Annotated in this window: 37 protein-coding genes; 20 read left to right on the forward strand and 17 right to left on the reverse strand. The window is 45.9% G+C overall.

What is annotated here, in order from left to right; all coding sequences use genetic code 11:
• The 4 genes from QUB24_RS01850 to QUB24_RS01865 all read right to left on the reverse strand — a co-directional run.
• Window positions 1–2,450: Ig-like domain-containing protein (locus tag QUB24_RS01850; RefSeq protein ID WP_333150068.1), on the reverse strand; the 2,450-nt coding region annotated here is incomplete at its 3' end.
• 166 nt (window positions 2,451–2,616) lie between these two features.
• Window positions 2,617–3,066 (reverse strand): DUF4347 domain-containing protein, encoded by a 450-nt coding sequence (locus QUB24_RS01855; protein ID WP_333150070.1) that lies wholly within the window; start codon window positions 3,064–3,066, stop codon window positions 2,617–2,619.
• Window positions 3,067–3,270: 204 nt separating this feature from the next.
• Complete coding sequence (locus QUB24_RS01860) at window positions 3,271–3,963, reverse strand: response regulator transcription factor (RefSeq protein WP_333150072.1); 693 nt, start codon at window positions 3,961–3,963, stop codon at window positions 3,271–3,273.
• Window positions 3,960–5,060, reverse strand: coding sequence for a HAMP domain-containing sensor histidine kinase (locus QUB24_RS01865; protein WP_333150074.1), 1,101 nt, complete (start codon window positions 5,058–5,060; stop codon window positions 3,960–3,962). Before QUB24_RS01865 ends, QUB24_RS01860 begins: the two co-directional genes overlap by 4 nt.
• Before the next feature lie 300 nt (window positions 5,061–5,360).
• On the opposite strand from QUB24_RS01865, the gene kdpA reads away from it, so the two are divergent.
• The 7 genes from kdpA (at window position 5,361) to QUB24_RS01900 (ending at window position 13,918) form a co-directional block, all read left to right on the forward strand.
• Complete coding sequence (gene kdpA / locus QUB24_RS01870) at window positions 5,361–7,121, forward strand: potassium-transporting ATPase subunit KdpA (protein ID WP_333150076.1); 1,761 nt, start codon at window positions 5,361–5,363, stop codon at window positions 7,119–7,121.
• A gap of 78 nt (window positions 7,122–7,199) precedes the next feature.
• Window positions 7,200–9,293, forward strand: coding sequence for a potassium-transporting ATPase subunit KdpB (kdpB, locus tag QUB24_RS01875; protein WP_333150078.1), 2,094 nt, complete (start codon window positions 7,200–7,202; stop codon window positions 9,291–9,293).
• Between the two features lie 131 nt (window positions 9,294–9,424).
• On the forward strand, window positions 9,425–9,694 hold the full coding sequence (gene kdpF, locus QUB24_RS01880) for a K(+)-transporting ATPase subunit F (protein ID WP_333150081.1): 270 nt from the start codon (window positions 9,425–9,427) through the stop codon (window positions 9,692–9,694).
• A 41-nt stretch (window positions 9,695–9,735) separates the two neighbouring features.
• Window positions 9,736–10,365 (forward strand): K(+)-transporting ATPase subunit C, encoded by a 630-nt coding sequence (kdpC, locus tag QUB24_RS01885; RefSeq protein ID WP_333150083.1) that lies wholly within the window; start codon window positions 9,736–9,738, stop codon window positions 10,363–10,365.
• A 216-nt stretch (window positions 10,366–10,581) separates the two neighbouring features.
• Window positions 10,582–11,733 (forward strand): universal stress protein, encoded by a 1,152-nt coding sequence (locus QUB24_RS01890; protein ID WP_333150085.1) that lies wholly within the window; start codon window positions 10,582–10,584, stop codon window positions 11,731–11,733.
• A gap of 203 nt (window positions 11,734–11,936) precedes the next feature.
• Window positions 11,937–13,205: a sodium:proton antiporter gene (locus tag QUB24_RS01895; RefSeq protein ID WP_333150087.1), complete on the forward strand. Its 1,269-nt coding sequence runs from the start codon at window positions 11,937–11,939 to the stop codon at window positions 13,203–13,205.
• A 239-nt stretch (window positions 13,206–13,444) separates the two neighbouring features.
• The gene (locus tag QUB24_RS01900) at window positions 13,445–13,918 is read left to right on the forward strand and encodes a hypothetical protein (RefSeq protein WP_333150089.1); all 474 of its coding nucleotides are present in this window, start codon (window positions 13,445–13,447) and stop codon (window positions 13,916–13,918) included.
• 405 nt (window positions 13,919–14,323) lie between these two features.
• Here the strand turns inward: QUB24_RS01900 and QUB24_RS01905 are convergent, their stop codons facing one another.
• From QUB24_RS01905 to QUB24_RS01915, 3 genes are read right to left on the reverse strand one after another with little or no spacing between them, the layout of a single operon-like run.
• The gene (locus tag QUB24_RS01905) at window positions 14,324–14,959 is read right to left on the reverse strand and encodes a class I SAM-dependent methyltransferase (RefSeq protein WP_333150091.1); all 636 of its coding nucleotides are present in this window, start codon (window positions 14,957–14,959) and stop codon (window positions 14,324–14,326) included.
• 6 nt (window positions 14,960–14,965) lie between these two features.
• Window positions 14,966–15,427, reverse strand: a complete 462-nt coding sequence (locus QUB24_RS01910; protein ID WP_333150093.1) for a cupin domain-containing protein — start codon at window positions 15,425–15,427, stop codon at window positions 14,966–14,968.
• A 47-nt stretch (window positions 15,428–15,474) separates the two neighbouring features.
• The gene (locus QUB24_RS01915) at window positions 15,475–15,954 is read right to left on the reverse strand and encodes a hypothetical protein (protein WP_333150095.1); all 480 of its coding nucleotides are present in this window, start codon (window positions 15,952–15,954) and stop codon (window positions 15,475–15,477) included.
• Window positions 15,955–16,102: 148 nt separating this feature from the next.
• Here QUB24_RS01915 and QUB24_RS01920 point away from each other — a divergent pair, with 148 nt between their 5' ends.
• The 3 genes from QUB24_RS01920 (at window position 16,103) to QUB24_RS01930 (ending at window position 20,344) form a co-directional block, all read left to right on the forward strand.
• Window positions 16,103–17,557, forward strand: coding sequence for a folate/biopterin family MFS transporter (locus tag QUB24_RS01920; RefSeq protein ID WP_333150097.1), 1,455 nt, complete (start codon window positions 16,103–16,105; stop codon window positions 17,555–17,557).
• A 130-nt stretch (window positions 17,558–17,687) separates the two neighbouring features.
• A complete protein-coding gene (locus QUB24_RS01925) occupies window positions 17,688–19,202 on the forward strand; it encodes a carotenoid oxygenase family protein (protein WP_333150099.1) in 1,515 nt (504 codons plus the stop codon).
• Window positions 19,203–19,444: 242 nt separating this feature from the next.
• Window positions 19,445–20,344 (forward strand): DUF4436 family protein, encoded by a 900-nt coding sequence (locus tag QUB24_RS01930; RefSeq protein ID WP_333150101.1) that lies wholly within the window; start codon window positions 19,445–19,447, stop codon window positions 20,342–20,344.
• A gap of 116 nt (window positions 20,345–20,460) precedes the next feature.
• Here the strand turns inward: QUB24_RS01930 and QUB24_RS01935 are convergent, their stop codons facing one another.
• A complete protein-coding gene (locus tag QUB24_RS01935) occupies window positions 20,461–21,339 on the reverse strand; it encodes an SGNH/GDSL hydrolase family protein (protein ID WP_333150103.1) in 879 nt (292 codons plus the stop codon).
• 521 nt (window positions 21,340–21,860) lie between these two features.
• Between QUB24_RS01935 and QUB24_RS01940 the strand changes: the two genes are divergently transcribed.
• The 8 genes from QUB24_RS01940 (at window position 21,861) to QUB24_RS01975 (ending at window position 30,604) form a co-directional block, all read left to right on the forward strand.
• A complete protein-coding gene (locus QUB24_RS01940; RefSeq protein WP_190658612.1) occupies window positions 21,861–22,103 on the forward strand; it encodes a DUF7219 family protein in 243 nt (80 codons plus the stop codon).
• Window positions 22,104–22,209: 106 nt separating this feature from the next.
• On the forward strand, window positions 22,210–22,743 hold the full coding sequence (locus QUB24_RS01945; RefSeq protein WP_333150105.1) for an RDD family protein: 534 nt from the start codon (window positions 22,210–22,212) through the stop codon (window positions 22,741–22,743).
• A gap of 38 nt (window positions 22,744–22,781) precedes the next feature.
• Window positions 22,782–22,970 (forward strand): 50S ribosomal protein L33, encoded by a 189-nt coding sequence (gene rpmG, locus QUB24_RS01950; RefSeq protein ID WP_190658616.1) that lies wholly within the window; start codon window positions 22,782–22,784, stop codon window positions 22,968–22,970.
• Between the two features lie 302 nt (window positions 22,971–23,272).
• Window positions 23,273–23,488, forward strand: a complete 216-nt coding sequence (gene rpsR, locus QUB24_RS01955; protein WP_006631377.1) for a 30S ribosomal protein S18 — start codon at window positions 23,273–23,275, stop codon at window positions 23,486–23,488.
• A gap of 314 nt (window positions 23,489–23,802) precedes the next feature.
• A complete protein-coding gene (locus tag QUB24_RS01960) occupies window positions 23,803–25,809 on the forward strand; it encodes a ribonuclease R family protein (RefSeq protein WP_333150108.1) in 2,007 nt (668 codons plus the stop codon).
• A gap of 611 nt (window positions 25,810–26,420) precedes the next feature.
• A complete protein-coding gene (locus QUB24_RS01965; RefSeq protein ID WP_333150110.1) occupies window positions 26,421–27,863 on the forward strand; it encodes a 1-acyl-sn-glycerol-3-phosphate acyltransferase in 1,443 nt (480 codons plus the stop codon).
• Window positions 27,864–28,020: 157 nt separating this feature from the next.
• A complete protein-coding gene (locus QUB24_RS01970) occupies window positions 28,021–28,905 on the forward strand; it encodes a histidine kinase dimerization/phospho-acceptor domain-containing protein (RefSeq protein ID WP_333150112.1) in 885 nt (294 codons plus the stop codon).
• Between the two features lie 235 nt (window positions 28,906–29,140).
• On the forward strand, window positions 29,141–30,604 hold the full coding sequence (locus QUB24_RS01975) for an IctB family putative bicarbonate transporter (protein WP_333150114.1): 1,464 nt from the start codon (window positions 29,141–29,143) through the stop codon (window positions 30,602–30,604).
• A 370-nt stretch (window positions 30,605–30,974) separates the two neighbouring features.
• On the opposite strand, the gene QUB24_RS01980 is transcribed toward QUB24_RS01975, so the two are convergent.
• The 3 genes from QUB24_RS01980 to smpB all read right to left on the reverse strand — a co-directional run bounded on the left by QUB24_RS01980 (window position 30,975) and on the right by smpB (window position 33,082).
• Complete coding sequence (locus QUB24_RS01980; RefSeq protein ID WP_333150116.1) at window positions 30,975–31,202, reverse strand: Osc7112_2153 family protein; 228 nt, start codon at window positions 31,200–31,202, stop codon at window positions 30,975–30,977.
• Window positions 31,199–31,885 (reverse strand): tetratricopeptide repeat protein, encoded by a 687-nt coding sequence (locus QUB24_RS01985; protein WP_333150118.1) that lies wholly within the window; start codon window positions 31,883–31,885, stop codon window positions 31,199–31,201. Before QUB24_RS01985 ends, QUB24_RS01980 begins: the two co-directional genes overlap by 4 nt.
• Window positions 31,886–32,614: 729 nt before the next feature.
• Complete coding sequence (gene smpB, locus QUB24_RS01990; protein WP_006631384.1) at window positions 32,615–33,082, reverse strand: SsrA-binding protein SmpB; 468 nt, start codon at window positions 33,080–33,082, stop codon at window positions 32,615–32,617.
• Between the two features lie 127 nt (window positions 33,083–33,209).
• Here smpB and xrtO point away from each other — a divergent pair, with 127 nt between their 5' ends.
• Entirely contained in the window at window positions 33,210–34,796 is a 1,587-nt protein-coding gene (gene xrtO / locus QUB24_RS01995) for an exosortase O (protein WP_333150121.1), read from the forward strand.
• A complete protein-coding gene (locus QUB24_RS02000; protein WP_333150123.1) occupies window positions 34,774–37,674 on the forward strand; it encodes a TIGR02921 family PEP-CTERM protein in 2,901 nt (966 codons plus the stop codon). The genes xrtO and QUB24_RS02000 overlap by 23 nt, the downstream gene beginning before the upstream one ends.
• A gap of 204 nt (window positions 37,675–37,878) precedes the next feature.
• Here the strand turns inward: QUB24_RS02000 and QUB24_RS02005 are convergent, their stop codons facing one another.
• From QUB24_RS02005 to QUB24_RS02030, 6 genes are all read right to left on the reverse strand, one after another.
• Complete coding sequence (locus QUB24_RS02005) at window positions 37,879–38,181, reverse strand: Rieske (2Fe-2S) protein (RefSeq protein ID WP_333150126.1); 303 nt, start codon at window positions 38,179–38,181, stop codon at window positions 37,879–37,881.
• A gap of 100 nt (window positions 38,182–38,281) precedes the next feature.
• Window positions 38,282–38,518, reverse strand: a complete 237-nt coding sequence (locus QUB24_RS02010; protein WP_015175931.1) for a helix-turn-helix domain-containing protein — start codon at window positions 38,516–38,518, stop codon at window positions 38,282–38,284.
• Between the two features lie 103 nt (window positions 38,519–38,621).
• Window positions 38,622–39,002, reverse strand: coding sequence for a XisI protein (locus QUB24_RS02015; protein ID WP_333150128.1), 381 nt, complete (start codon window positions 39,000–39,002; stop codon window positions 38,622–38,624).
• Complete coding sequence (locus QUB24_RS02020) at window positions 38,993–39,409, reverse strand: XisH family protein (protein ID WP_333150130.1); 417 nt, start codon at window positions 39,407–39,409, stop codon at window positions 38,993–38,995. The genes QUB24_RS02015 and QUB24_RS02020 overlap by 10 nt, the downstream gene beginning before the upstream one ends.
• A 203-nt stretch (window positions 39,410–39,612) precedes the next feature.
• Window positions 39,613–40,281, reverse strand: coding sequence for an HAS-barrel domain-containing protein (locus QUB24_RS02025; RefSeq protein WP_332959789.1), 669 nt, complete (start codon window positions 40,279–40,281; stop codon window positions 39,613–39,615).
• Window positions 40,282–40,426: 145 nt separating this feature from the next.
• Window positions 40,427–40,618 (reverse strand): NAD(P)H dehydrogenase subunit NdhS, encoded by a 192-nt coding sequence (locus tag QUB24_RS02030; RefSeq protein ID WP_015175937.1) that lies wholly within the window; start codon window positions 40,616–40,618, stop codon window positions 40,427–40,429.
• Between the last annotated feature and the right edge of the window lie 76 nt (window positions 40,619–40,694).

Below are 40,694 nucleotides of genomic sequence, written 5' to 3' on the forward strand. Positions count from 1 at the left end.
CCCTGAACAACAGACACATTCAGGACTTGACCGTGCGGAGTTTTGTAATTGTCAATTACTGCCAACGGTGGATTATTTGTGACATTAATATTTGCTAAAGTTTCTGGTGAAGTAAAAGCCCCATCACTGACCGTGTAGGTAAAACTATCGAGTCCAACAAATCCCGGATTCGGAGTATAAGTAAACGAACCATCAGTATTCAATCCGAGAGTGCCATTGTTGGGATTTGTGACTTTAGTTGCCGTCAATACATCATCGTCAGAGTTGATGTCGTTGGCTAAAACTCCCTGAACAACAGACACATTCAGGACTTGACCGTGCGGAGTTTTGTAATTGTCAATTACTGCCAACGGTGGATTATTGGTTATGTTAATCACAAATGTCTGGTTTGCCGAAGTATCCAGGCCATCGTTAGCTTTACCGCCACTGTCTCTAAGGTTTAGAGTGATATTGGCAGCGCCAGTTGCACCCCCCGCCGGCGTAAAAGTCAGTTGTCCTAAAGAGTCGATCGCAGGTTGTACACTAAACAAAGCAGCCTTATCATTCCCTACCACTTGAAAAGCCACAGTTTGTCCAGTTGGTTCTGGTCCTGATTCGTTGGCGGGGCCTGGGGAAATGGCTGTAGCCCATCCAGGGATGGTTTGCGGGCCTGCGTTGTGGCTGGCGATGGGATCGACTCCTTTGACAAACGAGGGTGCATCGTTGACTGGATTAACTGTGATCGAACTTGTTAAACTATTAGTGCTAAACGGCGTTGTTCCACCAGTAACTGAAGCATTGACGCCCGCAGTACCGTTACCCACTCCGTTACTTCCATCCCACGCCCGAAAAGTAATTGTTGGTTCGCTTCCAGGTGTACTGTAATAGTCTGGGTTGGGTACAAACCGAACTTTCGCAGGCGTTTGCAGGGAAACCCGCGTCAGGTTGATGTTAGCTTGCGCCGAGGTTGTGTCGTCACCGAGGAATAGAAAATTAGGAGTTTCGTAAGGATCTATCAAGCCGCTAAATCCTGAATAATCGCGCAGCGGGCCCTCTAGTATGAGATTGCTGCCATTGGAAAGAAAGTATTTGTCACCTTGAACTCTGAGAGTGTAGTTAGTAGCAATATTGGTGTTATAAGGAACATTCTCTGCTGCAAGAAATAAGCCGTTGGTTTGTCCGCTTTGGTTGGGAGTAATGCCGTCGCCTTGTGCAAAGATATTGCCCGAAGTTGCAGATAGGCGCTGGAAACCAATTTCAATGGCTTTGCGATCGCTAGTAACGGCAACAATGCTAAAGCCCGCCCGCTCTGGACGAGTGCGGGATTCCGAGATCATTTGGAGATTAAAAGACAAGCTAAAGCCTGTAGTGCGATCGAGCGGGGGAAATGACGGATTTAAAGGATTATTTGTATAGCCAGCATAAATGCTATTGGCAGCAGTGCTGTTTAAATTAACTCCATTACCGTTAAAAAATTCGGAAGCTCTAGCGGTAGGAGGAGCAAGATTTAAGTTAGCCAAAGACAGCCAATTTTGAGAACTCGGAGTGTTACCAAGTAAGCCATTATAAAGAGGAGTCGGACCGAGCACTGTTGCTGAAGTTTCCGACAATGCACCGAAATTTGTCCAAGTATTGCCGTTAGTTGAAAATTGCCAATTGCCGTTAGTATTGTCTGCAGCGGTGACTGCAACACCCAAAGGATCGTCATTAGCGTCACTTCCTAACTCGCTAGTGAGGTTAAAAATACTAAAGCCTGTGTTATCGACGCTGGGTATATCTTCATTAATTGCGATCTGCGGATTAACATTAGTACCTGCCCAAGTCGGAGCAATGTTAATCGGCCGGTTGCGGAGACTGCTAATATAAATAGTATTAATTCCGCCGTTGGGCAAGCCCAAGGAGCCGGGACTATCTATAGTATAACTAGCAGTTCTGTTGATGCCGCCAATATCGCTCACAAACTCGACATTACCCCCGTTGCTTGGTGCTGGAATTTGCACCTTAGCTGCACTCCCAAAGGCTCCGTGTGTTCCTGATGTCCTCCAGGCGATCGAATCTACTGTATTGGTATTTGTAGTGCTAGCATTATCAACATAAACAACATCTGACTCCGCGAAATCCCCATGCAAATTTCCGGCTGGGAGCAGCTTTGTCAAAAATCCACCTTGGGGACTCAATCGAATGTTCCAATCGTTGTTTGTTCCCGACGGTATGGGGTTGTAGACAATCTCTTGATCAACAGGCGAACCGCCGATCGCAAGTATTGTTCCTGCTTTAAACACAGGAGCAATACTTGCCATATTAGTAAATCTGTACGCAGAATATTTTGCTAATGTTGTAGTTGTTGAATCCCCCACAAAATAGCTCTGAAGCTGAGTTGCACTTACATCTTCGGTCAACAGCAGTTCCACATACTCATTGCCCTGGAATTGCTCGTCCCGCCGGAATTCGTTAATAATTATCTGTCCCATCTAGATACACCTAAATTTGAAATGATTATGTATTAGCTGTCAACTACTGTCGCTGTTTTTTTACTGTTAAACTTAATTTGCGTAATTACACTGATATTAGTGTCCGTAAAGTTGCTTGTGAAGGTTATTTTTGTTACTAAAATAATATCTGGAGTGCTGACCCGTGTCAAGCAAAAGCTTGGATTATTGCGGAACTGCCGATCGGCGATCGAGAAGCAGCAATTTTTGCCTTAGTTAGCTGACTCAGTTGCTGCACAAAGTTAGCGCCCTTCTCCCCCGCCGCTACATCACACCCATAAAGCAAAATCTCTCCACTCTCTGCCAGGGCTCTCAACCAACGCTGCAATTTTTTACCATAACTTTTTAAATTTGTCAAGTTTAGATAGATCGCGCCTAGCAGCAAACTCGCGGGGTGGCCGTGGGAGATGATAGGAATGCTTTTGATATTGCTGCGACTCGCTAGCGCGACCGTGATTTGTTCTACTCCATCCCGCGCCGCATCGAGGGTAATAACTTCTGTCCCCGCTGCGATGCCGTTGCGGAGAGTTTGGCGATCGGGAAGGGCAGGGTCTAGAAAGGCGAGCGAACTAAAAACTGAGCCGATCAAATTTGGCACAATACACCTTTGGTTAGATGACGGTAGGAAAATTAAGACATATTTAGCTTAGCAAGTTCAAAAGTTAAATGTCATCAGTAAAATTAAAAATCAAGACGAAGGATACTAATTTTCCGTGAACCTGCCACAGAGGCATCTTGTAGAGGCGACTTTAGCCAGTAATTCCTTTAAAAAACCGATAATTCCGGTACAAAACCCGCCCTATCAAGGTTCGATCGCCAAAAGTTCTTCAGCAACCAATCCTTTCTGAATTGCGAGCACTGCAGCTTGAGTGCGATCGCGCACTTCTAACTTTTGCAAAATCGCGTGAACGTGAACCCGCACAGTCCCCGGAGCAATGTACAATATTTGTGCAATTTCCTGATTGCTTTTTCCCGCCGCAACTAAAGCCAAGATTTCCTGTTCTCGCTTCGTCAGCGGATTTTCCAAAACTTCCCATTTTGACCCAATTTTCACAGGTTCGGGATTAGCAAAAACCGCCCTAATTTCCGCAGTTGCCACCTGATCCCACCACGAAGCACCCGCTGCTATCGATCGAATTGCCAAAACCAAAGTTTCCGCCGCAATTCCCTTAAGGCAATAGCCCTGAGCTCCCGCTGCAATTAATCTTTCAATTAAGGATTTTTGAGAATGAGATGTTAAAATTAAAACCGGAATTGCTGGATGTCGATCTTTAATTTGGCGGCACGCTTCAATACCGCCAATTCCGGGCAAACCGACATCGAGAACTACCACATCGGGCAAGTGTTCCTGAGTCAATTCTACTGCTGTTTCGCCATCTTCTGCCTCGGCAATTACTTGCAAGCAACTTTCTTGCTGCAACCTGGTTTGCAGCCCCAACCGAAACAGTTCGTCGTCTTCAACTAGGAGAATTCGCAAGGGATAAGCTGGTTTCATTTCTGTGGGATAGCAGGGAGTCGGAATCCAAATAAAGCACCGTGTGGCAATTTATTTTCTGCCCAAATTATACCGCCGTGGGCGTCAATAATTTGGCGAGATAAGTATAATCCTAATCCCGAACCTTTGGCTTGCCGATCGCCGTTTCCTTGATAAAAACGCTCGAACAAGTGGGGCAGTTCATCGGCGGTAATTCCCAACCCGCTATCGATAACTTTCACCACCTGATAACTCGAATAAGATTCCATGATTATTTCTACTTTACCGCCGCGAGGAGAATGGTTAATTCCGTTTGTTAGCAAATTAACAAAAACGCGCTGGAGTTGAACCGCATCGCCCTTTACCCACAAAGAGCGACGGAAATCTGACTCTCCGTAACTCATACTAATGTAAACTCGGCGCGCCGCCGACAAATGGATGAGTGTTGCGATTACTTCTTCTGCCAAAGCTACTAAATTTACGGGCGCAAGTTGCAGTTTTAAACCTTCGGCATCGTTGCGGTAAACATCCAGCAGCGTTTCTACTAATTGTAGTGACATTTTGTGCGATCGCGCCATTGTTTCGAGAACTTTTTGCTGACTGGCGGTGACATTCCCAAATTTTGCTGACCCAAAAGCTTTAATTGTTTCTATCGCCCCCAGCATCGGCGTTTTTAAGTCGTGACTCAAAGTAGAGACAAAATCTTCTCGGATGCTTGCTAGCTGCTGCTGCGACTGCAACTCAGCTTTAGCGATCGCGATCGTCTCTTGGTACTGCTGGTTGCGATCGCTTAAATATCCCGTCACCCCTAAAGCCATGACTGCGATCAATCTATTTGCTACAGTTGCTAGGGCGATCGCTTCTCCAGGAGGAACAAACAAATTTAACAGCGTCAAAGCTGCCGCTACCAGCGTAATTTGTAACTTACCCAACCGACTCAAGCGCGAATTTGCCAATAAAATCGGCCCAGTGTACAAATACCCAAACAGATACTCCGACGGCGTAGTAAATTCCAGCACTACAACGATCGCAAATAAAATTGCGATCGACCACCTCCCCTGCAAATACTTCTCTTGAATTGCCAGGTTGTCTGTGATTTTTAATAAGCTGTTTAACATCCTTTATCCATCCATTTTATATTTTATATTTACACTCTACTCTCTGCCTTATACCTGCGGTTTTTCATCGCCAAAATTTGTCTCCTGTGACGCAAAAACAAGCGTTTAGATAACATCTATATCTGCAAGCATATATACTGCTAAATATTTAAACATTTGTCAGTCAGTGAAAATATATAGCAGCTAAGCATAACGGGTAAACGGAAACTTATACCTGCGGGCTGATTATCAAAAATCCTAACGGCAAGTATATTGATTTTTAAAAGCAGATTGCACTTTTAAGGAAGTATTGGCTCAGTTATGCTTGAAGGATTAATTCAAATCGCATTAACGCTAATCATTGTAGTAGCGATCGCCCCTATTTTTGGTAATTACATGGCGCGGGTGTACATGGGAGAACCAACTATTCTCGACCCCGCTATTAAACCCCTAGAACAACTCATCTATAAAGCCAGCAATATCCGGTCTATAGATTCGATGACAGGTTGGCAATATGCGCGATCGCTACTGTACAGCAATGCAGCAATGGGCATATTTGTTTTCCTAATTTTCATGCTTCAAGGAGTGCTGCCTTTAAATGCCACCGGCTTAAGTGCCCCAACCTGGGATACTGCGCTGCACACAACTATTTCATTCCTCACCAATACCGACCAACAGCATTATTCAGGCGAGACAACATTCACTTATTTATCCCAGTTAACCCTGGGTTTTTTAATGTTTACCTCAGCAGCTACAGGTTTAGCAGTAGGCATTGCTTTTATCCGGGGATTAACCGGCCGCCCCTTGGGCAACTTTTACATCGATTTAATTCAATCAATTACCAGGATTCTGCTACCCCTTTCTTTAATAATTGCCTTACTTTTGCTAATTTCAGGAGTGCCAGAAACCCTAGCAGGGCCGGCCGTAGCCCGTACATTAGAAGGAGGCACGCAAATAATGGCTCGCGGCCCAGTAGCTCACTTTGAAAGCATCAAACAACTGGGAGAAAATGGCGGCGGATTTTTTGCCATTAACTCGGCTCATCCCTTTGAAAATCCCAACCCTTTTACCAACCTGCTGGAAACACTAGCAATGGTTTCTATACCAGCAGCACTCATTCACACCTACGGCAGATTTGCCAACAACAAAAAGCAGGGATGGCTAATTTTTTGGATGGTGTTTACCATCTACGTTATCTTGATTGGCATTGCAGCGTTTGGCGAGTACGGCGGCAACCCTCAAATCAATAATTTACTGGGTTCGCAGCAGCCAAATTTAGAAGGAAAAGAAGTTAGATTTGGCTGGGCAGAAACTGCACTGTGGGCGGTGACTACCACTGGTACAATGTGCGGGGCCGTCAACGGAATGCACGATTCTTTAATGCCTCCCGGTGGTTTTGCTACTCTGTTTAATTTGTTTCTACAAATCGTTTGGGGCGGACAAGGAACGGGAACTGCTTACTTATTTATCTACTCAATTTTGAGCGTGTTTCTCACGGGCTTGATGGTGGGGAGAACGCCGGAATTTTTGGGACGCAAAATTGAGAAACGGGAAATTGTGTTAGCCAGCGTTGTTTTGTTAATTCACCCGATCGCAGTTTTAATCCCCGGTGCCATTTCCCTCGCATTTACCGACAGTTTGAGCGGCATCAGCAACCCCGGATTTCACGGCATTTCCCAGGTGATGTACGAATACGCTTCGGCGGCGGCTAACAACGGTTCGGGCTTCGAAGGATTGGCAGACTCTCAACCCGCCCCGACAGGAGTTTGGTGGAATTTAAGCACCTGTTTTAGTATGCTGTTGGGGCGCTACGTTCCAATTATTGCCCTGCTACTTTTAGCCGACAGCATGACGAACAAACAACTGGTTCCCGAAACAACGGGTACTCTCAGAACCGATTCAGTTTTGTTCACCAGCGTCACCGCAGGAGTAATATTAATACTAGGCGCGCTGACATTTTTCCCAGTTTTGGCTTTAGGGCCAATTGCCGAAGGATATGAAATTAGCAACAGCAAATTTGAACCAGCATCGATAACTGTACCCACAACACCTTTAGCAACACCAACTCCTCCATCTCAATAGCGAAAATTCTCAACCTCACTATTCTCTCTCTCTGCGTTCTCTGTGTTCTCTGTGGTTCATTAAAAATCCCAAATCGACATGACCTCATCCCATACTCCAGATTCCCCAAAAAAACCTCCGAGAGGCTCTCGCGAGTCTCGCAAGCATACGCCAAAAGCAAATACTAAAGGCCTGTATCAAAGAGCTTTTAAAGAAGCTTTTGTCAAGCTAAACCCGCAGGTGATGCTAAAAAATCCGGTGATGTTTGTGGTGTGGGTTGGCACAATTGTGACTGCATTATTAACGATCGACCCAACGCTGTTCGGCCCGGTTCCTGGCAACAATCAGAGAGTTTTCAACGGTTTAGTAACGTTTATTTTGTTCTTTACTTTGGTATTTGCTAATTTTGCCGAAGCGATAGCAGAAGGGCGGGGGAAAGCGCAAGCAGATGCACTGCGATCGACCAAAGCCGACACAACAGCCCGCAAACTCCTACCAGACGGTTCAATTCAAGAAGTGAGTTCGACATCCCTGAGACGCGGCGACCAAATTAAAGTGATCGCAGGCGATGTCATTCCCGCCGACGGCGAAGTGATCGCAGGTGTCGCCTCGGTGGATGAATCTGCGATCACTGGCGAATCCGCGCCGGTGCTCAAGGAACCGGGTTCGGACATCGCCAGTTCCGTCACCGGCGGCACACGCATCCTTTCCGACGAATTGACGCTGCGGGTGATGGCCGACCCCGGTAAGGGGTTTTTGGACAGGATGATCGCGCTGGTAGAGGGCGCAGAACGATCGAAAACGCCGAACGAGATCGCGCTGACGGTGCTGCTAGCGGTGCTGACGCTGGTGTTTTTGATTGTGGTTTCGACGATTCCGCCCGTGGGAAATTACGTGAAAACCCCTGTGGGCGTGGTGACGCTGATTTCGCTGCTGGTGGCGCTGATTCCAACAACCATTGGAGGTTTGCTGAGCGCGATCGGCATTGCGGGCATGGATCGCGTCGCTCAGTTTAACGTGATAGCGACCTCTGGGCGCGCCGTGGAGGCTTGCGGCGACGTAAATACGCTGATTTTGGACAAAACCGGGACGATCACGCTGGGGAACCGTTTAGCTGAGGAATTCATTCCGGTCAACGGTCACTCGCTGCAAGAAGTGGCGCAGGTAGCCCTGGATGCGAGTGTGTTTGACGATACTCCAGAGGGAAAGTCGATCGTCCGTTTGGCTCAGAATTTGGGCGCACAGGTGGATTTCGATCGCGCTAACGCTACTGGGCTTGATTTTTCCGCAAAAACGCGGATGTCTGGCACGGATTTGCCCGATGGGACGGAGGTTCGCAAGGGTGCGGTGGATGCGGTGAAGGGTTTTGTGCGATCGCGCGGCGGCAATTTCGGGCCGGATCTCGACGCAGCTTACGAGCGAGTTTCCCGCTTGGGAGGCACACCCTTAGCTGTTTGTCAAGGTAACGACACCTACGGCATTATCTATTTGAAAGATGTGATTAAACCGGGAATTCGCGATCGGTTTGACCAACTGCGAAAAATGGGAATTCGCACCATTATGCTCACCGGAGATAACCGAATTACAGCATCAGTAATTGCCGCTGAAGCCGGCGTTGACGACTTCATTGCCGAAGCAACTCCCGAGGACAAAATCGATGTAATTCGCAAGCAACAAGCCGAGGGCAAATTAGTCGCAATGACGGGAGACGGAACCAACGACGCACCCGCACTAGCACAAGCAAACGTAGGACTGGCGATGAATTCGGGAACCCAAGCAGCGAAGGAAGCTGCGAACATGGTGGACTTAGATTCTGACCCCACAAAACTAATTGACTTAGTGACAATCGGTAAACAATTGCTGATTACTCGCGGCGCGCTGACTACATTTTCCCTAGCCAACGATATCGCAAAATATTTTGCAATTATTCCCGCCATGTTTGCCCCCGTAGGCGCATTAAACGTCATGGGTTTAGCCAGCGGTCAATCGGCGGTTTTGTCTGCATTAGTTTACAATGCTTTGATTATTCCCGCTTTGATTCCCCTAGCATTAACCGGGGTAAAATTTCGACCTTTGAGCGCCAACCAACTGTTGCAGCGGAACATTTTAATCTACGGATTGGGCGGGGCAGTCGCGCCGTTTATTGCCATCAAAATTATTGATGTTTTGATTACCGCCGTTGGGCTAGCATAGATCGGGAAAGACGGATTAATCTCGTTCCCCGGCTCTGCCGAGGAACGCAGATCCAGAGGCTATGCCTCGATTTTCCCACAAAAATCATCCAATAGAAAGACCGATATTTATTCCCAAAATAAGGATAATTCATGAAACGGAATGATTTGCTGAATGATATTTTTCATAGAGATTTCCAAGAAATTCTTGAGTTAGCTCAAAGGCTTTGGCAGCGCCACCCAATCCCGGTGCAGCTATTTCTAGTAATGTGTTTCAATGCTATAGTTGCCCCCGCTGTCTACGCTGCTGCGGGCGAAGATTTGACCCGAAAAGCTGTCTGGGGTTTAAGTCTCCTAGGTTTGGTGATTATCGCCCTTTCTATTTACTTGTTCGTAGTCATCTTTCAGCCGGAAAGATTTTAGTCAATAATTAACCCTTAGCAAATAACCGATCGAGGTAATTTATGAGAGAAATAATTAGAGCCATTCGCCTTACCCTGGTTTTGTGGGGAATTACAGCCATTATTTACCCTTTAATCTTGCTAGTAATCGGCCAAATTGCTTTTAATTCCCAGGCAAACGGCAGCTTAATTACCAACCAAGGAGTTGTAGTTGGCTCTGCTTTAATCGGTCAGCCTTTCTCCTCAGAAATATATTTTTGGGGTCGTCCCAGCACCACCAATTACAGCAGCTTTGCGACAGAAAACTACGATCCGACAAAGGGAGAAAATGTTAGTCAAAGAACAGGCGTTTCTGGTGCTAGCAACCTTGCCCCCAGTAACTCTGATTTGCTGAAACGAGGTAATGAGAAAGATGGTTTTCAGGGGGTGCAAATTGAATTATACCGCCTCAACAAAGCTGGTATCAAACCGACTACAGATTTAGTCTACACCTCGGGTTCTAGCCTCGATCCGCACATTAGCGTAGAGGCAGCTCGATCGCAAATTCAGCGGATAGCAACGGTGCGATCGCTCAATATCAATCAAGTAGAAATGTTGGTATCCAAAAATACAGATGGCAGATTTCTCGGCATTTTCGGCGAACCGGGAGTTAACGTCCTCAAACTGAATTTGGCTCTAGACCGTTTACAATAGTCATTAGTCATTAGTCATTAGTCATTAGTCATTAGTCATTAGTTATGAGTTATGAGTTATTTGTTATTAGTTATTTGTAGCAACAGACAACTGACAACAGACAACTGACAACAGACAACTGACAACTGACAATCGCTAACTGACAATCGCTAACTGACAACTGACAACTGACAACTGACAACTGACAACAGACAACAGACAACTGACAACTCAGCTATGATTCACTCTAGCGAACTTACTAACAATCCAGACGCGGTTTATGCCCAACCTAACCGCACTTACGATCGCACCCCCCGCCGGGGAAAGCACAAAATATTTATCGGCATGGCCCCCGGTGTCGGCAAAACTTTCCGAATGCTAGAAGAAGGGCACAGCCTGAAATCTGAAGGCATCGATGTGGTAATTGGACTGTTAGAAACTCACGGCCGGAAAGAGACAGCGGCTAAAGCAGAAGAACTGGAAATAGTACCCAAAAAACAACTGCGGCGCGGCGAAATAATGCTCAACGAAATGGATACGGATGCTGTCATAGAACGCCGTCCTCAATTAGCATTAATAGACGAACTCGCTCATACAAACATTCCGGGTTCTCTGCGAGAAAAACGATATCAAGATGTTGAAGAAATTCTCAAGGCTGGGATAGATGTTTTCTCCACCCTCAACATTCAGCACATAGAAAGTCTTAACGATTTAGTAGCTCGAATTACCGGAGTTGTAGTGCGAGAGCGAGTGCCCGATCGCGTCCTCGAAGATGCTGACGAAATAGTCGTTGTCGATGTCACGCCGGAAACTTTAGAAGAAAGGTTGCTAGAAGGCAAAATTTATGCCCCCGAAAAAATTGAACAATCTTTAGAAAACTTTTTTCAGCGCCGTCATTTAATCGCTTTGCGAGAACTAGCCCTGCGAGAAGTCGCAGACAATGTAGAAGACGACGCAGCAACTTTAAAAGGTCAATCTTGCAACATTCACGAACGAGTTTTAGTGTGCATCTCGACTTATCCGAACTCCTTGCAACTGCTGCGGCGAGGCGCGAGGATTGCGAGCTACATGAATGCCCCATTTTATGCTGTGTTTGTCAACGATCCAGACCGATTTTTAACAAAAGCAGAAAGCTTGCACGTTGAAACTTGTGAGAAACTGTGTCAAGAATTTAACGGGAAATTTTTGCGGGTAAACGGCACTAATATAGCCAAAGCGATTTCCGAGGTAGCTAAACAGTATCGCGTTACTCAAATTGTGATCGGCGAAAGCCAGCAATCCCGCTGGAAATTGCTGCTGCGGGGTTCTTTGACTCAACAGTTAGTGCGATCGCTCAAACACGTAGATTTGCACATCATCGCTACTGAAAAAAGTGGTCTTTCTAATTAATTATTAGTCTTCAGTCATTAGTCATTAGTCATGAGTCGGATGAGATCCGGTAAATTAACCATAATACTTGTAGGGGCGGGTTTCACCAACAATCTCTAATTCCCACTAACAATCTATATAAACCCGCCCACACCACTTTCGGAGGATAGCTGAATCTAGCGGACGACGGATGCGCTCGAAGCTTTTACCTGTCAAAATTGCACTTGCTAGATCTGATTAAAAGTGCGATCGCTATGGTGGATGATTACATTCTCAACTTGCTAGTTATTGGCATCCTCCTGCTTACCGTTACCTTGGGTTCCGGCTGGATTTCGCGATTGCCTCTATCTTATGCCTTAATTTATCTAATTGTCGGTATCGGATTGGGGCCCTACGGCGTCAAGCTGATTGACTTGCGCCCCGAAGCTCAATTTTTAGAAAGACTTACAGAATTTGTAGTTATTGTTTCTCTGTTCAGTTGCGGCTTAAAAATGAATCGCCCCCTGCAATTTTGGGCTTGGAATTCCACAGTGAGGCTGATCGGTTTTTTAATGCCCATTTCTATTTTTGCAGTGGCCGCCATCGGTCATTGGTTTGTGAAATTAGATTGGGGCCCGGCGATTTTACTGGGAGCAATTCTCGCTCCCACCGATCCAGTTTTAGCCTCAGAAGTTCAGTTAGCTCATCTAGACGATCGCGATGAATTGCGCTTTGGTTTAACATCAGAAGGCGGTTTAAACGATGCTTTAGCTTTTCCCTTTGTTTATTTCGGCATTTATTCGCTAAAAGATAACAACTGGTCGAACTGGTTTTCGCAGTGGGTAGCAGTTGACTTGATTTGGGCGATCGCCGCAGGTATCGTTATGGGAATTTTAGTAGCTAAAGCCGTCACCTGGATCGATCGGCAACTCCAACACTATCGACCGGCCGATCAATTAATGGAAGATTTCATTGCTCTCAGCACAATTCTGCTCACCTATTCCCTCACAGAAGTAGTCAACGGCTACGGATTTCTCGCAGTTTTTGTAGCAGGAATTGTCGTGCAGGGGAGTTACCGCAACCCAGAAAAACCGCTTTCCCAACTGCACTTTACCGAGCGCATAGAAAAGTTAATGGAAGTAGCAACTATTTTACTATTAGGTTCGCTTTTGCGCCTAGAGCCTATGTTGGCTTATGGAGGATACTCCCTCTTAGTAGCTGGATTGTTAATTTTTTTAATCCGGCCTGTGGGAGCTTGGATTAGTACGATCGGCAGTCCTTTACATCCCGCCAACCGCTGGCTTTACGGTTGGTTCGGCATTCGTGGTGTCGGTTCTATCTATTATCTTACCTATGCTTTGGGTAAAGGTTTGAAGGGCGAAACCGCCGAAAAAATTGCCTGGATTACCTTTACAACCATCGTACTTTCTGTGATTTTGCACGGTATTAGTTCCACCCCGTTAATGAACTGGTACGAGCGCCGCATCAAACCTAAAGTACCGGATTTAATTTAATTCAGTAAGGTGCGTGACTTTAATAGTCCTAGACGCAACTGTCACACAACAATCGACTTGTAGGGTGCGTCAGGCGAAGTTCTCTAACGGCGATAGGGAATTTCGGGAGCTGACGCACCTTACTATATAATCTAAAATGACTTGTACGGTGCGTCAGGCGAAGTTCTCTAACGACACCAAAAGAAAATAAGATTATAATTTTTTCGCTAACTCTAATATAAAGGTTCGCCGAATCAAACATGGATAGATTTGAATTTCAGCTAGCAATGCTGCAAAAAGGAGCAGAGGAACTAGAGAAAAAAATAGCTAACTTTACAACAATTTTGATGCAATTAAAAACGGCGGCAATTACCATTTGGCTAGCGTTGATTGGTTGGGTTTTTACAAGCAAAATAGATGGGTTGGTTCCCCTAGGATACGTTATAATTTTTGGTTTCTGGTTTTTAGAAGCTACCTACTGGAAGGTGCAATTTTATTACATGCAAAGAGCCAATGCAATCACCCAATTCTTGAATAATGAAAGCGCCTTAGATAAAAGTTTTGATACTCGCTCAATTCCGGAAGGTCTTGTTCACCCGCTCGGTTCATTAAAAACAATTAAAATGCCTTCTTTATGGAGAGCTATCTGTACTCCATCAATCTATATTTTTTATACCTTTTTGTTTGTTGTTAATTCGATCGTTTGGTTAATAACTCTTAAAACAGCCCTCTAACTGGGTAAGATCCCAATGTGCGAGCGATCGGACAATATCTTCCATCCCAACTAACTACAAGTGTAAATTGGATGTTCATCAATTTGCTTACTACTCCAAAAAACGGTTGCTTGCTGTATCGTTTGGGTTAAGAGTTTGCCTGTTCTCTCCTCAATACTCTGTTAGTTATTTTCACATAACCAGAACTGTTCGCGATCAACTTCTACTACGACAGCAACCTCTTATATTCAGGACTTAGGCAACTGGCATACTAAAATCAAGCTGTAGGGTGCGTCAGGTGAATTTCTAGAACGATTATTGAGGGTTTAAAAATCTGACGCACCTTACTAATTGTGACTCTTTCCAATTTTAAAAGGACACGGAACTGCCGTGTCCTTACCTAATCTAGGAATTTCACGAAATACTCTAAACAGGTTTCACCCCAACTAATAAAGCGAGTTCCCGCCATTTCCAATAACAGTCTGCATCGGTAAAACCAATTTCTCTAAACCAGCGCAATTGCGTTTCGACATCCAGCAATTTATTAGACGGATCATCGGGCGAATCGCTAATACCGATCGCCTCTCGAAATTTATCATGCAAAGCGGGAGTTGGTGACGCTACGTGCTCCAAATTGCAAAAAATGCCTCCGGGCTCCAAAAGCTCGAAAATCTCAGTGTAAAGCGAACGTTTGCGATCGTCTGCTACATGATGAATCGCAAAACTAGAAACAACCGCATCAAACTTGCCCAAATCCGGTAAGGATTCATCAAAATTGTGCTCGATTACCCTGACATTCTGGTCATCAGCAAAGCGAATTCTGGCTTTTTCCAGCATTGTCTGCGAAAAGTCGATCGCCACACATTCAACATTTGGTCGATCGCACTTAAGCAGACCCAGCAACCGCCCGTCTCCCGTGCCCACATCCAGAATTCGCTTCACATTTTTCGGCACTTCCTCCAACAAAACCGCTTCACCTTCAGTGCGGTGAGGAATTCCATCAGCTTTAGCAAGATACCACAAAGCGTGTTCCGCCGAAGTCCAAAGATTCACTTGACTCATAATTGTTTAATCCTCATAAACCTCGCCATTTTTGCGAGTAAAAATCCAACTATTCCCGTTAGCTTTCGCAATTAGATCGTCATCGGGATATTCGGCACTATCTCCCGGAGTGCGATCGCCAATTTCGAGATAAACAACATCTGCATTCGAGCGGTTGACTAAATGATGGCCGTCTGCATCCCCAGCCGGAAAACCCGCCGCCATACCCGGTGTCAGCACTTGCTCTCCCGAATTTGCAATCAGAGTAACTTCCCCTTCCAGAACATAGATTAACTCATCTTGACGGGTATGCCAGTGCCTGAGAGCAGAACAACTTCCCGGTGCCAGCCTCACCAAATTTACCCCAAAATTCTGCAATCCGGCAGCATCGCCCAAGCGTTTTTTAACTCTCCCGGCAACAGCAGATTGGAATTGCTGAGGGTACTTGGAACCCGTAATTTCCGGCACATCTTTAGGATCGATAATCATAAAACCTTCCTTTCACCAATTGCCCACTCTTATCAAAAAAAAATCACCTATTCCAAAGGTTTCAAAGTAGTAGGATTTTCCCGAATCGGTTTAATAAAACGGCTGTTCGCCCGCACAAAACAATTACCCTTATCAGTGGAAATCGGCAGCCAAGGTTTACCATGAGAGTCAGAAATCATAATTTGATTAGCATTATTTCCTGTCACCGCTTGCAATCTTTTTCCGCGCCGAAACGCAGTCACCACAGGCCACTGCGAAACATTGTGTTTATTTCTTTCAAACAACTCAGCAGGTGCATCCAAACCGTCTACAGAAATTGATCGAAATCTCTGAGCCATGCGGCAATTCAACCCTTGAGAATCAGAGTCAACAACCACCCAATTTACCTGCCGGTTGCCCCGCTGTCTCGCAGGCGGAACCGGATAATCACCTTGCTTGTTAGCAACAGGTACAGCTAAGGCTAAATTAGTCCCCATTCCTAAAATCCCAGCCACTGCCAGAAAGACAATTCTAATTTCTGCTTTCATTGCTACCAAAAATCCTTTAATTCGAGCTAATTACAATTTTATAGCTGCAGCCACCTCCCCGTCAGTTCCGCATCCCACCTCCGACAGTTCCCGCAAGCCATTAAGAATGTGTTATAAATATTGAGATTCATTAAGAAATATTGCTAAAATGCTCGTTTCCTCCTCCGGCGTCAGCAAACTCAAGGAATCTTTAAAAGAAAAAGTATTCTTTGGGAATGAGCCAACCCCCGAACTCATAGCCATCTTACTGATTTACTTCGTCCAAGGTATTCTCGGACTCGCCCGCTTAGCCGTCAGCTTCTTTCTCAAAGACGAACTCGGCATGAGTCCGGCAGAAGTCTCGGCAATGCTGGGTGTCGTCGCCCTGCCTTGGATTATCAAACCCGTGTTCGGCTTCATGTCCGACGGTTTGCCGATATTCGGCTACCGCAGACGCCCTTACATCGTCCTCTCCGGGCTGCTGGGAACTGCAGCATGGGTGAGCCTCGCAACAATTGTACACACACCGCTTGCCGCTACAGGCGCGATCGCCCTGAGTTCCCTCTCCCTCGCCGTCAGCGACGTAATCGCCGACTCCCTGGTAGTCGAAAGGGCAAGAAAAGAATCCGTTACCGACGCCGGTTCCCTGCAATCCTTGTCTTGGGGCGCTGCAGCCCTCGGCGGACTAATTACCGCCTACCTCAGCGGTTCCCTACTGCAACACTTCAGCACTCACACAATATTTTTAATCACCGCATCTTTCCCGCTAATTGTATCAGCAACAGCTTGGTTAATTGCCGAAGAAAAAACCAGCAAAAGAACCGACTTAGAAACAGTAAAAGACCAATTCAAACAACTACGGCAAGCTATTACCCAAAAAACAATTTGGTTACCCACCGCCTTTCTCTTCCTCTGGCAAGCCACCCCAAGCTCAGACTCCGCCTTCTTCTTTTTCACCACTAATGAATTAGGCTTTCAACCAGAGTTTCTCGGCCGAGTGCGCCTCGTTACCAGCATTGCCGCCCTCGCCGGCGTCTGGCTGTTTCAACGCTTCCTCAAAACAGTTCCATTTCGAGTAATTTTTGGCTGGTCAACAGTCATTGCGACAGCTTTGGGCATGACTACTTTATTATTAGTAACTCATGCGAACAGAGCTTTGGGAATTGACGATCAATGGTTCAGCATCGGAGACAGCCTGATCCTGACAGTAATCGGACAAATTGCTTATATGCCCGTGCTGGTACTCTCCGCCCGGTTGTGTCCCCCCGGCGTCGAAGCAACTTTATTTGCGCTGCTGATGTCAATCACAAATTTAGCAGGACTTTTGTCCCACGAAGGCGGTGCACTTTTGACCCACTTGCTAGGAATTACCGATCGCAATTTCGATAACCTCTGGCTGCTAATAGTCATCACAAACCTGTCCACACTTCTGCCCCTACCCTTCTTAAATTGGCTGCCCGCCGACAGTACAGAAAGCAGCGATCCAAACAATCAAAAGTCTCTTCCCGTATTAGAACCAGAACCGGGCAGTTCCAAACCAGGCGGACAGCATTTCATGCCCGAATACTTTCCCGACTTAGTACCGACAGTAAGGTCACAAAGTCGCACCGCAGACAGCAAATAAAGGCAGGCACACAGGGATTTTGATAGAGATACACGGATGAATTTAACTGTGTTGCCTAACTCTCCGAATTTCCTTCTCTCTGCGCCCTCTGTGTTCTCTGCGGTTAAATCAAGAAAAGCTTATTATACTCATGCAAAAATTACAGATTTCCCAACCTCAAACAGCCGCCAAAAACGTATCATACGATCGCACAGACTGGCAGCGCGGCTACGAATCCCAACCCAACGAATCCGACTACTGGATTGACGACATAGAAGGCGAAATCCCCGCCGGCTTGCAAGGCACATTCTTTCGCAACGGGCCCGGATTATTGGATGTCAACGGCCAGCGCATCCACCACCCGTTTGACGGCGACGGGATGATTTGTGCGATCGCAATATCCGAAGGCCGCGCCCATTTCCGCAACCGATTCGTCCGCACAGAAGGCTATCTAGCCGAACAAAAAGCCGGAAAAATCCTCCACCGAGGCGTTTTCGGCACACAAAAGCCAGGGGGCCCGCTGGCCAACATCTTTGATGTCAAAATCAAAAACATTGCCAACACTAACATCATTTATTGGGGCGACAAACTGCTAGCACTTTGGGAAGCCGCACAGCCCTACAGACTCGACCCACGCACCCTAGAAACACTCGGCTTAGATACTCTAGACGGGATCTTGGAACCCGGTGAAGCCTTCGCCGCCCACCCCAGAATTGAAAAAGGGAAAAATGCCAAAGGAGACAGATTAGTAAACTTTTCCGTCAAGCCCGGTTTGTCGAGTACCATCACGATTTACGAATTCGACGAAAGTGGCAAACTTTTGCAGCGTCACGCCCATGCAATACCGGGTTTTGCCTTCCTGCACGACATGGTAATTACCCCGAATTACTGCATATTCTTCCAAAATCCCGTCTCATTTAATCCTCTACCATTCGTGTTAGGATTTCGGAGTGCATCCCAGTGCATTCAATTTTCGCCAAACAAGCCAACGCAAGCAATTTTAATTCCCCGCAACGGCACTGACGAGGTGAAGATATTAGAAACTGAACCTTGTTTTGTCTTCCACCACTGCAACGCCTGGGAAGAAGGAGACGAAGTTTTTGTAGATTCAGTTTGTTACGAATCATTTCCAACTGTAGAAGCAGACGGCGATTTTCGCGAGGTTGATTTTGAGAGCATTCCAGCGGGCGAATTGTGGCGGTTTAAGTTAAATTTGCAAGACAACACCGTGCACCATCAAGTTGTTGAAACTCGGTGCTGCGAGTTTCCCACTTTGCATCCCAATAATGTTGGACAACCTTACCGATATCTTTACATCGGTGCTGCTGATGCTCCCACGGGAAATGCTCCTTTGCAAGCTATCCTCAAAATTGATTTCGTGACTGGTGAAAGGCAAATTTGGAGTGCCGCACCACGTGGTTTTGCGGGGGAACCGGTGTTTGTTACCCGTGGTTCAGGCGTCTCGCCTGAAGGTGCAACGGCGGAGGATGACGGCTGGCTGCTGGTTTTAATGTATGATGCAGCTAATCATCGATCGACCTTAGTGATTTTAGATGCTCGCGACATCACCAAAGGCCCTGTAGCGCGACTGCATTTAAAACAGCACATTCCCTACGGTTTACACGGAAGTTTCACACCAAATGTACTGCTTCCTCTCGGTTCGTAGTTGCGCGTTGATTCGCCTGGTTCTTGCGCCGATGATCGCCACAGCCCGCCGGGGGTTTTCAACCCCCCGGCTCACAGCGAAAGTCCTCTAAAAGAGGACTAAAACCAACATTTATTATCGATCGGGTTTCTTCAGTCGGTTTTAACCGACTTTAGCTATGAGCCAGGGTTTTAAACCCCTGGCGGACTGCGGAGACTGCGGGAAATACTAACAACAATTCAACACATAAAAATAGCTAGTAAATGCAAACTGTCAACAAATTTCCTCTCCAAAAACTACTTATTTTCATTGGCAGTATCGTCGTAATCTTGGCAATTATTTTATCTATTTACTCTCACAATGCTAACGCCCAAGAGCCTTACAATCCCTCTCCAGAAAGCGCTGTAGCGTCCAAAGGCTTGGTTGAGGTCAAAATGACATTAATTGCCGTTGACCCCATTAAAAACGAATTAGAAGCCCGCTTGCAGTTTGAACTCAAAGGTATTTATAAAAAAGGGCCAACTTACCCGGCTCAAGACTTGTTAATGACAGTTAACGGCGCAAATGTACCGGATTCGGAAATTACCTTTAAAGAAGGCAAACCGATGATTGTCCCTGCATTGAAGTTTAACTTAGTCAAAGGAAAAATTAATAATTATCCGTTTGATAGGCACATTGCTAAAGTAGCTATTTCGATCGACCCGCTGCCTTCGATTGGTAAAAAGTTTGCTCCATTTGAACTGAATCCCGTGCCACTGGAATTTAAGTTTAATGCCGATGTTCCCGGTTTCGACATTAGTTATAAGCCGATGGAAGAGAATTCATCTATATTTATTTATATCGATGTTTCTGCAACTCGATCGCTCCCGGTGAAATTCTTTGCGTTAGTGATTATTGTCATCATGTGGGTGCTGTCAATTATGGCCTTGTTGCTAGCATTAAAAGTGATGAAATCGGGCAAATTGCCGGAAGTGGGAATGCTGAGTTGGACTGCTGTGATGCTGTTTGCTTTTCCCGCTATTCGCAACGCTCAACCGGGGGTGCCTCCGGTGGGAACTGCCAGCGATTTCCTTTCGTTTTTTTGGACGGAAATTATTGTTGTGGTGGCGTTGGTGATTATCGGTAGCTGTTGGTTGAATCGGTATCATCCGCCGATTGAATGATATGAGATTTGAAACTTCAGATTTGAAAAATTCACCCCACAGATAAATCAAGGGGCTTTTAGCCTGCATACTTTAAATTAACAGTCAAAAGTCAACAGCTAACTAAATTCCAAGATTCAATTTGTGACTTCCAAATTCTCAATATCCTTTGCGGGTACACCCAAACCGCGCAAGATAGTAAAAGCAATAATTCGATATCCCGACGGATTGGGATGAACTCCATCTGCAGCCAACAAATTCAGAGTCTTGCCCGCGTGCTTTTGATACGTGCCGATAACTTCCCGAAACGGCGCATTCAAATCAATAAACAAGCACTGATTCTGCAACGCAATTTCTCGCATCGCGGCAACATACTCTTGCAACCTGCGATTTTCTGGGCCGTCCAGAATTTCGCGTATTGGAGTAGGAGAAAGCAGTACAACTCGAATTCCTGCGGCTTTTGCCGCCAGCACCATTTGAGTTATTTTCTCCCGATATTCTGCCAGTGGCACTCCCTTGGGCAACTTGCCTTGCGGATAAAACTGACGGTTTTGGAAGTCAAAGAAAGCGTGCCAAACGTCGTTGACTCCGACATTAATCATCACTAAATCTGGTTTTTTGTCGATCGCATCTTTCTGGAAGCGCGCTTGCATATCAGTCGCCTTGTTACCGGAGATTCCGGCGTTGACGATTTCGATTTTGCGATCGGGATAAAGGGCATTCAGATAGCGTTGCAGCAGCCAAACGTAACCTCCGGGGTATTTCCCTGCCTCGGTGATGCTGTCGCCCACTGTCACAATTTTGCGCTTGCCGGCGAGTACGTTTTGGATTTCTGGCGGCGGCGTTGCTTCGGATACGGATTCTTTAAACACGGGAATTAAGGAGTGAGGAATGTTGAAGGCCATAACAACAGCAATTACAGCGATGGCAAGTCTAATTAAAACTTGCCTCAGCCGGGGTTTGGGACGGGGCGATTCCCTTCGGGATAGCTTTGCTTCACGCGAATTGGGAGACATTACGCAGATTCCTATTAAAAGTCTAACTATTTATCTCTGCAATAATATTATCCATTTCAGGGTTTTTTGTCACTTATTTCAATAACTCAGTCCTGGACTAACAAAAACCTGGTTTGGACACCACATCCGAAGTTATAAGCCTTAAGGCAGAAACCTGGTTGTTGACCGAAAGCATCCAGGATACAAGCCCCCGGATTCATTCCGAAAGCAGACTCAGGATGGAAAAATAAAAAACCTGTATCCGATAAAGGAGCCCCCGAATTGATCCGTGGGGTCAAGGCTTCAATTCTTTAATCTCAAATCTCAAATCTCAAATCTCAAATCGATTGACCCCGCCTGCGTAAGTTGTACAGTGAAAATACCGAGGTTTTTGTTGCGCTCATCTCTCTGTGTAATTGCCATCACAAAAAAGTTCGCCAAATGTCACAGGATTTCTGCTACTTACAGCACAACTTTAGAATGGAATGGCCGTTTATAATATAGATAACTAGAAAAAAAAGTTTTCAGGCGAGGTTAAAGCAATGGTAGCAAATTCAAATTTTTTATATCCTCAAAATCGCTATTACGGTGAAGTAAAGCCAGAGAATTTGGTATTTAATGCGAATTTACAAGAGTTTTCTCAGCGAGTGGGTTATATCAGTTCTTTGACATCTAACGGTAAAATCTCTGTGGAACAGGCATTTACTCAGATCCAAACACTGTGGGAACAGGTGGAAAAGTCGAAAAAGCAGTTGGGAATTGGCGAAAATCCATTTTCAGCTTGAATAATTAGCGGTTGGCTGGGAAGTTGAGTTATGCGCCATTGATGCCGATCGATTAATCGAGAGCTTAAGATCAAAAAGTAGCTAGTGGCGATCGACCTTTTTGCCTATGAGTTCCGATTTAGTACCCCTTCTTCCCAAAGTATCCGTCGGCCGCCGCGCCGCGGCCCTCTGCATCGACGGAATCGCAGTTTGGCTGCCCAGTTTGCTTCTGGGTACTAATGCGATCGTCCAAATCATATTTTTTGTGTTGCTGTGGCTGATCATGCGCGTAGCCATCGTCAGGAAAAACCAAGGCCAAAGTCTCGGGCGCTGGGCCTTGGACATGAAAATTGTCGATCCCAGATTCCAACGGACTCCCGGAGTGCAAAAACTGTGCAAGCGCGAGGCATTGCTGGGCTTTTGCGCCGCCTTAGCCTTCGCAGGCATAGCTGGGCTCACATCTACCAACGCCGCCGTCTTGCTGCTGATGCTGCCCCTGGCGATCGACTGTAGTGTTGCCCTCAACTCCGGCGAAAGGTTTCCCCAAGCTTTCCACGATCGCATCGGCGGGACGATCGTCGTTGGAACCCGCCGCGGCTACTCCCTCGACATCAAAGTTAGAAGATTGCTTGACCAAGTGCAGAGCAATGTGAGAAGATAATAAATTGTGTTTAAATTAGTCGAAATTTATTTAGAATTATGGCTAAAGGCGTCCGCATCATAATTACTCTAGAGTGTACTGAGTGCCGTACAAACGTAAGCAAACGCTCAAAAGGCGTGTCTCGGTACACCACCACCAAGAACCGTCGCAACACGACGGCGCGGCTAGAACTCAAAAAGTTCTGCCCCCATTGCAACCAGCACACTGCCCACAAAGAGATCAAGTAGTAATTAGTCATTAGTCCTTAGTCATCAGTCATCAGTTGTTGGCAATTGATATTGAACCCGCCCAAAAACGGGTAAAATCCCCCGACAATCCTGAGTGGAGATCGCAAAATTTTAGACGAAGGTTCAATCTCCCAGATTCATTTGTGGAGTAAATCTAAAATCTAAAATCTAAAATCTAAAATCGACTGACCGGCGAAAAGCAGCTAACTAACCAATGCTTTCTTGACGGCTAGCAACTAACGGCTAATAACTAAAAACTCACAGTCAACAGTCAACAAACAACAGTCAACAAAAAACAAACCATGACTTACTTTCGCCGGCGCGTTTCGCCCATCAAACCAGGAGACCCGATCGACTACAAAGATGTCGATTTGCTCAAAAAATACGTCACAGAACGCGGTAAAATTTTGCCCCGCCGGATTACCGGTTTGACGGCAAAACAGCAGCGCGACCTGACCAGAAGCATCAAAAGAGCAAGAATTGTAGCTTTGATGCCCTTCGTAAACCAAGAAGGTTAACAGGATTTGGGATTTTGGGTTTTAGATTTTGGACTGGGAATAAGACTTGCGCGAAAACAACGTCTTTCTGTCATTAAGAGTGCAGCAAGAATGCAGCGAAATAATCGCGAAATAGGGTTAAGAATCGCCGCAGCGCAAGTCTTAATCACAAGTCAAAAGTTAAAAAAAAAAGCAATAATAAAGAACAACTTTTTAGATTTTAACTTTCACAATTGACCAGAAAAATTGCCAATATCCAAAATCTAAAATCGCAAGCTCGAAACTCGATAAGTGGCTACTGTAAAAATCCAAAATCTCAAATATAAAGCTGGCAAGTGGAGAAGGGAACGTTAGTAGAATTTAGAGTGCACGGCGACCGCCGTCTGGCAGTTGCCGATCGCCCCGACGGCAAGAAAAACTGGGTGGTGGTAGACGAAAATGGTCAACCGCACAGCATACCGCCCAAACAAATCACCTACGAAGTAGTCGGAGAAACTTACAAACCCTCCGATATTCCCAAATTTCTCAAAGAAGTAGAAGCATACTCAGATCCGTCGAGTTTGGAAGTCGCTTGGGAACTTTTAGTCGGTGACGGAGAAACAGCAGATCCCGAATCCCTGGCAAAGCTGTTATTTTCTCAGAGTAGTGCGGCCCAGTGTTACGCGGCTTACTGTTTGCTATCAACCGATAAGCTGTATTTCAAACAAAAGGGCGATCGCTACGAACCGCGATCGGCAGCCCAAGTAGCCGAAATCAAACACCAGCAAGAAGTAGAACAGCAGCGACACCAAGAATCCCAAGGATTTTGGGATCGAGTCAAACAGCGGCTGGCCGGGGAAAATGTAGATTGGGAAAATAGCGATCGAACTCGCCTCGACGCCCTAGAACGCTTTGCCCTCCTCGGAGAAGAAGCAACGCACCGCACCCCAGCCTTAGAAACTTTAGCCAGCTTACAACGATCCGAAAACCCCGAAGCAGCATTTGGCCTCCTAGTCGATCTCGGCCTCTGGAGTACCCACGAAAACCTGTTTTTGCGGCGCAGCCAAATTCCCCTACAATTCTCCGCAAAGGTATTAGAAGTGGCCCAACGCTGCCTAGAAAATCCCCCAACCGACTCGGACACAAATCGTCTCGATTTAACTCACCTCAAGGTTTACACGATCGACGACGAAAGCACCACCGAAATCGACGACGGCCTCAGCTTAGAATTCCTCGAAAACGGCCAGCAGCGGATCTGGATACACATCGCCGATCCCACCCGCTTGCTTTCCCCCGGAGACGAACTCGACCTCGAAGCCAGAAAGCGCACCACTACGGTTTACCTGCCCACGGGAATGATCCCCATGTTTCCCCCAGCTTTGGCAACCGGGCCGATGAGTTTAATTCAAGGCAAAGAGTGCAGCGCCCTAAGCTTCAGCGTCACCTTAGACGAAATCGGCGCGGCTCAAGATTACAGCATCCACATCAGCACCATAAAACCCACCTACCGCTTAACTTACGATGACGTAGACGAAATGCTAGAGTTGGGAATCGAAGCAGAACCAGAAATAGCAGCGATCGCCTCTGCAGCAAAACTGCGCCAAAAATGGCGGGAAGCCCAAGGCGCAATCAGCATATTCATGCCCGAATCCGTCATTAAAGTCAACGGCGACGACATCAAAATCCACGTCATCGACGACTCCACAGCCCGGATGCTAGTAGCCGAAATGATGATTTTAGCCGGCGAACTAGCAGCCCGCTACGGTCAAGCTCACAGCCTGCCCATACCCTACCGCTATCAGCCACAGCCCGAACTCCCTCCCGATGAAGAACTGCTGGCCGTGCCTGCAGGCCCCGCCCGCGCTTGCGCCGTGCGCCGGTGTATGCCCCGCAGCGAAATGGGGCTGACCCCCGGACGCCACGCCGGCTTGGGTTTGGAATTATACACTCAAGTTACTTCCCCGATCCGCCGCTATACCGACTTGCTGGCTCACTTCCAAATCAAAGCCCACCTGCGGGGCGAACCACTGCCTTTTTCGGCCCAAGAAATACAGGATATTGTCATGTGTCTCGGCACCGCAGTTAAAGAAGCATCCACTGTCGAACGCCAAACTAACCGCTATTGGGGATTGGAATATTTGCGGCGCAACCCAGACGAAGTTTGGGAAGCTTTAATGCTGCGCTGGCTGAGGGAAGACAGCAATCTCGGATTGATTTTATTGGAAGATTTGGGTTTAGAATTGGCAATGCGATTTGGTCGATCGGTGGCAATAGGCGATCGACTAGAAGTCAAAGTCACACACTGCGATCCGCGATCGGATGTCATTAACTTCCAAGAAATGATATTTGAAGCCGCACAATAGGATTTTAGATTTTAGATTTTAGATTTTGGATTGCAAAAATCTGTGTTGAAGGCTGAAACTGAGGATAAATCTCGTTTTTAGTCGAGTTTCTGACAATCAAGCATCCAGGATACCCGCCACGTGATTCATCCGTCCAGAAATAAAAAACCTGTATCCGATGAAACTTGCCGAACGTATTTATCTCGCGCAAGTCAATGCTTCAATTCTTTAATCTAAAATCTAAAATCTAAAATCTAAAATCGATTGACCCCCTCGCATTCCCCTTGTCAAGGGCACGGGGGTAAAAAAGATGATGGTTTCATATCTAGTCCTGTAAAATAATCCTAATTCTTGTGTGGCCTGGTTCACCCCCAAGTTGTAATATAAGCCAGAAATCCCGTAAACCCGCCCCGACCAAAATATTGTGGTCGATCGACTCGACATGATATCCGATCCAAGACAGGTAATACTTTTGACGTTAAATTGACACGACACGCTTTGTTATCTCCTCTCTTCCTCCGTGTCCTCTGCGTCCTCTGCTGTTAATAAAAAACTTCACCATTCTCAAAATTGGAAGTTTTTACCCCAACCTAGTAATCTAAAATCTAAAATTTAAAATTTAAAATCGCCAAATGCCCAATTCAATTAGCCAAGTTCAGCCACCCCTGGAATTCATACCCCCAGCCTACAACCCCCTAGTGGTGCTGGGCACTCAGCAATTGCTCCCCTGCTGGCTGCGATTTCGGACGAGTATCAGCCACATTCAAGCCGAAAACGTCGAAACCCTCGCCGAACTCTTTCACCAATTTCAAAATCAAAAAGTTCGCTTCCTGCTAGCCTTCCGCCACCCCAACTCAGACGATCCGTACTGTTTGGGACAACTAATTTGGCAACTCGTTCCCCAGGCGGCGCGGGCAAAAGGTATTTCCCTGCAATTCCCGGTACATTCCCACTTTATCTACGATCGCGGCATTCCCCTGTGGGCCGGTGCGGGAGTCGGCTGGTTGTATTCCCACCTCGGCGGCACTCCGATTGTTCGCGGTAAAATCGATCGCGCCGGATTGCGATCGGCCCGCGATTTATTTGCCAACAGCCAATTCCCGATCGCCGCCGCCCCAGAAGGCGCCACCAACGGTCACAATGAAATAGTTAGCCCCCTCGAACCGGGAATTGCTCAAATGGGCTTCTGGTGCGTTGAAGATTTGCTAAAAGCCGGACGCACTGAAAAAGTTTTAATTGTGCCGATCGGCATTCAATACCGCTATGTCAATCCACCTTGGCAACCCCTAGAAAAACTTTTAACTCAATTAGAAATTGATTGCGGACTGCCACCCTTAGAACGCACCGACATCGCTAATTTAGAGACGACCAATCCCGATTCCGAAAACCCAAATCACAAATTCCAATATCTGCGCCTGATTCGACTGGGTAGCCATTTACTAGCAGTAATGGAAGAGTTTTACAGCCGTTTTTATCATAAGAACTTACCGCCACAAACATCTCTTTTAACATCATTATCGCGACCAGAAAAAACGGCAAACGATTCGGGCAATGAAGTAATGATGGCTCGACTGAAAGCACTGTTAGACGTGGCTTTGCAAGTAGCAGAAGAATATTTCAACTTAAAGCCCAAAGGCAGTTTAATAGACCGCTGCCGCCGTCTGGAACAAGCAGGCTGGGACTATATTTATCGAGAAGATATCAAAAATATTGCAGCACTTTCTCCCTTAGAAAGAGGATTAGCCGATCGCCTCGCTGAAGAAGCAAGTCTTCGGATGTGGCACATGAGACTTGTAGAAAGTTTCGTGTCTGTCACGGGCAGGTACGTCGCAGAACAACTGACAGCAGAACGTTTGGCAGAAACAACTTTACTGCTGTGGGACGTACTGGCTCGCATCAAAGGGGGAAATCCTTTCGGCAGACCGAAGTTGGGCAAACAGCAGGTACAAATGACCGTGGGCGAACCCATATCAGTGAGCGATCGTTGGGAGCGATATCAAACCAGCCGCAGGTTAGCAGTTGCCGAACTCACTCAAGACTTGCAATCAGCTTTAGAAGCAATGATTAAATCTTAATTAGTCGGATAAGGAAGAGCTTCCAGGGAAGAAGGAATATATATTTTTCTTCCCTTTATTTTTCTTTTTTGAATTATAAACAGATTGTTATAGACTTTTGGAATAGGTCTCATGAACCGCAAACCCTCGCTCGACAATGAACCAATAAAAATTAGCGATGACTAACAAACCTATCGATTTGTCTACTAACTCAATTAAAGTAAAACTGCTGAATAATTTAGCGCAGGAATTGCTCACACCGCTAACTTCTGTCCTCGGCATGGCAAGCGTGTTGAAACAAGAAATTTATGGCCCCTTAACGAGCAAGCAAAAAGAATATATTGACGTGATCCAAGACAGCAGCCGCTCTTTGCGATCGCTAGTTGAAGAAATTTTGGAACTAGCAGAACTAGATGATTCCGCTTTCACCTTGAAGCGAACCGCAGTCGATATAGAAACTTTGTGCCAGCAGGTTGTGACAATCCTGTCGTCGGCGGCAAGTAGACGAGAGCAAGAAATTAATTTGTCGATGGGGCCCGGGTCGCGCATCTGGTTGGTAGATAAAGATAAGGTTCAGCAAATGCTGCACCACTTAATTTTTAGCATTATTCAATCTGCTGGGGCAGGCAGCGTGATTCGAGTCCACGTTTCTCGGAAAGAAGACGGTATCAACATCGGAGTTTGGGTTTTTCATCCTTGGTTAGGGGAAAGTTTGCCCCATGCTAAACTCTACACCGACTACTTGTTGAAGGCCGGATCTGGTAGCGGTTCGCCATCGAGCTCCGAAACCGAATCTCCCGGAGAACCGCAACTCCCGACACAGGGTTCGCAGCGATTAACGCTGGCGTTTTCAGAGTTGGCGGCTTTGGTGGCACAGAATGTAGAGGATACCGCACCGGTGTTAGCTGGTTACGGGGCGCGGGAACGCTTGGGGCTGCTGCTTTGCTGCCAATTGGTGGAAATTCAAGGCGGTCAACTCTCGATTCAAGGAACCCCGGAATCTGGATATCGCTACGTGCTCTGGTTGCCCTGCACAAATGCTACGGAATTGTTGGAAGGCTAAAGAAGGAAGAAGGAAGAGGGAAGAAGGAAGAAGAAAGAAGGAAGAGGGAAGAGGGAAAAAGGAAGAAGCAGTGTACAGGAAGTAACTGCTGAAAGAAGGAAGAAAAATAACTCAACTTTTTTCAATTACCAATTCCCGATTACCAATTCCCGATTAGCGATTAGCTATTCCCAATTACCAATTCCCAATTACCAATTACCAATTACCAATTACACAGTACAAATCTAAAATAGCAATGAATTCAGTTTGGCAACAGTTAACTCTGGCAAATTTGCCGCTCTCTCAGTGGCAAAGTAGAAGTTATTTATTCAATTTGGCGATCGGCTCTTTACGCAGTTGGCGGCAGAGTAGCTGGCTGATGCAGTGGGCAGAACCCTTGGGTTTTGTTTTGCTGGCCTTGACTTTCGGTTTGGCGCCGTTTGTAAACAATGCCTTGGTGGGGGTGTTGATGGCGGCTAGCGCTGCATTTTGGGTGCTGCTGACTGTTTCCGACGATCGCCCGATCGCTTTGAGGCCGATTCATTTGCTGGTACTGCTGTACTGGGGCATAGCCACCGTCGCAACGGCGATGTCGCCGGTGAAAGTCGCCGCTGCTACTGGTTGGAGCAAGCTAACACTGTATTTGCTGTTTTTTGCGCTGATGGCTCGGATATTGCGAGATCCCCGTTGGCGATCGTGGTTAATTGCCGTATTTTTGAACGTCTCTTTAATTGTCAGTTTCTACGGCGTGCGGCAGTGGATTGATAAAGTGCCGCCATTAGCTACTTGGAACGATCCGACTTCTACTCAAGCCAATGTCACGCGAGTTTACAGCTTTCTGGGCAATCCTAACTTGCTTGGTTCCTATTTACTGCCGGCCATTGCATTGAGCGCCGCCGCACTTTTTGTGTGGAAAGGATGGGGAACAAAAATTTTAGCGCTGACGATGCTGGTGGTGAATTGCGCGTGTTTGCGCTACACGGACAGCCGGGGTGCTTGGATCGGTTTTGTGGCTCTACTGGTGGTATTTTTAGTGTTGCTGTGGTACTGGTACAGCCCTTTGATGCCTCGGTTCTGGCGAACTTGGGCGCTGCCGTTAGGGTTAGGAGGTTTGGCTGGGGCCTTAATTTTGGGAGTGGCCTTAGTGGAGCCTCTGCGCGATCGAGTTTCGAGTATGTTTATCGGCCGAGGTGACAGCAGTAACAATTTTCGGATTAATGTTTGGACGGCGGTGATTGACATGATTCGCGATCGACCAATTCTCGGAATTGGGCCGGGAAACACTGCTTTTAATAAAGTTTATCCGCTTTATATGAAGCCGAGATTCACTGCTTTGAGCGCTTATTCTGTGCTGCTGGAAATTGCGGTGGAAACCGGTTTTATCGGTTTAATGTGTTTCCTGTGGCTGATGACTGTCACCGTCAATCAAGGTTTGTTGCAGATAAAAAATCTGCGGGATGCACAATTTAACATCTCTAGTTTAGACGAAGAATCCCGAAATCCCCAATCTAAAATCCCAAATCTCAAATCGAATCACGGGTTTTGGTTGATTGGGGCGATCGCAACTTTAGCCGGCATGATGGCCCACGGTTTTGTCGATACAGTTTGGTACCGGCCGGAAGTTAATATGCTTTGGTGGTTGATGGTGGCGATTATTGCTAGTTTTTACAGCACCTCGCACCACCAACAGCAAGATTCAGCTTTGACAGAGGGCGAGTAGATAGAATTGCTGGCGGGGATTTTCTCCCCGCCCGGTGTGGATTCCAGCAATAGCCGATACAGCAATGATTAAGAATTATACCAGTGCAAAAAAAGAATGCAGCTTTATGCAAGCTGCAAACCATTATCGCCCTAAGTTATAGCCTTTCTCAAAAAGGTGAGGTACGAATTTTGACCTGAAAAGCTTGACCTTACAGGGTTTCTGTATACCTCATTTATCTGAGAACCGCTATATTTCCAATTCTTCAATTCTTAATCTCAAATCTCAAATGCTATAAGGTGCGGACGGCGCACCCTGCATACTACATACTACATACCTGTTTGTGTAAAGTTGTGATGGTACACTCTACAAAATTTATTGAAAATAACCCTTATTCTTCGCTCTCCCGAGGCATGATCAATCTCGGACACGCATATTTTCCACCATTTCTATCTCTGCACTGTCGCATCGACTGATTCGAGTTGAACAGCATCTCGACTGATTCATTGACGGCAGATTTAACAGTCGGAGGAGTTGGCACTGCTTTTGAGGCTTGACTTAGCTCCAGTACCGTTATAATTGCCAGTATGGTTGATGAAAGCAAAACTGTGCGTTTCATTTATTTCTTTTTTCCTCGTTTAATCGTTGACGTGCCATCCCTATCCATATATCCTCATCGAATTCTTGAGAATCCGCATACTTTAGACAAATTTTCCACTGCGGTAGCGCTTCCTTAGTATTTTTCATCTTTTCTAGGACTTGCGCTTTTAAGCAGTAAGTTGCTGGTCCTTCACTATCAAGTTTAATCGCTGCATCCAGATGTTGCAATGCCTCTGAATAGCGACCCTGTTCCAGGCGAGCCCATCCCAAGTTTTTGAGTAAAGAATATTTTACTCGATCGTCCTCAGCTAATTTCAAACCTTGCCACAGGAAGTGAACGGCAGCCGGATAGTTTTTTTGATCGACTATATATAATCGAGCCAGATTACTGTAAGCAGCAGGCAGACCGAGTTTTGCAGCTTGCAGATATTTTGCTCTGGCGCATTGTAAATCTTGCACCTCTTCGCAAAGCCATCCTAAATTGTAAAGAGCTGTGCGGCTTTTTGGATCTACCCAGAGCGCTAACTCATATGCTTGTTGAGTATCAGCGAATCGATTGGCTTTGTAGTTTTCAAAAGCCCTATTATTAAAAAAAGATGCCAGTTCCGGCAACCCAATTTGCCAGCCGCCAAAGCCTACTGCTAGCATCAGCAAGAAGGCTCCCCACTTGGAGTTATGATGCTTTTTTGGTGGCTCTTTCATAGCATTGAAAATGTTAGCTAATGGTGTCATTTTTAGCATTTTTTAACTTGAGAGTTGGGCGATATTTTGTTTGCCAGATTTAATTGCCACCCTAATGGCATATAATCTTACGAAATGACTCAGGTTTGAGTCCCTTTCTTATAAGAGTTTGTCAATCCACAGCCGAATGCTTGGGTAATGTTCCCACTACCCAGAGGTATTCGAGCATAGGTTAATCATTCATGAGGCTCCACAAGCCATCCGGATATTTTCAGGAAAAATAAGCGGGAAGCAGGAAGAAGGTAGAACTGTTACCCTTGCCTAAGTAATAATACTTAGTTAGCGATCAGTCGATCGACAGTATCCGACTGTATGAGGAGATACAGCGTATTCCAGGTTTATGAAGTGTAGGGACTTACCCTGGGCTGTTTCCCACGGGGATGGAACGAGCTGGGGTTTAGTTGATCAACCTGGAATCTTCTGTAAGACGGACTCCGGTGAAATAACTTTAATTAAGTTTGTAGTAACGATGGAAGTCCTCAAAATCCTCAAGGGAGGATTTTGAAAAATATTATGATGAGTAATTAACCGAACTAGATTTAAAATAGCCAATCATTAATCAGCAATCACCCATGATGAATCACTAATGACTCCTGACTAATAAACATCTCTACAAGTTAACTTTCAACCTTCGAGTACCCAAGGTTTTAGTTGCTTTTTCGGAGATGTCTAATGACTAATGACTAATGACTAAAATTGCTTCATCGCTCTTTCCATATCCCGCTTGTCTTCGCGTTTCTTCAAATCTTCGCGCTTGTCGTACAGTTTTTTCCCTTTACCCAAACCGATATCAAGTTTTACCCAGCCGCCTTTCAAATACATTTTTAACGGTACTAAAGTCAAGCCTTTTTCTTCCACTTTGCCGATTAATTTGCGAATTTCCTGCTTGTGCATCAGCAATTTACGGGTGCGGCGGGGTTCGTGATTAAAATAGTTACTAGCACTTCTCCAAGGCGAAATGTGAACGTTTATCAGCCACAGTTCCCCGTTCCGAACTAAACCATATCCGTCCCGCAAATTGGCTTTTCCTTCCCGAATTGATTTGACTTCGGTTCCCTTCAACTCGATTCCCACTTGGTATGTCTCTATAATTTCATAGAGATGGCGCGCTTGGCGGTTATCGCTAACAATTTTGTATCCTGGACTTTTTTCGCTCATTTTTACCTCCGATAAAATTAATTATTATAACGCTAGCTCCTCTGTAGAGAAAATCGAAGCTTGACAAAACTTAAATAATCGGTCTAGACATTACTAATTTTGCTGAGCTAAGATGTCACCAACGTGAATGTCAAGCGGTATCATGCAGCGCACCAATATTCCCAATTCTGACCTTCCAGATGCTGTCAGTCCCAATTCAGGGGTTAATTTAGTTTGGTTGGCTCCTTTTTTGCTGGCGCTTGCTTGGTTTTGGGCCAATATCTCGGCAGTTAAGTGGCTGTTATCCTCGTTTGTTGAGATACCTACACTGTACAAGATAGTAATTGGCTTTCTGATTGTAGCATTAGTAGTGCGATCGAGCGGGAAGTGCGTTAGCGCAGCCATCGAAGAGGATCGCCCGCCAGGATTTTCACCCAATTTCGTTTTGAGGCGAGATCCGCTGCTGTTGATGTTGGGTGCGGGTATTTGCTCGATCGCCCTTCAGTACATAATTGATATCAAACAACTTACTGTCCTGCTATTTATCCTCGGAACTTACGGGCTGTGTGGCTTATTGGTAGAGCAGAACTTTTGGCAAAAAAACTTGCCAGTTGCGGGCTTGCTGGCTTGTATTTTACCATTCAACAGTCAGTTTAATAGCGGATTAGGTTTGCCGGCGCGAGTGCTTACTGCTCAGGTAGTAGAACAGTTGCTCTCAATGCTGCAAATTGGGGCTATTTCTTCTTACGATATTATCGTTTTGGAAAACGGCATCGCTCAGGTTGACGTGCCTTGTAGCGGCATTAAAACTCTCTTAGTGGGAACGCTCTTTTTGCTAGCTGCTACCTGGCTGGAAGGGCGTAAATTGAGCTTAAGATGGCTAGCAGTCGGCGCTGCTAATCTCTTAATGTTGGTATGTGCTAACACTGCGCGGGTTGCCGTGTTAGTCCTGGTTTCGGAAGTTTTTCAACAGCCAAACATAGCACAAATTATGCACGTTCCTCTGGGAATTGTCGGTTTAGTATGTGCTTGTTTTGTGACGTGGTTAATGCTGCAACGAGTACCGAAATTTCAGCCAGAAAAAACCCGCGGTATTTCTGCCCAACCAAACTCAGGAATACTCCAAAATCACCCTTTAGCAAAACCCGGAATAATTGCAGCAGTCACAGTTTTGGCAGTCATGGCTCAACTGTCTCATGTAGAAACGTCAAAAATGGATCTCGCATCTTTAAGATTGCCTGAAGACATTAAATCAGAGTCGATTCCCCTGAATCCTAGCGAACAAAAATTCTTTGGCAACTATCCAGACACGCAAACACAAAAAATCAGATTTGTCGCCGGCAACTTGCGCGGTTCCATGCTCACAGTAGCGAGCACATCCTGGCAAACTTATCACGCCCCAGAGTTGTGTTTTGTGGCCAGCGGAATTCCCGTCAATGGCATAGAAAAAAAACAACTAACTCCTTCAGTAACTGCGCGCTGGCTGTCTCTCAAAAACAACCAACTATCAGCAGCATACTGGCTGCAATCTGCACAGCTAACTACAGATAACTTCATGTCCCGTATCGGTAGCGACCTCACCCACAAAAATCACAATTGGGTGCTAGTTTCCATTTTATTTGACAGTTCGCTACAAGCCGAAAATCAGGAAGTAAAAGAGTTGGCGAGTAATGTATACACTACCGTCAAACAAAGCTTACAAGGAGAAATAAATGAAAATCAAACAGCTCTTTGATGGAATTTTTAAAACAATTTTTTGGCTGTGGAATTTGACATTTTTATCGATTGTTTACTTGGGAATTTTGCCGATTATAGGAGTGCCATTAATTATGGCGACCATCGATGGCATCATCCCGCTAGAGTTTTCTTTGACAATGGCAGCTACGATTGCAGTACCCACTGTATGTACAGTAATAGGAGCTAGGCGTTTTAGCAAGCAACCCCTACAGCTAATGCGTTGGTTTTACGGCGTAGAAGCACCGCTATTTTTGCTGTGTTTGCTCCGCTTGTTCCTGCTACGAGAACTCACCCCAGCTAGTTATCAAATCATCGCTACTATTGCTTTGTGCATTGCAGCATTTTTAGTGGAAATGCTGTACGGCTATCTGGGTAAAAAAGAAAATGTTCAAAATATCTCAGATTCTCAAACTTCCCATAATAAACAGTCTCGTTTTTTAAGCTTAATCGGAGAAAAGCGAAGTGCGTGGCTGCAATTAGGATGTCACAGTTTAATGGTAGTAGTTGGCATTTGGGCGGCAACCTTGCTGATGTATTACGCTGTACCTGTGGCATTGTATACACTTTATGGATTCTTCACTGTAGTCATTGAATTTTTCAAGTTTACATGGGTATCAGCATTTTGGGATATCTTTAGATACGGGAGCTGGATCTGGGGTTTAATTTGGATACCGCTATCCTTTATATTGTTTGGTTTAACCTGTAGCTTATTCGTTGTCATGCCTTCGCTGTACGGCTTTCTCTACATTCATTCCGGGCGGAAAATATGGCAGAGTTTTGCTGCACAATACGGGAAAAATAAAGCGCTAATCGGAAGTTTGGGAGTCATAGCAGCTTGGCTGGCTATTTTCTCGGCTTTGCAGCAGCAGCCACAAGTCGCAGCACTGAAAATGCTGGCTACTCCCCCTGCAAATGACACGGTTCGCCAAACTTTATTAGCAAAGTCTGATATGATTCGATCGGGCTTAGTTAACGCTTATTTGTCTCCTTACCGCTACCTCAGCACTGTGGGAGAAAATAACCACATTTATGAGATGTACAAAAATAGTTTGAATTTACCTGACGGAGCGGCTCAAACTGTACAGAACAGTTATAATTTTTTAATGTCGCCGTTTTTGTATCAAGGCTCTAGTGCTGATGTAGAAAAAGCGGAAAAACTCTACGGGCAATTCTTCGATACGGAACTGCAAAAAGGCGACACAGAAGCAGTAAAACACGCGGTGCAGTCAACATTTAACCGGGAAGAAGCAAAAGCTGGTTTGCTCAATGTCAATGAGGAAAAAGTATGGTTGCAGTCGCAAGCCGTGACAGTCAAAGAAAACGGCGACTGGGCTGACGTTCAACTCTACGAAGTTTACAAAAATCAAACGCCGGACTTGCAAGAAGTATTCTACTACTTTTCGCTGCCGGAAAGCGCCGCAGTTACAGGAATTTGGCTGGGCGATACTGGCGATTTAAACAAACGTTTTGTATTTACCGTATCGCCTCGCGGTGCAGCCCAACAAGTCTACAACCAACAGGTAGTAGAAAGAGTCGATCCGGCTTTGCTAGAACAAATTGGCCCGAAACAATACCGCTTGCGGGCTTTTCCAATCCCAGCTAAACGAGAATTCACCCAAACTGAAGGGCCCACAGAAATGCACTTGTGGCTTACTTACAAAGTCATGCGCCAGCCGCAGGGTTGGGCTATGCCTGTTTTGGCTGAAAAACGCAACATTTTTTGGAACCAAAATACTCGCCGCACGATCGCCGGAAAAGAGGTCAAATACAGCGGGAAAGAAGCAAGAGAAACTTGGCTGCCACCCTTTTTGCCCGCAGCCGCACAGCAACCTCTAACAGCGCAGCAGGCGGTTCTACCGGGAGGAAATATCATTTCTGCTAAGCCGTTGGCTGATGCAAATTACTCGTTACCGCAAGGCAAGAAGTTTGCAGTTATTCTCGATACTTCCCGCAGCATGGCGGCGGAAAATAAGGATGTCAAAGAAACTTTTGAATGGTTGAAAGCTAATGCAGCAGGCAAAAATGCTGTTGATTTGTATGTTGCCAGCGCTGCGGGAATGCCACCTAAGTTTGTGGAAGATGTACGCAATTTCGATGCGACAAAGGTGACGTTTTACGGTACAATCCAGCTCAAAGATATGCTGCAACAGTTTGCACAGTTGCGGGGCGATAAAAATTACGATACTGTATTTTTGGTGAGCGATCGCCACAGTTACGAATTGTCAGACGATCGCAAACTTAAACTTTCCATCTCTTCACCCCTATGGACAGTACATTTGGGAGGTTTGCCCCCCGGCTACGACGACGCAACTTTGAAGCTTATTCAAGATAGCGGCGGTGGAGTTGCTACGCATATGAAAGAGGCGATGCAGCGAGTAGCAACAACAGCAGCTTCGGGCCCATCTACAGTTAGCGTTGTTGACGGCTATGCTTGGAGTTATGCCAAAACCCCGCAGTCGAAAAAAACCGCAAAATCGGCCGCAGTTGCAGAGTCAAAAAATGCTGGAAATGAAGGCTTTAAACCGATAGCTGCGCGGCAGTTGATAACTGCACTTAGCAAGCAGAAAAGTTCAAATCAATTAACCCAACTGGATGCGATGCACGCAGTAGCTAAAAAATTCAACCTGGTGACGCCTTATTCTTCGATGATTGTGTTAGTTAATGACGCGCAAAGGGAGCAGCTAAAAGCAGCGGAAGCTAAGAGCGATCGATTTGACAGAGAGGTAGAATCCGGTAAGGAACAGTTGAGTAAGCCGAATAATCCTCTGAATGTTTCGGGGGTTCCTGAACCCGAAGAATGGCTGCTGTTGGCGGTAGGTGCGATCGGGCTTTTGGCGATTTTCCTCCGCCAGGGGCGCGCGAAAATGGTAGGTTGAAAGTAAATCCGGGTTGGCTACTCCCTCGATGATTCGGCGGTTGAAACCGCTACTACAAAAACAAAGTCTGCCTCCGCAGACTAAGAGAGTGAGGGGGTATTTAAGCCGGACTTGATACCAAATATTAATCTACAGTCGTCTTGAGACGACTTGAGCTATGAGACAGGGGTTTCAACCCCTGTCGGATTTAGCTAAGATTAATGACTAATCTATCTCGACAAAAACGCGATCGCCCTCAATCTTTACCGGATAAGATTCCAGGGAATCGGCTGGTGCATTCAAACATTTACCGCTATCTAATTTGTACTGATACTTATGAAACGGACAGGTAATGATACCGTTATTTACCTTACCCATGTCGATCGGATATTCTAAATGAGTGCAAGCATTGCGGTAACAAGTGACATTCAAGCCTTGACGATTTAAAATCAGCGAAGTACCCTCAACTTTTACCTTCAAAATATCCCATTCGGGAACTTGATTCAGCCCTGTTATCTCTACCCACATATAATCTTTATCCCTTTAAATAAAATATTGCTGCATTCATGGGCGATCGTCCTTGAATGCAGCAAGGGCGATCGGCGCGACACTCTCCACACCTAATAACCTAACCGTTTTCCTCGCCATTTCCCAGGTACAACCTGACGAATTCATCAGCCGCCTCCCGATTGAATGTCTGCAACGCTTGCTTAATGGCAAATACCGCCTCGGCAGACGGGTCTCGTTCTTCGCTCACCCAACGGCTAACGTTTGAGCGATCGATTTCCATCTTTGCCGCCAATTGATATTGACTGATATCGTATGCCTCTAATATTTTTTTGAGGGCTTTACCTGCTCTTCCCATGCTCCCGATTGTGTCAGAGAGTCATGCTCCTGTAAACGTTGCTGATTGTCACAAAGTGCGGTAAACTTTGTACATTAAGTGCGATCGTTTTTTCCCTCTCAATTTAATTGTATGGTTCGTCAAATACCGGAGTTTGGCTGGGGCGATCGCCTAGCCCGCCGCCAACCAGCGTAAACTTACGCATATAGGGAGACCTGTACCCTAAAACAATATCCGACTTGGGTACTCCGACTTCAATTAACTCATTAGCAATTCCTACTTCAGTTCCATCTCGCTGAATCCAAATCTTGTCCTCTTTAATATCGATGTGAATAACGCAACCATAAACTCGTCTTTCTCCACGCCATCCCACATGAAACATCAAATAGCGATCGCGTTTGATGTCACAAGCAATTTCAGTTTCTATCTCCCCATCGTCCGAACCGCAGCTAGAGTGTTTTTCAATGATTGATTGAATTAGCTCTCTATACTTTTCTATTTCCATATAACGATCGCCTCTCTCGCAGGATTAAACACAATCAAGTTTAATTGCATCCGCGTCACTGACATTCGAGCTAAACGCCGAGTAAAAAATTCTTCATAAATATCTTCGGGAATTGCCAAATAAAGAAGTCTATCCGGTTCTGACTCTTCCAAAACCACTTTATAATTCCAGGCTTGACCTATAGCCTCGTGAAACTGATTTATCAATGACAGACCTAAAAAACACTTAATTTCTACTGCTATCTTCTGTCCGTACTTTTCGGCTCCTAACAAATTATTTTCAGCCCCTAAGTCCACATAAAGCTTATCTTCGTCTACTTTGAGGTACAAAGGATCGTGGGTAATAGTCCACCCTTCCTTTTCCAAAGCTGAACATACAGAGGCATGAAAGATATCCTTGGCCGACATAGATTTTGATAAATCATGTTACTCGCTCCCATTATATCATCTTTTACGGCTGTGCCAGACAAACGGGCGATCGCATTTTGAATTAAGTGGGATCGTTTCTTCCTCCTCCATTTAATTGTAAGGCTCATCGAATACCAGAGTCTGGCTGGTGCGATCGCCTGAATATTGGACGATCGGCCTCAAACATACTATTCAGCTTTTCTCTACGGATGAATCTGACTCAAAATCACCCGCAACCGATCGTAATCATCCTTCAACAAAACACTCAAACTCCTCCCCGCTTCCACCAACCAAGATCGATCGCGCATCCGCAACTGATAAATCTCCCGAATCGCCGCCGCCGTCAGCGCATCCACCGGCGCATTAGCCACCCCCAGCAGCGTCCTCAAAAAATCCAACTGCACCGTAAAATCAATCACCTCATCCGGTTCGCAGCGATAAACCGCCTGGTGAATTTGCGGCGGGCGCGGCGGCAAATACTGATAAATTTTACCCCTCGATGGGCCGTGACCGTTCAACCTTTCCGGCGCAGCCTCAAACCCGACAATCGCCACTCGAAACTCGGTTTTTAGCATCGCAAAAATCTGCGGTTGTTCCTCCCGCAACTCTTCCAGCGACAAACCCAAAGCGCGAGCTCTGTGCACCGAGTCGATCGGGCTAGTCGTGGCATAATAAACCACGCCGTAAATTTGATTTTTAGACTCTTCATCCTCGGCCTTCACCCAACTCCCAAAAGGTGGCATCACGGGAAAACTCAAGTCTTCCGGTTCCAAACATTGAGCCAAAAACTCCGAAGTTGCCGTCTCGATCACCTCAGCAATGCGATCGGGATGGCGCTCTTTTGTAGCAAATTGGGGTAAAGGTAAACGCATAGTTTTAGTGATTAGTCATTAGTCATTAGTCATTAGTCATTGGTTTTTTGCTAGTTTCAAGGGTCTTCAGTTAGTAGCCTGGTATTGGGTACTTTAGCAATTACAAATTACCCATTACCCATTACCAATGACTAATGACCGCTGACTATTTCGCGCGACCAGCCGTAGCATCGACAAGTTCCAACTGCGACAGGCGGAACGTGATCAGCTTGTCCCAATTGCCGCCTTCAAACAGTACCGCGACTTTCCCGTCGCTAACTCGCTGGACTTGTCCTTGAAAGGCGTAGTAAATCTCACCCTTATCTTTAACTCGAACTGCCGAACCTGGAAAAATCATAATTGTTTGAATGTTATGTTTGCTGTTTATAGCTTACCTTTTCTTGGCGATCGAGACTTGATGCTAAAACAGGCAA

This window comes from Microcoleus sp. B9-D4, from assembly GCF_036705105.1.
GTDB lineage: Bacteria > Cyanobacteriota > Cyanobacteriia > Cyanobacteriales > Microcoleaceae > Microcoleus.

What these genes read in the sequence shown, in the direction of transcription:
- QUB24_RS01860 (WP_333150072.1), bottom strand. Translation starts at nt 3,963, where the DNA reads ATGAAACCAGCTTATCCCTTGCGAATTCTCCTAGTTGAAGACGACGAA.
- QUB24_RS01865 (WP_333150074.1), bottom strand. Translation starts at nt 5,060, where the DNA reads ATGTTAAACAGCTTATTAAAAATCACAGACAACCTGGCAATTCAAGAG.
- kdpA (WP_333150076.1), top strand. Translation starts at nt 5,361, where the DNA reads ATGCTTGAAGGATTAATTCAAATCGCATTAACGCTAATCATTGTAGTA.
- kdpB (WP_333150078.1), top strand. Translation starts at nt 7,200, where the DNA reads ATGACCTCATCCCATACTCCAGATTCCCCAAAAAAACCTCCGAGAGGC.
- kdpF (WP_333150081.1), top strand. Translation starts at nt 9,425, where the DNA reads ATGAAACGGAATGATTTGCTGAATGATATTTTTCATAGAGATTTCCAA.
- kdpC (WP_333150083.1), top strand. Translation starts at nt 9,736, where the DNA reads ATGAGAGAAATAATTAGAGCCATTCGCCTTACCCTGGTTTTGTGGGGA.
- QUB24_RS01890 (WP_333150085.1), top strand. Translation starts at nt 10,582, where the DNA reads ATGATTCACTCTAGCGAACTTACTAACAATCCAGACGCGGTTTATGCC.
- QUB24_RS01900 (WP_333150089.1), top strand. Translation starts at nt 13,445, where the DNA reads ATGGATAGATTTGAATTTCAGCTAGCAATGCTGCAAAAAGGAGCAGAG.
- QUB24_RS01905 (WP_333150091.1), bottom strand. Translation starts at nt 14,959, where the DNA reads ATGAGTCAAGTGAATCTTTGGACTTCGGCGGAACACGCTTTGTGGTAT.
- QUB24_RS01910 (WP_333150093.1), bottom strand. Translation starts at nt 15,427, where the DNA reads ATGATTATCGATCCTAAAGATGTGCCGGAAATTACGGGTTCCAAGTAC.
- QUB24_RS01915 (WP_333150095.1), bottom strand. Translation starts at nt 15,954, where the DNA reads ATGAAAGCAGAAATTAGAATTGTCTTTCTGGCAGTGGCTGGGATTTTA.
- QUB24_RS01920 (WP_333150097.1), top strand. Translation starts at nt 16,103, where the DNA reads ATGCTCGTTTCCTCCTCCGGCGTCAGCAAACTCAAGGAATCTTTAAAA.
- QUB24_RS01925 (WP_333150099.1), top strand. Translation starts at nt 17,688, where the DNA reads ATGCAAAAATTACAGATTTCCCAACCTCAAACAGCCGCCAAAAACGTA.
- QUB24_RS01930 (WP_333150101.1), top strand. Translation starts at nt 19,445, where the DNA reads ATGCAAACTGTCAACAAATTTCCTCTCCAAAAACTACTTATTTTCATT.
- QUB24_RS01935 (WP_333150103.1), bottom strand. Translation starts at nt 21,339, where the DNA reads ATGTCTCCCAATTCGCGTGAAGCAAAGCTATCCCGAAGGGAATCGCCC.
- QUB24_RS01940 (WP_190658612.1), top strand. Translation starts at nt 21,861, where the DNA reads ATGGTAGCAAATTCAAATTTTTTATATCCTCAAAATCGCTATTACGGT.
- QUB24_RS01945 (WP_333150105.1), top strand. Translation starts at nt 22,210, where the DNA reads ATGAGTTCCGATTTAGTACCCCTTCTTCCCAAAGTATCCGTCGGCCGC.
- rpmG (WP_190658616.1), top strand. Translation starts at nt 22,782, where the DNA reads ATGGCTAAAGGCGTCCGCATCATAATTACTCTAGAGTGTACTGAGTGC.
- rpsR (WP_006631377.1), top strand. Translation starts at nt 23,273, where the DNA reads ATGACTTACTTTCGCCGGCGCGTTTCGCCCATCAAACCAGGAGACCCG.
- QUB24_RS01965 (WP_333150110.1), top strand. Translation starts at nt 26,421, where the DNA reads ATGCCCAATTCAATTAGCCAAGTTCAGCCACCCCTGGAATTCATACCC.
- QUB24_RS01970 (WP_333150112.1), top strand. Translation starts at nt 28,021, where the DNA reads ATGACTAACAAACCTATCGATTTGTCTACTAACTCAATTAAAGTAAAA.
- QUB24_RS01975 (WP_333150114.1), top strand. Translation starts at nt 29,141, where the DNA reads ATGAATTCAGTTTGGCAACAGTTAACTCTGGCAAATTTGCCGCTCTCT.
- QUB24_RS01980 (WP_333150116.1), bottom strand. Translation starts at nt 31,202, where the DNA reads ATGAAACGCACAGTTTTGCTTTCATCAACCATACTGGCAATTATAACG.
- QUB24_RS01985 (WP_333150118.1), bottom strand. Translation starts at nt 31,885, where the DNA reads ATGAAAGAGCCACCAAAAAAGCATCATAACTCCAAGTGGGGAGCCTTC.
- smpB (WP_006631384.1), bottom strand. Translation starts at nt 33,082, where the DNA reads ATGAGCGAAAAAAGTCCAGGATACAAAATTGTTAGCGATAACCGCCAA.
- xrtO (WP_333150121.1), top strand. Translation starts at nt 33,210, where the DNA reads ATGTCAAGCGGTATCATGCAGCGCACCAATATTCCCAATTCTGACCTT.
- QUB24_RS02000 (WP_333150123.1), top strand. Translation starts at nt 34,774, where the DNA reads ATGAAAATCAAACAGCTCTTTGATGGAATTTTTAAAACAATTTTTTGG.
- QUB24_RS02005 (WP_333150126.1), bottom strand. Translation starts at nt 38,181, where the DNA reads ATGTGGGTAGAGATAACAGGGCTGAATCAAGTTCCCGAATGGGATATT.
- QUB24_RS02010 (WP_015175931.1), bottom strand. Translation starts at nt 38,518, where the DNA reads ATGGGAAGAGCAGGTAAAGCCCTCAAAAAAATATTAGAGGCATACGAT.
- QUB24_RS02015 (WP_333150128.1), bottom strand. Translation starts at nt 39,002, where the DNA reads ATGGAAATAGAAAAGTATAGAGAGCTAATTCAATCAATCATTGAAAAA.
- QUB24_RS02020 (WP_333150130.1), bottom strand. Translation starts at nt 39,409, where the DNA reads ATGTCGGCCAAGGATATCTTTCATGCCTCTGTATGTTCAGCTTTGGAA.
- QUB24_RS02025 (WP_332959789.1), bottom strand. Translation starts at nt 40,281, where the DNA reads ATGCGTTTACCTTTACCCCAATTTGCTACAAAAGAGCGCCATCCCGAT.
- QUB24_RS02030 (WP_015175937.1), bottom strand. Translation starts at nt 40,618, where the DNA reads ATGATTTTTCCAGGTTCGGCAGTTCGAGTTAAAGATAAGGGTGAGATT.